This is a genomic window from Bacillus sp. 2B09, from assembly GCF_003946835.1.
GTDB classification, from domain to species: Bacteria; Bacillota; Bacilli; order Bacillales; family Bacillaceae; genus Bacillus; species Bacillus altitudinis.
Window position 1 is genome coordinate 172,683 of record NZ_RPSG01000006.1, and the last position, 57,671, is coordinate 230,353.

The 57,671-nt window shown below is 41.0% G+C and carries 56 protein-coding genes and 1 other RNA gene (2 of these 57 cut by a window edge); 40 read left to right on the forward strand and 17 right to left on the reverse strand.

What is annotated here, in order from left to right; all coding sequences use genetic code 11:
* Positions 1–367, forward strand: partial view of a S41 family peptidase gene (locus EBQ12_RS13645; protein ID WP_125590361.1) — the end only. The gene continues 1,019 nt to the left of window position 1, outside the view; only the last 367 of its 1,386 coding nucleotides appear in the window; its start codon lies off the left edge, out of view; the stop codon is at positions 365–367.
* Between the two features lie 38 nt (positions 368–405).
* Here the strand turns inward: EBQ12_RS13645 and EBQ12_RS13650 are convergent, their stop codons facing one another.
* From EBQ12_RS13650 to EBQ12_RS13660, 3 genes are all read right to left on the reverse strand, one after another.
* The gene (locus tag EBQ12_RS13650) at positions 406–1,899 is read right to left on the reverse strand and encodes a sodium:solute symporter family protein (protein ID WP_079919118.1); all 1,494 of its coding nucleotides are present in this window, start codon (positions 1,897–1,899) and stop codon (positions 406–408) included.
* Positions 1,884–2,102 carry a DUF3311 domain-containing protein gene (locus EBQ12_RS13655; RefSeq protein WP_017359680.1) on the reverse strand — a complete coding sequence of 73 codons (219 nt, stop codon included), beginning with the start codon at positions 2,100–2,102 and terminating at the stop codon, positions 1,884–1,886. The genes EBQ12_RS13650 and EBQ12_RS13655 overlap by 16 nt, the downstream gene beginning before the upstream one ends.
* A 237-nt stretch (positions 2,103–2,339) precedes the next feature.
* Entirely contained in the window at positions 2,340–2,957 is a 618-nt protein-coding gene (locus tag EBQ12_RS13660) for a nitroreductase family protein (RefSeq protein ID WP_017367452.1), read from the reverse strand.
* Between the two features lie 141 nt (positions 2,958–3,098).
* Here EBQ12_RS13660 and EBQ12_RS13665 point away from each other — a divergent pair, with 141 nt between their 5' ends.
* Both EBQ12_RS13665 and EBQ12_RS13670 read left to right on the forward strand, forming a co-directional pair.
* Positions 3,099–3,431 carry a winged helix-turn-helix transcriptional regulator gene (locus EBQ12_RS13665; RefSeq protein WP_017359678.1) on the forward strand — a complete coding sequence of 111 codons (333 nt, stop codon included), beginning with the start codon at positions 3,099–3,101 and terminating at the stop codon, positions 3,429–3,431.
* Positions 3,432–3,506: 75 nt separating this feature from the next.
* Positions 3,507–3,725 (forward strand): hypothetical protein, encoded by a 219-nt coding sequence (locus EBQ12_RS13670; protein WP_003215921.1) that lies wholly within the window; start codon positions 3,507–3,509, stop codon positions 3,723–3,725.
* A 40-nt stretch (positions 3,726–3,765) separates the two neighbouring features.
* On the opposite strand, the gene EBQ12_RS13675 is transcribed toward EBQ12_RS13670, so the two are convergent.
* Complete coding sequence (locus EBQ12_RS13675; protein ID WP_008346468.1) at positions 3,766–4,239, reverse strand: Hsp20/alpha crystallin family protein; 474 nt, start codon at positions 4,237–4,239, stop codon at positions 3,766–3,768.
* A gap of 86 nt (positions 4,240–4,325) precedes the next feature.
* On the opposite strand from EBQ12_RS13675, the gene rarD reads away from it, so the two are divergent.
* The 4 genes from rarD to bshB2 all read left to right on the forward strand — a co-directional run bounded on the left by rarD (position 4,326) and on the right by bshB2 (position 6,627).
* Complete coding sequence (gene rarD / locus EBQ12_RS13680; RefSeq protein WP_235690798.1) at positions 4,326–5,237, forward strand: EamA family transporter RarD; 912 nt, start codon at positions 4,326–4,328, stop codon at positions 5,235–5,237.
* A 78-nt stretch (positions 5,238–5,315) separates the two neighbouring features.
* Entirely contained in the window at positions 5,316–5,597 is a 282-nt protein-coding gene (locus tag EBQ12_RS13685; RefSeq protein ID WP_125590363.1) for a hypothetical protein, read from the forward strand.
* Positions 5,594–5,944 carry a YojF family protein gene (locus EBQ12_RS13690; RefSeq protein WP_008346474.1) on the forward strand — a complete coding sequence of 117 codons (351 nt, stop codon included), beginning with the start codon at positions 5,594–5,596 and terminating at the stop codon, positions 5,942–5,944. The genes EBQ12_RS13685 and EBQ12_RS13690 overlap by 4 nt, the downstream gene beginning before the upstream one ends.
* Positions 5,945–5,961: 17 nt before the next feature.
* The gene (bshB2, locus tag EBQ12_RS13695) at positions 5,962–6,627 is read left to right on the forward strand and encodes a bacillithiol biosynthesis deacetylase BshB2 (RefSeq protein WP_007500738.1); all 666 of its coding nucleotides are present in this window, start codon (positions 5,962–5,964) and stop codon (positions 6,625–6,627) included.
* Positions 6,628–6,648: 21 nt separating this feature from the next.
* Here bshB2 and EBQ12_RS13700 read toward each other — a convergent pair whose 3' ends face one another.
* Positions 6,649–8,016, reverse strand: coding sequence for an MATE family efflux transporter (locus EBQ12_RS13700; protein WP_125590365.1), 1,368 nt, complete (start codon positions 8,014–8,016; stop codon positions 6,649–6,651).
* Between the two features lie 266 nt (positions 8,017–8,282).
* Between EBQ12_RS13700 and cdaS the strand changes: the two genes are divergently transcribed.
* The 7 genes from cdaS to odhB all read left to right on the forward strand — a co-directional run bounded on the left by cdaS (position 8,283) and on the right by odhB (position 18,527).
* Positions 8,283–8,909, forward strand: coding sequence for a sporulation-specific diadenylate cyclase CdaS (gene cdaS / locus EBQ12_RS13705; RefSeq protein WP_125590367.1), 627 nt, complete (start codon positions 8,283–8,285; stop codon positions 8,907–8,909).
* Between the two features lie 404 nt (positions 8,910–9,313).
* A complete protein-coding gene (locus EBQ12_RS13710; RefSeq protein ID WP_072368428.1) occupies positions 9,314–10,645 on the forward strand; it encodes a C40 family peptidase in 1,332 nt (443 codons plus the stop codon).
* Between the two features lie 77 nt (positions 10,646–10,722).
* Positions 10,723–11,301, forward strand: coding sequence for a superoxide dismutase family protein (locus EBQ12_RS13715; protein WP_125590369.1), 579 nt, complete (start codon positions 10,723–10,725; stop codon positions 11,299–11,301).
* An 89-nt stretch (positions 11,302–11,390) separates the two neighbouring features.
* Complete coding sequence (locus EBQ12_RS13720) at positions 11,391–12,269, forward strand: ATP-binding protein (protein WP_017367449.1); 879 nt, start codon at positions 11,391–11,393, stop codon at positions 12,267–12,269.
* 11 nt (positions 12,270–12,280) lie between these two features.
* Positions 12,281–14,197 carry a vWA domain-containing protein gene (locus tag EBQ12_RS13725; protein WP_017367448.1) on the forward strand — a complete coding sequence of 639 codons (1,917 nt, stop codon included), beginning with the start codon at positions 12,281–12,283 and terminating at the stop codon, positions 14,195–14,197.
* Between the two features lie 224 nt (positions 14,198–14,421).
* Positions 14,422–17,256 (forward strand): 2-oxoglutarate dehydrogenase E1 component, encoded by a 2,835-nt coding sequence (gene sucA / locus EBQ12_RS13730; protein ID WP_019743271.1) that lies wholly within the window; start codon positions 14,422–14,424, stop codon positions 17,254–17,256.
* Between the two features lie 14 nt (positions 17,257–17,270).
* Complete coding sequence (gene odhB, locus EBQ12_RS13735) at positions 17,271–18,527, forward strand: 2-oxoglutarate dehydrogenase complex dihydrolipoyllysine-residue succinyltransferase (protein ID WP_007500721.1); 1,257 nt, start codon at positions 17,271–17,273, stop codon at positions 18,525–18,527.
* A 31-nt stretch (positions 18,528–18,558) separates the two neighbouring features.
* Here odhB and EBQ12_RS13740 read toward each other — a convergent pair whose 3' ends face one another.
* The 4 genes from EBQ12_RS13740 to EBQ12_RS13755 form a co-directional block, all read right to left on the reverse strand.
* Positions 18,559–19,509 (reverse strand): bile acid:sodium symporter family protein, encoded by a 951-nt coding sequence (locus EBQ12_RS13740; RefSeq protein WP_125590371.1) that lies wholly within the window; start codon positions 19,507–19,509, stop codon positions 18,559–18,561.
* 152 nt (positions 19,510–19,661) lie between these two features.
* Positions 19,662–20,486: a superoxide dismutase gene (locus EBQ12_RS13745; RefSeq protein WP_125590373.1), complete on the reverse strand. Its 825-nt coding sequence runs from the start codon at positions 20,484–20,486 to the stop codon at positions 19,662–19,664.
* Complete coding sequence (locus EBQ12_RS13750) at positions 20,479–22,356, reverse strand: terpene cyclase/mutase family protein (RefSeq protein ID WP_125590375.1); 1,878 nt, start codon at positions 22,354–22,356, stop codon at positions 20,479–20,481. The genes EBQ12_RS13745 and EBQ12_RS13750 overlap by 8 nt, the downstream gene beginning before the upstream one ends.
* A gap of 299 nt (positions 22,357–22,655) precedes the next feature.
* Positions 22,656–24,140, reverse strand: coding sequence for an aldehyde dehydrogenase family protein (locus tag EBQ12_RS13755; protein ID WP_017359492.1), 1,485 nt, complete (start codon positions 24,138–24,140; stop codon positions 22,656–22,658).
* 209 nt (positions 24,141–24,349) lie between these two features.
* Here EBQ12_RS13755 and EBQ12_RS13760 point away from each other — a divergent pair, with 209 nt between their 5' ends.
* The 8 genes from EBQ12_RS13760 (at position 24,350) to EBQ12_RS13795 (ending at position 30,268) form a co-directional block, all read left to right on the forward strand.
* Entirely contained in the window at positions 24,350–24,562 is a 213-nt protein-coding gene (locus EBQ12_RS13760) for a DUF6501 family protein (protein WP_017367443.1), read from the forward strand.
* Positions 24,563–24,611: 49 nt separating this feature from the next.
* Positions 24,612–24,749, forward strand: a complete 138-nt coding sequence (locus EBQ12_RS13765; protein WP_017359491.1) for a YozQ family protein — start codon at positions 24,612–24,614, stop codon at positions 24,747–24,749.
* Positions 24,750–25,227: 478 nt separating this feature from the next.
* On the forward strand, positions 25,228–25,569 hold the full coding sequence (locus EBQ12_RS13770) for a PH domain-containing protein (RefSeq protein ID WP_008346505.1): 342 nt from the start codon (positions 25,228–25,230) through the stop codon (positions 25,567–25,569).
* A 177-nt stretch (positions 25,570–25,746) separates the two neighbouring features.
* The gene (locus EBQ12_RS13775; RefSeq protein WP_024718581.1) at positions 25,747–26,394 is read left to right on the forward strand and encodes an SDR family oxidoreductase; all 648 of its coding nucleotides are present in this window, start codon (positions 25,747–25,749) and stop codon (positions 26,392–26,394) included.
* Positions 26,395–26,483: 89 nt separating this feature from the next.
* Positions 26,484–26,984 carry a TraR/DksA family transcriptional regulator gene (locus EBQ12_RS13780; protein ID WP_125590376.1) on the forward strand — a complete coding sequence of 167 codons (501 nt, stop codon included), beginning with the start codon at positions 26,484–26,486 and terminating at the stop codon, positions 26,982–26,984.
* Between the two features lie 133 nt (positions 26,985–27,117).
* A non-coding RNA gene (gene ssrS, locus EBQ12_RS13785) (6S RNA) lies at positions 27,118–27,303 on the forward strand.
* A 135-nt stretch (positions 27,304–27,438) separates the two neighbouring features.
* A complete protein-coding gene (gene recQ, locus EBQ12_RS13790) occupies positions 27,439–29,220 on the forward strand; it encodes a DNA helicase RecQ (protein ID WP_125590378.1) in 1,782 nt (593 codons plus the stop codon).
* Positions 29,221–29,476: 256 nt separating this feature from the next.
* Entirely contained in the window at positions 29,477–30,268 is a 792-nt protein-coding gene (locus EBQ12_RS13795) for a LysM peptidoglycan-binding and 3D domain-containing protein (RefSeq protein ID WP_007500712.1), read from the forward strand.
* 152 nt (positions 30,269–30,420) lie between these two features.
* Here EBQ12_RS13795 and EBQ12_RS13800 read toward each other — a convergent pair whose 3' ends face one another.
* The gene (locus EBQ12_RS13800) at positions 30,421–30,927 is read right to left on the reverse strand and encodes a GNAT family protein (RefSeq protein ID WP_008346514.1); all 507 of its coding nucleotides are present in this window, start codon (positions 30,925–30,927) and stop codon (positions 30,421–30,423) included.
* Positions 30,928–31,131: 204 nt separating this feature from the next.
* Here EBQ12_RS13800 and EBQ12_RS13805 point away from each other — a divergent pair, with 204 nt between their 5' ends.
* From EBQ12_RS13805 to prpB, 4 genes are all read left to right on the forward strand, one after another.
* Complete coding sequence (locus tag EBQ12_RS13805) at positions 31,132–31,671, forward strand: DUF420 domain-containing protein (protein WP_008346516.1); 540 nt, start codon at positions 31,132–31,134, stop codon at positions 31,669–31,671.
* A gap of 167 nt (positions 31,672–31,838) precedes the next feature.
* Positions 31,839–32,981 (forward strand): citrate synthase, encoded by a 1,143-nt coding sequence (gene mmgD / locus EBQ12_RS13810; RefSeq protein ID WP_019743303.1) that lies wholly within the window; start codon positions 31,839–31,841, stop codon positions 32,979–32,981.
* Positions 32,982–32,983: 2 nt separating this feature from the next.
* A complete protein-coding gene (locus tag EBQ12_RS13815) occupies positions 32,984–34,420 on the forward strand; it encodes a bifunctional 2-methylcitrate dehydratase/aconitate hydratase (protein ID WP_125590380.1) in 1,437 nt (478 codons plus the stop codon).
* 12 nt (positions 34,421–34,432) lie between these two features.
* Positions 34,433–35,350, forward strand: coding sequence for a methylisocitrate lyase (gene prpB / locus EBQ12_RS13820; RefSeq protein ID WP_039963936.1), 918 nt, complete (start codon positions 34,433–34,435; stop codon positions 35,348–35,350).
* A gap of 36 nt (positions 35,351–35,386) precedes the next feature.
* Here prpB and EBQ12_RS13825 read toward each other — a convergent pair whose 3' ends face one another.
* Both EBQ12_RS13825 and EBQ12_RS13830 read right to left on the reverse strand, forming a co-directional pair.
* Positions 35,387–36,049, reverse strand: coding sequence for a lysozyme family protein (locus EBQ12_RS13825; RefSeq protein WP_017359484.1), 663 nt, complete (start codon positions 36,047–36,049; stop codon positions 35,387–35,389).
* Between the two features lie 97 nt (positions 36,050–36,146).
* Positions 36,147–37,472: an APC family permease gene (locus EBQ12_RS13830; RefSeq protein WP_017359483.1), complete on the reverse strand. Its 1,326-nt coding sequence runs from the start codon at positions 37,470–37,472 to the stop codon at positions 36,147–36,149.
* Between the two features lie 187 nt (positions 37,473–37,659).
* Here EBQ12_RS13830 and czrA point away from each other — a divergent pair, with 187 nt between their 5' ends.
* The gene (gene czrA, locus EBQ12_RS13835; RefSeq protein ID WP_007500691.1) at positions 37,660–37,989 is read left to right on the forward strand and encodes a Zn(II)-responsive metalloregulatory transcriptional repressor CzrA; all 330 of its coding nucleotides are present in this window, start codon (positions 37,660–37,662) and stop codon (positions 37,987–37,989) included.
* Positions 37,990–38,024: 35 nt separating this feature from the next.
* Here czrA and EBQ12_RS13840 read toward each other — a convergent pair whose 3' ends face one another.
* Positions 38,025–38,549, reverse strand: a complete 525-nt coding sequence (locus tag EBQ12_RS13840; RefSeq protein WP_035391760.1) for a CcdC protein domain-containing protein — start codon at positions 38,547–38,549, stop codon at positions 38,025–38,027.
* A gap of 118 nt (positions 38,550–38,667) precedes the next feature.
* Here EBQ12_RS13840 and EBQ12_RS13845 point away from each other — a divergent pair, with 118 nt between their 5' ends.
* From EBQ12_RS13845 to EBQ12_RS13875, 7 genes are all read left to right on the forward strand, one after another.
* Positions 38,668–39,591 carry a helix-turn-helix transcriptional regulator gene (locus EBQ12_RS13845; protein ID WP_017359481.1) on the forward strand — a complete coding sequence of 308 codons (924 nt, stop codon included), beginning with the start codon at positions 38,668–38,670 and terminating at the stop codon, positions 39,589–39,591.
* A gap of 54 nt (positions 39,592–39,645) precedes the next feature.
* Entirely contained in the window at positions 39,646–40,122 is a 477-nt protein-coding gene (locus EBQ12_RS13850) for a GyrI-like domain-containing protein (protein WP_125590382.1), read from the forward strand.
* Positions 40,123–40,160: 38 nt separating this feature from the next.
* A complete protein-coding gene (locus EBQ12_RS13855; RefSeq protein WP_025207489.1) occupies positions 40,161–40,880 on the forward strand; it encodes an MBL fold metallo-hydrolase in 720 nt (239 codons plus the stop codon).
* A 3-nt stretch (positions 40,881–40,883) separates the two neighbouring features.
* Positions 40,884–41,456 carry a TetR/AcrR family transcriptional regulator gene (locus EBQ12_RS13860; RefSeq protein WP_125590384.1) on the forward strand — a complete coding sequence of 191 codons (573 nt, stop codon included), beginning with the start codon at positions 40,884–40,886 and terminating at the stop codon, positions 41,454–41,456.
* 151 nt (positions 41,457–41,607) lie between these two features.
* Positions 41,608–42,489: a hypothetical protein gene (locus EBQ12_RS13865; RefSeq protein WP_125590386.1), complete on the forward strand. Its 882-nt coding sequence runs from the start codon at positions 41,608–41,610 to the stop codon at positions 42,487–42,489.
* Complete coding sequence (locus EBQ12_RS13870; RefSeq protein ID WP_125590388.1) at positions 42,452–43,057, forward strand: DUF4166 domain-containing protein; 606 nt, start codon at positions 42,452–42,454, stop codon at positions 43,055–43,057. Before EBQ12_RS13865 ends, EBQ12_RS13870 begins: the two co-directional genes overlap by 38 nt.
* Positions 43,050–44,675 carry a YndJ family protein gene (locus EBQ12_RS13875; protein ID WP_125590390.1) on the forward strand — a complete coding sequence of 542 codons (1,626 nt, stop codon included), beginning with the start codon at positions 43,050–43,052 and terminating at the stop codon, positions 44,673–44,675. Before EBQ12_RS13870 ends, EBQ12_RS13875 begins: the two co-directional genes overlap by 8 nt.
* On the opposite strand, the gene EBQ12_RS13880 is transcribed toward EBQ12_RS13875, so the two are convergent.
* Positions 44,672–45,151, reverse strand: a complete 480-nt coding sequence (locus tag EBQ12_RS13880; protein WP_007500681.1) for a hypothetical protein — start codon at positions 45,149–45,151, stop codon at positions 44,672–44,674. The genes EBQ12_RS13875 and EBQ12_RS13880 overlap by 4 nt on opposite strands.
* A 264-nt stretch (positions 45,152–45,415) precedes the next feature.
* Between EBQ12_RS13880 and csaA the strand changes: the two genes are divergently transcribed.
* The 3 genes from csaA to EBQ12_RS13895 all read left to right on the forward strand — a co-directional run bounded on the left by csaA (position 45,416) and on the right by EBQ12_RS13895 (position 49,290).
* Positions 45,416–45,748, forward strand: coding sequence for a chaperone CsaA (gene csaA / locus EBQ12_RS13885; RefSeq protein ID WP_125590392.1), 333 nt, complete (start codon positions 45,416–45,418; stop codon positions 45,746–45,748).
* Positions 45,749–46,265: 517 nt separating this feature from the next.
* Positions 46,266–47,657, forward strand: coding sequence for an MFS transporter (locus tag EBQ12_RS13890; RefSeq protein ID WP_125590394.1), 1,392 nt, complete (start codon positions 46,266–46,268; stop codon positions 47,655–47,657).
* A gap of 25 nt (positions 47,658–47,682) precedes the next feature.
* Entirely contained in the window at positions 47,683–49,290 is a 1,608-nt protein-coding gene (locus tag EBQ12_RS13895) for a glycoside hydrolase family 43 protein (protein WP_125590396.1), read from the forward strand.
* 46 nt (positions 49,291–49,336) lie between these two features.
* Here EBQ12_RS13895 and xylR read toward each other — a convergent pair whose 3' ends face one another.
* Entirely contained in the window at positions 49,337–50,497 is a 1,161-nt protein-coding gene (gene xylR / locus EBQ12_RS13900) for a transcriptional repressor XylR (protein ID WP_057079430.1), read from the reverse strand.
* A 213-nt stretch (positions 50,498–50,710) separates the two neighbouring features.
* Between xylR and xylA the strand changes: the two genes are divergently transcribed.
* From xylA to EBQ12_RS13915, 3 genes are all read left to right on the forward strand, one after another.
* Entirely contained in the window at positions 50,711–52,048 is a 1,338-nt protein-coding gene (gene xylA, locus EBQ12_RS13905; RefSeq protein ID WP_125590398.1) for a xylose isomerase, read from the forward strand.
* Between the two features lie 33 nt (positions 52,049–52,081).
* Positions 52,082–53,575, forward strand: coding sequence for a xylulokinase (gene xylB, locus EBQ12_RS13910; RefSeq protein ID WP_125590400.1), 1,494 nt, complete (start codon positions 52,082–52,084; stop codon positions 53,573–53,575).
* Between the two features lie 94 nt (positions 53,576–53,669).
* On the forward strand, positions 53,670–54,356 hold the full coding sequence (locus EBQ12_RS13915; RefSeq protein ID WP_007500674.1) for a glycoside hydrolase family 11 protein: 687 nt from the start codon (positions 53,670–53,672) through the stop codon (positions 54,354–54,356).
* A gap of 46 nt (positions 54,357–54,402) precedes the next feature.
* Here EBQ12_RS13915 and EBQ12_RS13920 read toward each other — a convergent pair whose 3' ends face one another.
* The gene (locus EBQ12_RS13920) at positions 54,403–56,442 is read right to left on the reverse strand and encodes a molybdopterin oxidoreductase family protein (RefSeq protein WP_125590402.1); all 2,040 of its coding nucleotides are present in this window, start codon (positions 56,440–56,442) and stop codon (positions 54,403–54,405) included.
* A 118-nt stretch (positions 56,443–56,560) separates the two neighbouring features.
* Positions 56,561–57,671, reverse strand: partial view of a cytochrome P450 gene (locus EBQ12_RS13925; RefSeq protein ID WP_125590404.1) — the 3' portion only. 86 nt of this gene lie beyond the right edge of the window; 1,111 of the gene's 1,197 nt are visible here — the last part of the coding sequence; its start codon lies beyond the right edge, outside the window — the gene reads right to left on this strand; it ends in the stop codon at positions 56,561–56,563.

Here is a 57,671-nt window from a genome sequence, read left to right on the forward strand (position 1 = left end):
ACCAGACGGGTCTTGGATTCACAAAAAAGGAATTGAGCCACAGGTGAAAGCATCTCTGCCGAGTTATGCGAAGCTGCCATACTTAAGTCCGAAAAAGACGTATCAACTGAATGATGATGGAGATGAAGTCAAAGCGGCTCAAAAAATGTTCCAAGCGCTTGGCTACAAAGCAAAAGCCAATGGAGAATATGATCAAGCATTCCAGTCGGTCGTGAAAAGTTTCCAATCAGATCACGATCTGAAGGCTGATGGTATTCTGACAGGGGACACAACGACGGTACTGATGACAAACATCCAAGATAAGCTCAAGAAAAATGATACGCAAATGAAAAAAGCCATTGAAGTGTTGAAAAAAGAAATGAAATAGAAAAAGCAGTCCTCATCAGGGGACTGCTTTTTTTGTGCTTACGCTTTGTTAGCAACAGGTTTCGTTGTTTTACTATTCTTTTCAAACAAATCACTTGTCACAGAATTAGAAGTGAGATTCTTCTGGAAGAATGGATTCAATATCAAGATGACCAAAACGTTTGCTAGTAAACCGAGAAAGCCTTCATAAAGGCCGAATGTCATTTGTGTAATATTCGCTGTAAAGGTAACGATAATTCCTACGATGAGCCCTGCGATAGTTGCTTCTCTTGATTGTTTTTTCCAGAACAAGCTGATCGCAATGGCAGGGAAGATTTGAACCATTCCTGAAACACCAATGAGCTGAAGCGTTACAAGTGCTGTTGGGAAGAGCATTCCGAATAGTAGAGCCAGCCCAATGACGATAAATACCATTGAACGAGTGATCATGGTCAATCTTTTAGGTGACACATTTGGATGGATTAAATCACGGTACAAATTATTGGCAAATAAATTCGATGCCCCAATGGCCATGATCGAACATGGAATGAGAGAAGCAAGTGCAATCGTTGAATACGCAAGCCCCTGCATCACGCCGCCATATGACGTCTGAATTAAATGGAGAAGAGCAAATCTTGGATTTGTATCTTCCGGTAAGACTAAAAAGGCAATGAAGCCAAGGAAGATGACCAAAATCAATACAATGTTGTAAAGAGGTAAAAACATACTGTTTTTACGGATGGCATCTGCGCTTTTGGCTGTGAAAACGCCAGTTGCTGCATGTGCCCACATAAATAATGCGAGTGCAGAAACACCTGATGCGGTAATAAACCACAAAATGCCTTTAGGCCCGCCTTCAGGAATCGTCAGAAGCTGTGGGGCTTCCTTAGCTAACGTATTCATCATTGGTGTCCAGCCGTTAAAATGAATAATCGGGAGGGAAACGACCATAAAGAGCATGATCACCCAAACAAGAATATCTTTAATAATGGCTGTATATGTAGGACCTTTAATACCACTGAAAAATGTATAAAGTGCAACTAAAATAAATGAAATGATAACAACTGCATTCACATTAATATAACTCGTTCCAGCGACAGTTAACGTATCTTGAATCCCGCTTAACTGAAGACAAATGTATGGAATGAGCATGAGTACACCAACAATGGCAATCAAACTAGATAACAGTTTACTGTCAAATCGCTCACGTGCATAATCAGCAAGTGTTGTCAGCTTGTGATTTTTTGCAACCGTCCAAAGTTTTGGTAAGAAGAAATACGCAATAAAATAAGCAAGAACTGAATAGGGGATAGCGAAAAAAGCAACACTTCCCGCTGTATAAGCTGTACTTGTGAGCCCTAAAAAGGTATAAGCAGTATATAAGTCTGCTCCAACAAGGAACCAGACGAGAAGCCCGCCAAATTTTCTCCCGCCAACAGACCATTCTTCGACTGACTGTCTTGATGATTTATCACGACCAGCGGCAAAACCGATGACCACGACGATGAAAATGATACTTGCAGTAATCAATAAAGCTGTTAAGTTTCCTTGCATTCGTCAGTTCCTCCATTTGAATGTTGCATCCTGTAAATGATAAATGTGCAAACGGGTGTGAGTACAATCCATAGTAAGAGCCAGAAGTGGAAAAAAGGCAGCCCGATAACAAATGGATGAATACGATTCACAAAGGGGAGCAGTGCAAGCTGTCCAATGAATGGAATCGCGATGAGTAGCGCCAGTATCAGTTTTTTGTTCATGTTTTCCTCCTCTAATATTTTGTAATTTCATAATAATAGCAGTTGTCAGATTAGATCACAAGACCATTTTCAGAAAAAACAATCATTTTTATGAATATCATACTAATATAACGCTTTCATTTTTAAAAAGAGGTAAATAGTGAAGAATGAGAAAGGAAGACTTGAAAATAAGTATGGAAAAATAATATTCAGAGCAAATAAAAAAGCCCCAGCATGACGCTGAGACTGTGCCGTTTTTTATAGGAAATCAGATACTTCTTCGATGTCAAAACGATTGCTTTTGTGAGCTTCTTTTGCTGCTTTCCCGACAGAAATCAACATCACTGGTTCGTATCGACCACTCACATTGAATTCTTTCACGTACGCTTCTTTGCTGAAACCGCCCATTGCGCATGTATCATATCCCATTGCTTTCGCCGCAATCATTAATTGCATAGCAGCTAACGAAGCGTTAGAATACGCAGCTTCACGTGCATATTGCTCGCTTTGATAAGCACCATTAATTTGCGTCATCAATGTTTCTTTAATATCTTCTGTGATGAAGCCTTGTTCTGCTAGCTCACTGTAGATTTTTTCACCCTTTAGATTGGCTTCAAGGTCACCTAGCACAGCAATCACAGCTGATGCTTGAGAGATTTGTTTTTGATTGTAAGCGATTGGAAGAAGTTTTGCTTTTGATTCAGCACTATGGAAAACAGTGAAATGCCAATGCTGAAGGTTCCAAGCAGATGGTGCTTTTGTTGTGATATCAAGAAGCTCTGTTAACTCTTCTTTTGTCATTTCATGAGTTGTATCATACTCTTTTACTGAAGCTCTTTCTTTTAAAATGTCAATCGTTTTTTGATCGCTCGCCATATGGATATTTCCTCCCGTTTTTGCAAATAGTATGGTACAATAAATAAAAAAGTGAGAAACTTACTTATTGTAACTAGAGATATATTTTAAATTGTACACCGTTAGTTTGTCAAACGATTATGAAAAGAAAGGCTGAAATATATGGAATTTCAATTATGTCCAAACATTCAGCAAGCTTTTTTGCTTCTTGGCAAAAGGTGGAATGGTCTCATCATTCATGTATTGCTTGATGGTCCGAAGCGGTTTAAAGACCTGACGGACATTATTCCATCCATCAGTCAAAAAATGCTCGCAGAACGCTTAAAAGAGCTTGAGCAAGAAGGAATCATAAAGCGCACTGTACTTCCTGAAACGCCAGTCAAAGTCATCTATTGTCTAACCGAAAAAGGGAGTGCATTACATGGTGTGTTCGGAGAAGTATCGCGCTGGGCAGGGGAGTATGCTGGATCTCATGAAAAAAAGGAGCAAGCTTAGTTTTAGGTTTGCCCAAACGTTTTGTCTTCTAATGAATATGCTGATGTTAGGCACATGACAAAGGAGGAGAAAAGCATGTACCCTCATACTCCGTATTTTCGAGGCGGTGCCCCTGGCATTCCGCCATATGAATCTAGAGTCCCTTTGTTTTTTGGTTTTGGCGCTCCTTTAGTCGGCGGACTGCTTGGCGGATTTCTAGGAAGTGCGATTTTTAATTATCCTCGTCCATATTACCCGCCTCCACCACCGCCTGTTCCACCACCTTATGGCGGCGGATATCCACCATATTATTAAGAAAAAAGAGTAAGCCTGCTTCCATTTCAAAGCAGGCTTTTTATAATGGAATATCAATTTCAGAAATGCCTGGATCATCATGCTTTAAAAACATAATTTCTAAAATACCATCTTGATACGAAGCCTTCGTTCCTTTTCTTTTCACAGCAGCAGGCAGGACAACCTTCTTTTGTTTATTCTCTTCAGGAAAATGATCAATAAACAGCAGATTGGCTGTATGTTTGATTTTTACTTTTTCCGTGTTCGGACGATCGAGCTCTATTTTGACAAACACGTGATCTGTCGTCTCAAATACTTCAACATTCGGCTCTTTCTTTTTTTTATCGTCTGTCTCTCTTTCTTTCTGCTTCTGAGACAGCGGATCCTGAAAGGGGAATTGAGCAGAATAATTGGAGCCGAAAACACTTTCCATGACTTGATTGACATATTGCTCAACGTCTTTAGGATCTGAATTTTTTAACGCTTCTTTTGAAAATTGCTTTTGAAAAGGGAATAATCGGTTCCAGTCAAACATGCAAATCATCCTTTCTAAATGCCCTGAATTAGTATATGCCCATAATGTGATGTGCGTGCTATAATATACGATAGGTTTAGAAAGGAATGGTTAGATTGAACGAACAACAATCAAAAGGTGTCTTATATACGGCTGCATCTTTTACATTATGGGGGTTGTTCCCATTATATTGGAAACTGATGGAGCATATTTCGTCAGGCGAAATTTTAGCGCACAGAATCGTATGGTCCTTTGTTTTTATGTGCGGTATTCTTTTATATTTAAAGCAAGTCCGTCCAGCGATGCAGACTGTGAAAGGTCTGATGATAGATGGAAAAGCACTTTTTTCATTACTTTTATCGGCTATATTAATTTCGGTCAACTGGTATGTATACATTTGGGCTGTAAATCACGATCTGATGCTGGAAGCGAGTTTAGGGTATTATATTAATCCGCTTGTATCAGTTTTACTAGGCATCATTTTCTTAAAAGAACGACTGAATAAAATGCAAACCACCGCCATTCTCATTGCTTCAGCTGGTGTCATCATCTCAACTGTTCAGTACGGCTCATTTCCTGTCGTGGCTTTCGTATTGGCTTTTAGTTTTGGGTTTTATGGACTGATTAAAAAAAGAATGAGTTTTACGAGTGCCATTGGATTAACCATTGAAACACTGCTTCTTGCACCAGCTGCGCTTGTTTACTTATTCTTCTTCTTAAAAGAACCTGTTGTCACGATGAATCCGAGCAGCTTCGGCTCTCTTGGGCTATTATTTTTTGCAGGTGTCTTTACAGCTGTACCGCTTCTTTTATTTTCTGAAGGAGCCAAAAGAATTCCTTTATACCAAGTTGGTATTTTGCAGTATATTGCACCAACTATTACACTCTTTTTGGGGCTATTTGTGTATCACGAACACTTATCTGCAGCAAAAATCGTGACATTCCTCTGTATTTGGGTGGCGATTTTACTATTTACAACCTCTCAACTCCGAATGAAAAAAACAGCGAATTCTCATTAAAGAGACGAAGCAGTTTGCTTTTTTTTGCAGGCGGATCATGTCATAATAAGTTGTTACCAAAACTGTAGAGGTGATCACATGTCATCAGTCGATGAGCTTGCACACGCTTATCAATCTTTATGGAAAAATCGGCAGCTTGATGTAGTGGATATGACTTCATTACACGAGGCGATACGAGATGATTTGCTTGATGCACGCACCCATCCTCGCGCAAGAAAGTCATTACATCAAAAGTATGTAATCGCTGTGGAAAGAATTTTAGAAAGCACGATTGAACAGGGTCATCAACTACAGCTGATCAGCTTACATACGAAAAAGCTGCGAGAACTAATTCAAAATGAAGGAAGGAACCACTCATGAAACCAATTCAAACGGAAGATGTCACAGCACATCTTGAATCGTTTTTAAATCGGCCAGTCTTCGTTCATCTTGAAACGACAACTGGTTCTTATTCAGCTCATGTGAATGAGCAAAATATGACGGTCGTGGCGTATATCCGCAACGCAAAAGTTGTCTATTCACAGGCAAAAATAAAAGGACAAGGTCCATACCGTGTCGGAATGAAAACAGAAGATGGCTGGATTTACGCAGAAGGTTTAACCGATTACGTGTTTGATGAACAAGGTCGCCTGCTGTTAGCAGGACACCTGCCAGACGGAAAACTAGCGATCTCATTACAAATTAGTGAAACACCATTTCAGGTGTAGGAGAGAGGGGAACAGTGATGAACGAACATGTACTTGTGATGCTGCCTCACCCCGACGATGAATCCTTCGGGGTCGCAGGGCTCATCGCGCAAAGCAGAAAACGTGGAATTCCAGTGACGTATGCATGCGGGACACTTGGAGAAATGGGAAGAAATATGGGAAGTCCAACTTATGCTAACCGTGAGACACTTCCTGAATTAAGAAAACAGGAATTAATCAATGCATGTAAAGAAATGGATGTCACAGACTTGCGAATGCTTGGTCTTCGAGATAAAACGTTGGAATTTGAAGATGATGAGTATTTAGCGGATGTGATGGAACGCATAATTGATGAAGTGAAACCAACTCTTATTGTCACGTTTTATCCAGGTCATGGCGTACACCCTGATCATGATGCGACAGGTGAAGCGGTCATTCGTGCTCTATACCGCAAGAAAAAAGAAGACCGTCCTGTCACATACTGCATGGCCATTACGAAAAATCGAGAAGAAGTGCTAGGAAATGCCGATATTGTGATTGATATTACGGATGTAGCCGATATCAAATTAAATGCACTAAGAGCGCATAGAACACAAACAGAAGGCATGCTAAGAGAGCTTGAACAAAAGCTGAAAAACAAAGAACCAGTCGTTCAAAAATGGTTTGATGAAGAAATTTTCTGGACGTATCAATGGAATGACTAAATGAAAGGCAGCTGACTGAAGTCAGCTGCCTTTTCCTGTTGTATCAGAATGCATACGTCTTTCAATCAACCTGAGACGAACAAATAGGACGATGGCACCTGCGGCAAGCCCAGTAATCAGCCCAACCCAATAACCAAACGCTCCAAATGAGGTATACGTGCCAATCAAGTAGCCAGCTGGAAGGCCGATGACCCAGTAAGAGACAAACGCAGCAATCAGTGTGTAATTCACATCTTTATAGCCGCGCAGAGCCCCTTGAATGGGTGCAGCGATCGCATCAGACAGCTGGAAAAAGATCGCATACATCAAAAAGTGCTGTGTCATTTGTAAAACAGCTGATTCAGTTGTATATAAACCAGCGATCTCAGGTCTAAATAACAAGATGAGTGCTGCAGTACATAATGAGAACAAAACAGCTGTTGCAATGCCAATATAGCTGTAGCTTTTTGCGTCTTTATACCGCATGGCACCGGCTTCAAAACCTACAACAATCGTTAAAGCCATTGAGATACTAAGCGGCAGGATATATAAAATAGAAGCAAAGTTCATCGCTGCTTGGTGACTGGCGATTGTCACGGTATCAAAGTGACCCATTAAGAGCGTGACAGCTGCAAAAATACTTGTTTCAAAAAAGATCGCAAACCCAATAGGGATACCGATTTTCAGTATGTGACCCATTCGGGAGACGTTAAAACGAGGTAATGTCTGAAACAACCGAAAGGATGCAAACGGTTCGGCTTTGATGACAATACAAATACTCATGATGAAAATCGCCCAATACGTCAGCGCAGATGCAAGACCAGCCCCTGCACCGCCAAGCTTTGGAAACCCAAAGTTTCCAAAAATAAAGAGATAATTTAAAACAAAATTAATAGGAAGTGCGGTTAACGTAATGAACATCGTCACACGTGTTTTTCCTAATGCATCAATGAACGATCTCATGACTGAATAACCAAAAAGCGGGATGATCCCAATAGCAAGGAAGCTGAGAAAATGACGGGCAATAGTTTCTACGGATGGTTCAAGCCCAAGTCTCCCTAAAATAAAAGGAACACACAACGATCCAATAACAATCACCACGATACTTAAAAGAAAAGATAAATAAATGGCCTGGAAGACTGCACGAGGAACGTCTTCCCTGCGGCCGCCACCCATCAGCTGAGCCACAATAGGGGTAACAGCCATTAAAATGCCAGCGAGGCCAGTATAAACAGGTGTCCAAATGCTCGAACCGATCGCAACACCTGCTAGGTCTTCTGCACTCACTTTTCCAGACATCACCGTGTCTAAAAATGTGATGAGCGAAAGACCTGCTTGTGTAATTAAAATCGGAATCAATATGGTTAAAAATTGTGACAGCTTTGCTCGAATACTATTCGTTTCTCTCATCATAAGTTCCTCTCTGAACAGAAATAACGAGAGGAATTATATCACGCTATGTAAAAAAATCAATTCTCCGTCGGATTATTTTTCTTTGAGGGCTTCGTTTTTTTGAACATTTGGGCATAAATAAAAGAAAGACTGACAACACCTAAAATGCTGCAAGCATATTGAATCAATTTTTGAATGGTCATATTGAATTCACCTCCATACAAATAGAATGTGCACAATTTGTTATTTTATGACACAAGCGAAAGAAGGAGGGACATGGTGAGATGATCAATCGCACAAATGAAGAAGCGATGTTTAAGTTAGAAATGAAATCTCATTTAACGCAAATTATGATGGATGCAAGGGAAATCGTCGAATCGCTTGACCAGACGGAACAATGCCTTCTTTGTGAACTCGAATCATTGCATGATCAGTTTAATGAAATGCATGCAGAGGCTTCCTCGTTTTATTTACAAGCATATATGGAAGAATTCACACCAGGTTTTGCTCAATTTTCTTTAGCCATTGAGAACTTATCAAAACAAAAGCATGGCGCACTGATTGTGATTCAAAGGAGAGATGAGGTGGAGGATTATATACAAAAAGGGACAAACCTCCATGCGAAAATTAGCGCATCATTAATAGAAAGCATTTTCTATCCTGGAAACCCACTTCATGATGGCGCCCTTTTAGTAAAAGAAAATACGCTTGTTTCCGCTGCAAACGTCCTACCGCTCACCTCAAAAAAAGTCAGCCCTTCTCTAGGCACAAGACACCGGGCAGCCATTGGACTTTCTGGCATGACTGATGCCCTTGTTCTTGTGGTATCAGAAGAAACAGGGAAAATGTCGTTTGCGAAAGAAGGCGTCCTCTATCCGTTAACTGTAAAAGACCAAGAAATCAGAAAGTAAACATGAACACAGCATTCTTCTTTGGGAAGGGTGCTTTTTTTATTGAGGAGAAAAAACAGGCAATTAAGTAAAAAGTCATTTGATACAGAAAAATTTGTCATGTAGAATAGAACTATGAAACTAGCAACGTGCTTGTTTTGACAAATTTCTAAACGTCAACTTAAAAATTCCTTAAAAATTGTTTATAAATACAGCAAACAGCCGATAGAAACGATATGGCTTTGTTTTAGCATTTTGAGTTTGCTGCTCTAAAACCTATTTAGTATTGCCCAACGTCTTCATGTCGAGTAATATTATAGAAATAAAGATAAAATAGTGCAAGAGAAGCAGAACCATTAAATGCTAAACTCAAAACTAGTACATAAGTCTTATGGGACGAAATCATGAAAGGCGGAGATTCATCTATGAAGAAAAAAGTAGTAACCGGCCTCACAGTTTCAGCGATCGCGGGCTCAGCTGTTATTGCTGCACCGGCAGAAGCACAGACGATCAAGGTGAAAAGCGGTGACTCACTTTGGAAGATTGCCGAACAGTACAACACAAGTATTTCGGAACTTCAATCTCTTAATCAATTAAAAACGACGATGATTTTTGCAGGACAAAGCTTAAAGATTCCTAGTGCAAAAAGTTCAAAATCCAGCTCATCAACAAGTTCAAAAGCAACGAAATCAAGTGCTTCAACAACATCTAGCTATACAGTCAAGCTTGGGGATTCATTATGGCTGATTGCGAAGAATCACAAAATGTCAGTTGCAAGTTTGAAAAGTTTGAACAGCTTAAACAGTGACCTCATTCGTCCTGGACAAAAGCTGAAAGTGTCTGGAACGACGAAAACGAGCGGCAGCCAGTCCTCAAATTCAAACTCAACATCTAATTCCAGCTCAAGTAACAAATCAACGAATTCTAATAGTTCATCATCAGCATCTAGTACATATAAAGTAAAATTAGGCGATTCACTTTGGAAAATTGCCAATTCGTTAAACATGTCGATTGGTGAAATTAAAACATTGAACTCGCTAAAATCTGATATGATTTATCCAAATCAAGTATTGAAGGTAAAAGGAACGGTGACGTCAAAACCAAGTCAGCCGAAAGCACCTGCTCAATCTAGCACGCCTTCAAACAGCAATCAGTCTTCAAGTAGTAAAACCACATCTTATACGGTTAAATCAGGTGATTCATTATGGAAAATTGCGAATCAGTTTAAGGTGCAGGTTCAATCAATCCGCACAGCAAACAGCTTGAAAAGTGATGTGCTGAGAATTGGACAAGTATTAAAAATCAACGGAACAGCTTCCGGTTCAACTGGATCTAATGGTTCTACGTCAAACGGTTCAACAACACCGGTCAACAATAATAAAACTGACGTTCCAATGAATGCAAAAATCACGACAATGATTCAAGAAGGTAAAAAACTCACAGGCATACCCTACAGATGGGGCGGCAATACACCAGCTGGATTTGATTGTAGCGGTTTTGTTTACTATCTCATTAATAAGGTTTCATCAGTATCTAGATTGAGTACAGCAGGATACTGGAATATGATGACGCCTGTCAGCACACCACAAGTTGGAGATTTTGTTTATTTCACAACGTACAAAGCAGGTCCTTCTCATATGGGACTATACCTAGGTGGAGGAGATTTCCTTCATGCAAGTGACAGCGGAGTAGGAATTTCAAACTTAAGCAATCCATATTGGAAAAAAGCCTACCTAGGCGCAAAACGTTTCTTCTAAAAAAGCCGATTTTCGGCTTTTTTTGTTTGCCCGTTGCTGTGATTGTCCATACTGATAACAAAAGGGGGCAGTCATAAATGAAAAAGTCAGTGTGGATGATCATGATATGTTTGATCTTTACCGCATCAGCATGTCATGCACCGCCGAAAAAAGAAACGACAGAAGAAACAAGAGAAGTTGCCGCACCTAAACAAGCACCAGTCACAACGTCACTCATAAACGAAAGCGGGCAAAAAATAGGGAGCATTGAAATAAGAGAGTCCTCAGAAAATGGGCTGGATCTGCATGTGAAAGCGAAAGGACTGCCGCCAGGTCCTCACGGCTTTCATATTCATGAAACAGGAATATGTGAAACGCCAGATTTTGAAACGGCGGGGGCTCATTTTAATCCGACCCATAGAGAGCATGGCTTCGACAACCCAAAAGGGCATCATGCTGGAGATATGCCTAATTTAGAAGTAGGGGCAAATGGTCAAATTGACGTCGTTGTGAATGTTCCGAATGTGACGGTCAAAGGAGGCCCGAATCAATTGGTTGATCAAAACGGGCGAAGTTTCATCATCCATGCAGAAGCAGATGATTACTTAAGCAACCCTTCTGGCAACTCAGGGAAACGCATTGCTTGCGGAGCCATCACAAAAGAAATGGTAAAATAACAGAAGACGAACCTTTATGTATTGAGTGCATAAAGGTTTTTTTAGTATACTTGGTGAGGAAAATGATCGAAGAGAGGAATTAATCATATATGTTTAACCAACCATCACTCCCAGAAGAAATTCAAGCAATGATCGAAGCAAAAGGAAAAGTTCTCGAAGAAGAATTTCGTCCGCTTATCGGAACAGGCGGCTATGAATCACAAGATACGTCTATTATTCAAGATGCCATGATTGCACTTGCCCTAGGAAAAAATGTTCTGTTAAAAGGACCGACGGGCTCAGGTAAAACAAAACTAGCAGAAACTTTATCCGCTTTCTTTCAACAGCCGATGCACAGTGTAAACTGCTCAGTTGACCTTGATGCAGAAAGTCTTATTGGCTATAAAACCATCCATAATGATGGACAAGTTGCTTCTATAGAATTCATTGAAGGACCCGTTACAAAAGCAATGAAAAAAGGACACCTTTTATATATTGATGAAATCAACATGGCAAAACCAGAAACACTGCCTATTTTAAACGGTGTGCTTGATTACAGAAAAATGATGACAAACCCATTTACAGGTGAAGTCGTTAGAGCAGAAGAAGGTTTTGGCGTGATTGCAGCAATCAATGAGGGATATGTGGGGACAGTGCCGCTCAATGAAGCGCTGAAAAACCGTTTTGTCGTCATTGAAGTTCCTTACATTGGCGGTGGCATTTTAAAAGAAGTACTGCACACTCAGTCCGTATTAAAGGATGAGCGGTTAATCGATCAATTCGTACAGCTCTCATCAGATCTCATCGTCCAAGCACACAATGGACAGGTCAGTGAAGAAGCCGCATCCATTCGCGCACTGTTAGATACATGTGATCTTGCGCAATATATTCCGCCGCTTCGTGCAATTGAACGAGGAATTGTAGAGAAGCTAGAAGATGACCGGGAAAAAGCAGCGGTAAGAAATATCGCTCAAACATTATTCGAGTGAGGTTCTGACTTTTGAAATTCATCAAATTTAATGACAGCAGAATCGATTCATTTCTATTTATGGAATTAACGGATTTAGCCAAAACACTTGCCAAAAGTGATGATGTGGAGCTTGAATACGGTGTTCAATCGTACTATGAACCGTTTGAAAAGAAAATTTTCATCAGCCATTTTTGGGATGATCGTCATCAAGAGGATATGATGGCAGGCCTAAAAAGTGATGTGTTTCTGCGAGCAGTAGGGACAGTGTATAGCGATCTTACAGTGTTTGAAGACATCATTTCCTATGCCCACACATTATCCATTCCTGATGTGTGCAAACAATTGTTTATGCTGTTTGAAGATATCCGCATTGAAGAGCGGATTAAACGTGACCGCCCAGGAACAAAAAAGGTATTTAAACGGAGAAGAGAGCTTTACAGACGTCACTTTAAAACACAATTAACGATTAACCAAGAGCGCAGTATTTTAACAGATGCACTCTTTTGTGCGATATACGTGAAGCTGACAGCCGAATCTCCGCTTGAAGAAATTCCACCCCTTCATGAGCGGATAGATCCAATGATTCCGTTTATTGAGTCAAGTCTTGAACGTGTATATGACGCACGCTCGACATCTGATATCGCCATCATTGTGAAGGAATTGACAGAAGGCTTCGATGAGCTCCTTGAAAAGGATATGCTGAACACATACTTTTTCTTCCCAGAATTGGACTATGAAAAAGCGGCAAAAGAACCGCTTTTCCATGACCTCAAAAGAAAGCCAAAATTAAGTGAGGATATAAAAGTCGATCGGGAAAAAGAGGGGGATGAAGACATCCATAATGAATATATGGAAGTATGGCATAGAGAAACGGAAGCACCATCTAAAAGTTTCCTTCAATTTGATTTAGAACACGGTGGTAAAAGCGATCTCGGTAAAGATGCGGCAAGAGAAGGTGACGATGGAGATCAGGCGCTTGGAACGGTTCAAGGTTCAGCCAAACAAACCCATCGAAAAGACTATTCAAAGCTTGAAGCACTAGAAGAGGCAGAAGGAGAAGAAAGCGGGGCAGATTCGCATGAGAATGGAAAAGAAAACAAATATGCATTTCCAGTCATGATTTCACCAGAATCTCCTTCACCAGAGCAAGTAGATGTGTACAGGCAGCACGCAAAGGCAATCGAGCCTTATCAGAAACGCTTAAAACAAATGATTCAAAAAACACTTGAGCATAAAAAATCATGGCCAAAAACAGATCTTCATGCAGGACGTCTCAGTAAAAAGCTCATTCGTTATTTTACAGAGTCCAATCCTCGACTATTTTATAAAAAACAAGCGCCATCTTCTCAAATTGATGCTGTGTTCACTTTATTAGTTGACTGTTCTGCGAGTATGTTTGACAAAATGGATGAGACAAAAAAAGGGATTGTTCTGTTTCATGAAGCTTTAAAATCAGTGCAGGTACCTCATCAAATTGTAGGGTTCTGGGAAGATACAAATGACGCAACTGAAACAAGTCAGCCGAACTACTTTAACACCGTCGTATCGTTCAAAGATTCCTTATTTGACGCAGGACCATCCATCATGTCACTTGAGCCAGAAGAGGATAACCGGGACGGCTATGCGATTCGCCAAATGACAAAAATGATTTTAAAACGAAGAGAAGAGCAAAAGTTCCTCATTGTTTTCTCAGACGGAGAGCCGGCTGCATTCAGCTACGAACAAAATGGGATCGTGGATACACATGAAGCGGTTCTCGAAGCGAGAAAAAAGGGAATTGAAGTCATCAATGTGTTTTTATCCAATTCTCCGATTGAAGAGGCGCAGATGAAAACGATCCAAGATATGTATGGCAAGTTCAGCATTTTTGTACCGGATGTCGATACATTGCCAGATGTGCTATATCCATTACTCAAGAAATTGCTGCATAAAAGCATTGGGGCATAAGGTTTTGCCCCTTTCTTTAAAATATTTTTCGGAATGATTTAAATTTTTTGTTTTTCTTTGAATTTTTTATCTTTAATTGAACAAAGAATGTAGAAAGTAATCCGAAACAGTGGTAGAATATGATTGGAAGCGTTTTATTACATAAATTTGGTCATTGTGTTCTGGAAGTTATATCGAGATAGTGTTCAATCACTTGATGATCAAAGTTGGGGGTAGTGTTCAAAATGTTTCAAAATGATGTGAAACAACCGTTGAGTTGGGAAGAATTTCATGGTCCGAACCTCGGCTACGTGCTCGAGCTCTACGATCAATATGTCCAGGATCCTACTAGTGTTGATGAAGACATAAGAGGCATATTTGATGAACTTGGTGCACCACCGAGTGAAATGAAGGAGGAAATTGGGAAAAAAGAAAATAGCGTAGTTACTTCTGAACAAATCCAAAAGATAGCATCAGTCGTTAAACTGGCAGAAGACATCAGAACGTATGGCCATTTAAATGCTTCCGTCAATCCTCTTCGCAAAGAAAAGGAATTACAAGAGCTGTTTCCATTAAAGGAATACGGTTTAACTGAAGAAGACGTTAAGAATATTCCAATATCAATTATTAGTCCAGATGCACCTAAACACATTTCAAACGGCATAGAAGCCATTAACCATTTGAGAAATACGTATAAGCGTACCATTTCATTTGAGTTTGATCATGTACATGACTTCGAAGAGCGCAACTGGCTCTCTAAATCTATTGAGTCTGGTGAATTATTTAAGAAAAAACCAGCAGATAAACTAGTTTCTGTACTCAAAAGATTAACAGAAGTCGAGCAATTTGAGCAGTTCCTTCATAAAACATTTGTTGGACAAAAGCGTTTTTCTATAGAAGGATTAGACGCACTTGTTCCAGTACTTGATGAAATTATATCCGAGTCTGTTACACAAGGGACTTCAAATATTAACATTGGAATGGCACATAGAGGCCGTTTAAATGTATTAGCACATGTGTTAGGAAAGCCATATGAGATCATTTTCTCAGAATTCCAGCATGCGCCTAATAAAGAGCTTGTACCATCAGAAGGCTCTATCGGCATCAGCTACGGATGGACAGGGGATGTAAAATATCATCTCGGTGCTGACCGCCAAATCAAAGATGAAGATACAAAGAGTGCAAGAGTCACACTTGCCAATAACCCAAGTCACTTGGAATTTATTGATCCGATTATTGAAGGAAGCACTCGTGCTGCTCAAGAATCGCGTACTCAAAAAGGCTATCCAGTTCAAGACGTTGAAAAAGCGTTAGCCATCTTAATTCATGGGGATGCTGCATTTCCTGGAGAGGGAATTGTCGCAGAAACATTAAATTTAAGTCAATTAGTTGGCTATCAAGTGGGGGGAACGATCCATATCATTGCCAACAATATGATTGGATTTACCACAGAAAGCAATGAATCTCGTTCAACAAAATACGCTAGTGACCTTGCAAAAGGTTTCGAGATTCCAATTGTTCACGTCAATGCAGACGATCCAGAAGCTTGTTTAGCAGCTGTTCAGCTGGCGGTAGAATACCGTAAACGGTTTAAAAAGGATTTCTTAATTGACTTGATTGGCTACCGCAGATATGGCCATAACGAAATGGATGAGCCATCTACTACTCAGCCAATGCTGTACGATGCGGTCAGAAAGCACAAAACGGTCAAGAATATCTTCGCAGATAAGCTTGTCACTGAGGGCCTTCTGTCAAAAGAACAAAGAGAAGAAATTGAGCAGGCTGTCACGGCAAAAATTGAAGAAGCTTATAAAAAAGTGCCTTCAAAGAAAGAACATACGATTCAAGAAATCGAACTGCCAGAGCCTGTATCTAACGGCTTCCCTGCAGTTGATACATCTGTAGAGTTTGATGTATTAAGAAAGCTGAATGAAGAATTAATTAGCTGGCCGAAAGACTTCCAAGTATTCGGTAAGCTAAAGCGGATCCTTGAAAAACGTGCAAAAGTGTTTACAGATGATCGCAAAGTGGAATGGTCACTTGGTGAAGCACTGGCATTTGCATCTATATTAAAAGACGGTACGCCGATTCGAATGACCGGACAGGATTCTGAGCGAGGCACATTTGCTCAAAGAAACCTTGTTCTTCACGACAGTCAAACGGGAGATGAATTCATTGCTCTTCATGAACTGAGTGATGCAAATGCATCATTTACAGTCCATAATAGTCCACTGTCAGAAGGCTCTGTCATCGGGTTTGAATATGGTTATAATGTCTATTCTCCTGAAACATTAGTGATTTGGGAAGCTCAATTTGGAGACTTCGCAAATGCGGCTCAAGTGTATTTTGATCAATTTATTTCAGCAGGCCGCGCCAAGTGGGGACAAAAGTCAGGGCTTGTGATGCTCTTGCCACATGGATATGAAGGACAAGGTCCAGAACATTCTAGTGGAAGAACAGAACGCTTCTTGCAATCAGCTGCTGAGAATAACTGGACAGTTGCGAATCTGACAAGTGCAGCTCAATACTTCCATATTCTTAGAAGACAGGCGAAAATGCTGCTTCGTGAAGAGATTCGTCCTCTTGTCATCATGACACCGAAGAGTCTGCTTCGTAACCCGAACACATTATCCGAAGTCCAAGAACTAACAGATGGACAGTTCCGTCCAGTTCTTGAACAGCCGGGCCTTGTGCATGATCATGAAAAAGTAACACGCCTTGTGCTATCGAGCGGGAAGGTATCGATCGATATTAGTGATCGTTTTACTCAAATGGAAGACCCAAAAGATTGGCTTCATATTGCGAGAGTGGAACAATTATATCCATTCCCAGCCAAAGATATTAAAGCTATTTTATCAAAACTGACGAACTTAGAAGAAATCGTATGGGTGCAAGAAGAACCGCAAAATATGGGCGCTTGGGGATATATTGAGCCATATTTACGTGAAATTGCATCTGAAAAAGTGAAAGTACGTTACATCGGCCGCAGAAGACGTTCAAGTACGGCTGAGGGTGATCCAACTGTTCATAAAAAAGAACAAGAACGAATTGTATCTGATAGCTTGACTCGCAAAAACTAAGGGGGAAATGAAAAATGGCGGAAATTAAAGTACCTGAACTAGCGGAATCAATCTCGGAAGGAACAATTGCTCAATGGCTAAAACAGCCGGGCGATTATGTTGAGCAGGGGGAATACCTGTTAGAACTTGAAACAGATAAAGTCAATGTCGAATTGACAGCTGAAGAATCTGGTGTTCTAAAAGAAGTACTGAAAGATTCTGGTGACACTGTCCAAGTTGGAGAAGTCATCGGAACGATTGCAGCAGGTGAAGCTGGCGGAAGCGAGTCCGCAGCTCCAGCACCTGAGCAAGATTCTGCACCAGCTTCGAAAGAAGAACCAGCAGCTGAACAAAAAGAAGAGGCAGCAAAAGAAGAGCCGAAATCTGGTAATGGCAGAACGATCGCTTCTCCAGCAGCTAGAAAACTAGCAAGAGAGAAGGGGTTAGACTTATCTGAGATTCCAACCGCAGATCCGCTGGGCAGGGTACGAAAGCAGGATGTAGCTTCTTACCAAAAGAATGAAGCTCCTGCAAGTGCACCGAAAGCCGCGCCAAAAGCAAATGCTGCGGTGCAAAATGATCAAGCAGGGAAACCAGTTGAGCGTGAAAAAATGTCACGCCGCAGACAAACCATTGCAAAACGTTTAGTTGAAGTTCAACAAACGGCAGCGATGCTGACAACATTTAATGAAGTCGATATGACAGCTGTCATGGATCTAAGAAAGCGTCGCAAAGATGCCTTCCTTGAACAAAACGATGTGAAACTGGGCTTCATGTCCTTCTTCACAAAAGCAGTGGTAGCAGCACTTAAAAAATATCCACTTCTCAACGCAGAAATTCAAGGTGATGAGCTTGTCATTAAAAAATTCTATGACATCGGTATTGCTGTAGCCGCCAATGAAGGGCTTGTGGTACCAGTTGTCCGTGATGCAGACAGACTATCATTTGCAGGAATTGAAAAAGAAATCGGTCATCTTGCGAAAAAAGCAAGAGATAACAAATTATCGCTCAATGAATTACAAGGTGGATCATTCACGATCACAAACGGAGGAACATTTGGTTCTCTGCTTTCAACACCAATTTTAAACAGTCCTCAAGTTGGAATTTTAGGTATGCATAAAATTCAGCTTCGTCCTGTTGCAATTGATGAAGAACGCTTTGAAAACCGTCCAATGATGTATTTAGCTCTTTCATACGACCACCGTATTGTCGATGGTAAAGAAGCTGTTGGGTTCCTTGTCACGATTAAAAATCTACTTGAAGATCCTGAACAGCTATTGCTTGAAGGATAATCGAAAGAAAAAGCTAGTACCGATCAGGGTACTAGCTTTTTTGGTCTTTATTTTCTGAGTAGCCTCTTTTTGACCAAAATGTTGCCAGCCAAGAGCCAGATAAATTATGCCATACGCTAAAAATGGCACTGGGAACGGCGGCAAGTGGAGAAAAATGTGCGGTCGCAAGGGTTGCGCCAAGTCCAGAATTTTGCATCCCTACTTCTATTGAAATTGCTCGTTGAGAAGGAATGTCCATTTTACACCATTTTGCAATGAGGTAACCCAATAATAGACCAAGAGCATTATGTAAAACAACAACGGCAAAAATAAGCAGTCCAGATTGCAGAATCTGTTCTTTATTTGCGCTGACAACAGCTGCAATGATGGCGACAATGCCAGTAACAGATACAAGCGGGAGTGCTTGTACAGCATACGTCACTTGTTTTTTAAAAAACAATTTGACGATAACCCCTAAAATAATCGGAATTAAGACAACTTGGACAATCGACAAAAACAAAGCACCCGGTGATACAGATAACCAAGATTTTGCAAAAATATAAATAAAAACAGGGGTCAAAATGGGAGCAAGTAGTGTCGAGATCGTTGTCACGGCAACGGATAAGGCCGTATTTCCTTTCGCCAAAAAGGTCATTACATTGGATGCAGTCCCGCCTGGACAGCAGCCGACGAGGATGACACCGACAGCGATTTCAGAAGGCAAATGTAACCCATAGGCCAATAAAAATGCAATGAGTGGCATCAGTGTATACTGCGCTAAAACCCCGATCAATACATAAAGAGGCTTTCTAAAAAGCTCTTTAAAATCTTCAGAAGACAGCGTCAGCCCCATGCCAAACATAATAATGCCAAGTAAAAAAGGGATATAAGGTCCAATCAAAGAAAATGTCGCAGGAAAAGTAAAGCCTAGACAAGCAAAGACAATGACCCATATAGCAAATGTTCTTCCCGCAAAGTGACTAATGTGTAAAAGGGTGTTCATACTATCTTTCAACTCTCTTTCTTTTCATATCTTTTCTATTTTAAATGAATTTTCTGAAAAAACAACCTATGATTTTGCATTTGGTGTTCATAATATTATTATGTAAACTAATAAAAAAACCACATAGTATATGAACTATGTGGAGTATGCGATCAAAAAGGTGTCCATTTTACTTGTTGAGCCTGTTTTAGTCTTGCTTCTGGCTCACGCCAGTCAACGACATTCCACCACTGGTCTACATATTGCGCCTTTTCATTTCGATATTGGAGGTAATAGGCATGCTCCCACACATCAAGAGCAAGAAGGGGGATGACGTCCCATTGCGAGAGGAACTGATGGCGCTCTGCTTGTAAAATGTCTAAACGCTGAGATCGAGGGGACCATACAAGGATCGCCCATCCGACACCTTCTACTTGTTTGGCAGCAGCTGAAAAATGTGACTTGAACGCCTCATAGCTGCCAAATGATTGATCAATGAGACGAAGCATTTGACCAGTAGGTTTTCTTTTTCCTGAAGGACTCATTGAAAACCAAAAGATACAATGTAAATAATGTCCTGCCCCATGAAAGGCAAGCTCACGTTCCCAATGCTTGATCATCGTAAAGTCATTGGTTCTTCTTGCTTTTTTTAGTGCAAGTTCAGCTTGATTTAGCCCATCAACATAAGTTTGATGATGCTTTTGATGGTGCAAGTACATAATTTCTTTTGAAATATAAGGTTCGAGCGCGTCATACCGATAAGGCAGTGGTGGTAACTGATGATTTCCAGCTGCTACATCGCGCACTTCTTCATGTGGATGCTGCATGTCTTCTGCAATCCTTTCGGCTAGTTCGTACCATTCTTGTTCACTGGAATCATCATCCTCCATTTTGAGTCGTAAATGTTCCACTTTTCGATGGATATTATCATCTTGCCACACATGTTGAATCGTGCTAAGCCACTCTTTGAGCTGTGAGCGATATTCTTCTTTATTCATGTATACGCCTCATTTCCTCTAAAAATGTAGAACAAGCCATCATCGGGAACACAAATGGGTAGCTATGATAGGTGATGTAAAATTGTTTTGGCAGTCCAATGCCGACCGGATAGTACATGGCTTCTTCAGTATGGTGATGGTTCACTAAAAAGGAGACAGCTTTCAAAATGGCTGCGTTATTTGCTTTCTCATATTGGAGGAGCGCCTCTGTCGCCCATGCGGTTTGAACCACTGTGCCAAAGGGAAGCGGGACATAGGTTTTCAGTTCTGCACTTTTACACGATTCTCCGAAACTGCCATCTTCAAGCTGAATCTGCTTTAGGAAACGGCACGCTTTTTGCACAGCAGGGTGTGAGGAGGGAATGCCAGCCGCTTTCAGTCCTGTTAACGCTGCCCAAGTTCCATAAATATAACAAACACCCCATCTGCCAAACCATGATCCGTTTTTCTCCTGGTGGTCAATGAGCCATTTTACACATCGATCTTTTTGCCTGAGAATCGTGGGTGAAGCAGTATCTTTTTCTTCTAAACCAATCAAATGGAGTACACGACCAGTAATATCAGGAGTTGACGGATCAATCGCCGCATCCTCCGCAGATTCAAGCGGAAGGTGACGAAGCAGAAAGTGATCTTGATTTTTTTCAAAAGCAGAAAAGCCGCCATCACGGTTTTGCATGGAGAGAAGCCAGTCATATCCTCGTTTCCACTGAAGTGGAGCGTATTCCTTTGGGATCGCTTTTAACACAATTTGCGTGTCATCACAATCAGGATTATTCGTATTGATATGTGAGAAACCAAAGCCCCCGGGAGCAGCATGACGGTTATGAACTGCCCAATCCGCTTTCTTCATTTGCTGCCGGTCTATCAAATAGGTGAAGGAATTCATGATCATGGAATCTTCTCGTTTTCTTCCTGCTCTTTGAGAAGCGTAACTGACAAGCGCTGTATCCCACACAGTCGAGGTGGAATTCTCAGCATATATCTTGCCTTGACAGGAGGTGACGAGCTTTTTCATACTTCTGACTGCTTTTTGAATGAGATGATGTCCAGGGGAGTACCCAAGGCTCATGAGGGCATAGACCATAAAGATGGTTGCACTTAAGTAACTGTACAGCGTCCCATCTTTTTCAAGACGGTCAAACATGTATCGCTTTGCCGCTTCATATCCGAAAAAGTCGAGCCGGCTGTCGAGGGCTGTATATGACCGCATATACATGAGGAAGTCATCAGTCGAACGTTCTTCTCTTGCCATAAACCAGTCAAATGGATTTTTAGACATGTTTTCATCAAGATGGGCTAATGATGGAAACGCAGCATGAGAGGTATACCGTTTGTTCAGTGCGATCATCATGGGTACAAAATGAATCCTTGCATAGGCACTAAGGTGGTAGAAGTGTAGCGGAAAAGACGTAGGGATGAGTAAAAAGGAAAGAGGTGCATAGAAGTAGGGCCAAGGGTGCATGCCATTTACGGCAAGCATCCACTTTGTCATAAAATGAACGTTCTTTAGGCCACCTTTTGAGCGAATATATTGTGCTGCTTTTTCCATATGGGGCTCGTCTTTTTGAAATCTGCCAGATGCGAGCATGCCGCAATAACCTTGTACTGTAGCTGTGAGATGTCCCGACTGGTCATGATACAAAGAAAAGGAACCATCTTCATTTTGTTTGGCATGTATTGCTTCGGCCAATTGATGGATCAATTGCTGATCGGGGTCACCAACGGCTTTTAACAGCATAATGAAAAAAGCATTTGTCATCATAGGTCCTTCAAAGCAGAAAATAAATGCGCCATCTTCTCTTTGTCTGCGTTCTACCTGCATGTGCAGTTCATCGATATATTCGTTGACTCTCGTTTTAAAATCTTGCATTCGGCCATGCTCCTTTCCTTTATCACTATATTCAGGAGTCGGCCTGTCACATGACAGCTCAAAAAAAGCCGATGACATCGTCACCGGCTCAGCGTGTAGACAAACCCTCGCATTCTTTGTCAGTCCTGCGTTCCGGTGCTCACGAATGTCAAATTCGCTCCGCTCCAGTACTCGTCCTTCCTAGGGCTGCAAAGGTTTTCTATCACGCTGAAAAAAAGACAAAAGGCTAAAATCAAGTTCATTTTAGCCCTTTGTCAATAATCTGAGCCGATGACATCGTCACCGGCTTTCTTAAATGATTAGTCTTGCAGATTAATCCACACGCTTTTGACTTCTGTATAGTTGTTAAGGGCATATGATCCCATTTCTCTGCCAAGGCCTGACTGTTTATATCCGCCAAACGGGGAGGCGGCATCAAAGACATTATAGCAGTTGACCCAAATGGTTCCTGCTTCTAGGCGTGCAGCGATATCGTGGGCATGCTTTAAGTTTTCTGTCCAAAGTCCTGCCGCTAACCCATAGTCAGATTGATTGGCCCGTTCGACCACTTCATCAATGGAATCGTAAGGAATCGCAGATAGAACTGGACCGAAGATCTCTTCTTTTGCGATTGTCATTTCATCTTCTACATCTCTAAAGACAGTAGGGGAGACGAAATAGCCTGCTTCATAAGGGCAGTCACCACCGACTACGGCTGTTGCACCTTCTGACTTCCCTTTTTCGATATAACCTAACACACGTTCATGCTGCTCTTTACTCACTAGAGGCCCAATCTGGGTATCATGATGAAGACCAGCTCCTTGTTTTAATGATGTCGCATATTTAGCCATTTGATCGACAACTTCATCATATTGGCTCCGGTGCACAAAGACCCTTGATCCTGCACAGCACACTTGGCCTTGGTTAAACATCACGCCGTTTAATGCACCTGGAATGGCTTTCTTTAAATCGGCGTCTGGTAAAATAATATTCGGCGATTTTCCGCCAAGCTCTAAAGTAACACGCTTGATGGATTTGGCTGCTTTTTCCATGATCAATTTCCCAACACTTGTTGATCCAGTGAAAGCCAGCTTATTGACATCAGGGTGATCGGTTAATGCTTCACCGGCTGTTTCACCGAATCCAGGAACAATGTTAATCACGCCTTCTGGGAATCCGGCTTTATCCACTAATTCAGCTAAATATAAAGCAGATAGCGGTGTTTGTTCGGCTGGTTTTAAAACGATGGTGCAGCCTGTTGCTAGTGCAGCACCCATTTTCCACATGGCCATGAGGAGCGGGAAGTTCCAAGGAATGATTTGTCCCACAACGCCAACAGGCTCATGGCGAGTATAATTAAAATATCCCTGGCTGACAGGAAGGGTTTGTCCAGTCATTTTTGTGGTCCACCCTGCATAATAGCGCATGTGCTCAATGGCAAGAGGGATATCCGCATTGGTTGTTTCATTAATTGGTTTTCCATTATCAAGTGTTTCAAGCTGAGCCAGTTCTTCTTGGTGTTCTTCCATTAAATCTGCCAGCTTAAACATCAAGCGGGCACGTTCGGCTGCAGACATAGAACGCCAAGGTCCATGGAACGCCTTTTTAGCAGCTTTTACTGCCTCATCAATGTCGGCTGCACCTGCTTCATATACATCAATAAGGGTTTCTCCTGTGGCAGGGTTAGGTGTAGAGAATGTTTTGTTATCATGACTTGTGACAAACTGACCGTTAATGTAGAGTTTTTTCGTCCCTTGGAGAAAAGATTCGAGTTTTGAACTGATTTGAAGTGTTGTAGAGCTCATAAATAAACAAACCTCCTTAAAGATATGGGTTGTTCTGCGAGTTCTAGGTGGAAAAAGTGGACATGAAGCATTTTGTATACGCACACATATGTAAACGTATACATTTATCATATTACACGACATCTTTGAAAGCAATCGATAACACTCATTGCATTTCACGAAAAATTGGCTACAATAAATGTATAGATGAAAAAAGGAGTTTTTAAATCATGATCCATCAAAACTGGCAAACGGCTGAAACGGTAAAACAAGTAAAATGTGTACATACAAATGCGAAAAAATATATGGTTGACCGAGCATTAACGGTTGGACACACATATGATGTGAAAAATGAAACAGAGGAATTTCTCTTTGTCGTTGATAATACAGGTAAAGTAGGCGGGTATTACAAAGAGTATTTCGAAGACAATTCTGCTGAATGATTTTGAGGGTCATCACTCATACTAAGAAAAACAGTAAAGGGTGATGATGATGAAAAAGCAGCAGCAAGAAGAGCAGAAACATCAAAATGCTTGGCATGACAATGAAGATGCTGATATGGCGATTACGCTTGAGCAGATTTCTGATGTGTATGCCGAAGGAACGATTGATACCCCAAAAGATGAATAGTCATTTAAAACAGTGATTTTACATAATCACTGTTCAGATTGTTGACAAAGGGCTAAAATGAACTTTATTTTAGCCCTTTGTCTTCTTTTCAGCGTGATAGAAAACCTTTGAAGTCTAGGAAGGACAGCTACTTTTGCGGAGCGAATTTGCCATTCGTGAGCACCAGAACGCAGGAATGACAAAGAATGCGAGGGTTTGTCTACACGCTGAACAGTGGTTTTACATAATCACTGTTTTTTTATGGTCTCATAACGAATGATTTCTTGAAAAAAACTGAAACTTTTTTCCTGCTTTAACAGTCTAAATAAGTAGAGGAAAGAGCATCGGATCAAAAAGAAAAAGTTAAATGAAATTTAATCTATTCGTAATGGAATAACGACGATTTATAGCGTATTCTATAAGTGAGAATAAAACGTACCCACAGAGCCGTGTGGCCGTTTTGTCATAAAGGAATTTGATGCAGGAAGAGGGGGTTTACGTGGGTATTTTTTCTGTCAGTAAACAAAATGATCATAAAAAATTCGAATCCTTATTAATTGAAGGAGAAAGAATTGAGGCTGTTTACAGACTGCGTCACGACCAAATTTGTTTTACCAATAAACGACTGATCTTTGGCGATAACCGCGTATTTTCTAAAAAGAAAGTCAGGGTCTCCTTGCCGTATCGATCAATTGAAAGTTTTGCCATTCAAGAAGCTGGCGTGTTTGATCAGGACACTGGTATGCTGCTTGTTACAAGCTCAAAAGTATTTGAACTCGATTTTTCTAAAGATACAGATTTGAGTGACGTGCAGGCCATTTTAACAAAACATCTTTGCTGATCAACGATGCGATTACATAGATCACATGCACTTTTCTCATTCTTTGTTCTTATTTTTATCTATCGCATATCCCTTGAGCTTTTCCCATCACAGTGGGGAAGGCTTTTTTCTATTCGTGTGTTTGAATCACATCAAAAAAGGATAAAGATGAAACAGATACAGAAAGGAGAATAAACAATGAAAGTATTAGTTGCTGGAGCAAACGGACATACAGGGAGACTTGTCATTCGATATTTAAAAGAAAAAGGACATGAGCCGCTTGCTCTCATTCGAGATGAAAAACAAGCAGATGCACTAAAAGAACTTGGTGCAGCGCCTGTCATCGGTGATCTTGAAAAGGATGTGACAGATGCTGTGAAGCAAGCAGAAGCTGTCATCTTTGCAGCTGGTTCAGGCTCAAAAACAGGTGCAGATAAAACCATCGCTGTTGATCAAGAGGGGGCAAAACGCCTCGTTGATACAGCCAAAAAAGAAAATATTCAGCATTTTGTGATGCTGAGTTCTTATAATGCCGACGATCCTCATCAAGGAAAAGGACAAGGCAGTATGGAGCTTTATTATGAAGCGAAAAGAAAAGCCGATGAACATTTAAAACAGTCTGGTCTTTCTTACACCATTGTGCGGCCAGGAGCACTGCTGCATGAGGAGAAGACAGGGAAAATAGAAGCGGCTGCTCATATTCCAGACGATCGTGACATTGAGATTTCAAGAGAAGATGTAGCCACTGTCTTAGTGGAAAGCTTAACGGAATCCAATGTGAAAAATAAAGCCTTTGACTTAATCAAAGGTGATATACCAGTAGAAGAAGCACTTCGTAATCTTTAAATGAAGAAAGCTGCTGCCAAAGGCGGCGGCTTTTTTGATGTTTTCATTTCACATGGAGCGGGAAGGTAAAGAGAAAGGAGTGATTGACCGTGAGCTTAACGAAAGAGCAAAAAGCTGATTTATATGAAAGACTTATTCAATTAAAAGAAGATGTGAAAGGATCAAAAAAGAAAGAAGAATCCATGCTGGTCGAATCGAATGAGATTTCAAATGGTGTTGGAAACCATATCGCAGATCACGGAAGCATCTATTTAGATCGCATGACCGAACAGACGCTGGATCAAGTCGATGATCAGATCGAAGGTGAAATTGATGCGGCGCTTAAGCGGATGGAAGACGGAACATATGGAATTTGTGAAAAAACAGGAAAAGACATTCCATATGAACGTTTGAAAGCAGTACCCTATACTCGTTATTCAATTGATGCAAAGAAAAATGAAGAAACCAATCAAGATCCAAATGATTTTGACCGTTCGTTCTCTGAGCAAATGCGTGATTTAACAAATAGAGAAACAATGGATCAATTACATTCAGATACGTATGAAAGGCTAGAAGAAGAGCAAGATGTTGATGTAGATGAGGAAAAATAACATGATGAGAGGAATTTATGTTTTCTCAACATAATGTTTTCCCACGTCTACATGGACAAAAATCTTGTATACATGAGTATTTTTTTAGAAAAAACATATCTTGAAATTTAATAAACTTTCGTGTAGTATAGTTTAAAGGCTGCGATGCGCGTAATGTTAATTAAGTTTTAACCTTTAAGCTGTAATAGGGAGTTTTATATTGAAGCCGGAATGTCACGCCTCCTTCGAGAGGAAGACAGGAACGTTTCTGCAAACACCCACTTTGAGGAGTGGTGGTTTAAAACTTTCTTACTTAGATTACGGCATCCGCAGCTTTTCCTAGGATGATTCAAGCCATTTTCCATTTTTGGAAAATGGCTTTTTATTTTGTCCAAAATACGATTTTGAACAGACCGAATGTGGATGTACAAATGTATGTTAAAATAGACAAAACAAACGACGGAGAGGGAATTGGATGTTACAACAAGCAGAAGCACTTCTTAAACAATATTATGGCTTTGATGCTTTTAGACAAGGACAAAAACAAGCCATTGAATCGATTGTGAATAAACGGAAGGATACGGTCTGCATTATGCCGACAGGCGGAGGTAAATCGGTTTGCTACCAGATTCCTGCCCTTATGATGGAAGGAACGACAATCGTTGTATCTCCGCTTATTTCTTTAATGAAAGATCAGGTTGATGCGTTAAATGAGATGGGAATACGATCGTCCTTTTTAAATAGTACACTTTCAGCAGGTGAAATGAATACAAGGCTGAAAAAATGTGAACAGGGGGAGTATGATTTGCTTTATATCACCCCTGAACGCTTACAAAATGAACGTTTTTTTCAGCTGCTTGATCGATTGACGATTCCTTTAATGGCTATTGATGAAGCGCACTGTATATCTGAGTGGGGACATGATTTTAGACCGAGCTATCGCTTTATACAAGAATGTGTAAATAAGCTTTCAAAAAGGCCTGTTATTGTAGCATTAACAGCCACTGCTACAAAGAAGGTTCAACAGGATATATGTGAGCAACTTGGCATGGACGAAGAAGAAACAATCTTTACTGGTTTTGCTAGAGAAAATTTGTCTTTTCAAGTGGTGAAAGGGCAAAACAGCGACCAATTCATCACACAATATATGAAGAAAAACAGTCTTGAGTCAGGCATTATTTATACAGCCACACGAAAAGAAGCAGATCAAATTTATCATCGTCTAAAAAAGCAAAAGATCAAAGCGGGTGTTTATCACGGAGGATTAGATGATGAAGTGAGAGAAGAACAGCAAAATCTTTTTTTAAATGATGATATTCAAGTAATGGTAGCTACATCTGCATTTGGTATGGGGATTAATAAGTCTAATGTACGTTTTGTCATTCATCATCAAATTCCAAGAGATATTGAAAGTTACTACCAAGAAGCAGGACGTGCCGGGAGAGACGGGCTTGAAAGTGAATGCATTTTACTGTTTTCACCGCAAGGCGTACGCGTGCAGCGCTTTCTCATTGAACAATCAACAGAAGATGAATTGCGGTATCAGCATGAATTGCTCAAGTTGAGACAAATGGTAGACTACTGTCATACGGAACAGTGCCTTCAGCAATTTGTGATGGATTACTTTGACCAATCATCAAGTGCCCCTTGTCAAAAATGCAGCAACTGTCTAGACGAGAGAGAGCGTGAAGACGTCACGAGAGAAGCACAAATGGTTTTGTCGTGTACCGTTAGAATGAACGAACGATTCGGAAAAATGATGATTGCTCAAGTATTAGCCGGCTCTAAAAACAAAAAAGTGCTTGATTTTGGTTTCGACCAGCTTCCTACCTATGCTTTAATGAAACAGCATTCAGCCCAACATATCAGTGATTTCATTGAATTTTTAATTACAGAAGAGTATTTACGCATGTCTGAAGGAGCTTTTCCAACACTAAAAGTGACACAAAAAGGAAAGAAAGTGCTAGTGGGGCAGGAGACCGTCTATAAAAAGCAGGCGATAAAGGCAGAGGCTATTCAAGAAAATGATGCTTTATTTGAGCAGTTAAGAATGGTCAGAATGAAGTTGGCAAGAGAGCAGGGCGTTCCGCCATTTGTTGTCTTTTCTGATCAAACATTGAAGGAAATGTCAGCAGTAGAGCCTAAAACAGAAGAAGAACTTTTAAATATTAAAGGTGTCGGTGCACAAAAAAGAGAGAAATATGGAGATGTTTTTTTAGAAGAAATTCGTTTATTTATAGAAAAAGAGAAAAAATAAAGAGTTTGAAGAAGGAAAATAAATTTTTTTCGTTTCACTTGGACGCGTTTTCATCATGATGATTTCCATCCCTACAAAACCTTGATATGATGCGGAATTGAGCCATTTAGTGGGCTGATTTACCAATGGAGAGAGATGTTTCATGTAAAGGAACTGTAATCTAAAACATATCGTTTTGTTATTGAAATGACATTTACATATGTTACGATAGCACTCGTTAGCCGCCATAAAAAGCTAACAAGGGAGGATTTACTTTATGAAGAAGACTATTATGTCCTTGGTTGCTGTTGCAGCAATCTCAACAACAGCATTAGGAGCACAGCAAGCTTCTGCAAAGGAAATCACTGTACAGAAAGGTGATACACTTTGGGGAATCTCTCAAAAAAATGATGTGTCTCTAAAGGACCTAAAGGGTTGGAACAATTTATCTACAGACATGATCTATGTAGGAGATAAATTGACAATCTCTTCAAAAGAGAAAACTCAGGAGCAGTACAAAGTCCAGAAGGGGGACAGCCTCTGGAAAATCGCTCAAAAATTCAATGTGTCAATTAGCGATATTAAGTCTTGGAATAACTTAAACTCAGATATAATTATGATTGGTTCAACATTAAGTGTTGCTGGTCAAAGCTCAGCTCCGGTAAGCTCAGAACCTGTTCAAAAACAGGCACCTGTCCAAAAAGAGCAAACAACGAAAAAAGCTGCTCCTAAAAAGGAAACAGCTAAAGCAGAATCATCTTCTGCTAGTCAAAGTGTTCAAAAAGAAATGACTGTAACGGCTACGGCTTATACAGCAAATGATGGTGGCATCTCAGGTATCACTGCAACAGGGGTAAACTTAAACAAAAACCCAAATGCAAAAGTAATCGCAGTAGATCCTAATGTCATTCCATTAGGAAGTAAGGTTTATGTTGAAGGCTACGGTGAAGCCATCGCAGCAGATACTGGCGGCGCAATTAAAGGTAACAAAATTGATGTACACGTACCAAGCAAATCCCAAGCTAAAAATTGGGGCGTAAAATCAGTCAAAGTGAAAGTACTTAACTAGTAGTCTATTGTTTTTGGAAGAAAGCATCAGGTGGCGGCCTGATGCTTTTATTATACCTTTTTTTGGCCGGAAATACACATATTTTTCTGAAAAATTCGCATTTTCGACAAAAACCAGCGTATAAGCCCATCTCAACGCTGGTTTTTGTGTCGTTAGCTGTCCACCCAATAAATTTCTCCGCTTTGCTCTTTCCAATTAATTTGGACATCAAAATGGTGTTTTTCATAAAAATGAATCAGGCGGTCCACATGGTTCCAATCTCTTTTGACGAGATCCCCAGTAATGACTGGAATGTTTTGCTCTCTTGCGATTTCTTTTAAATGCTTCATACAAATTGATCCATAGCCATTATCAGGCGGGCCTTTAATATCGGCAATGTGAATCTTTCCTTCTTCAGGATATTCCGCGATCAAGGAAAAATCAGATTGTCCGCGAAAAGCTTTTTCGCAATCGCTTAACATGATTTTGCACGTATCTGCATTCTCAATTGCAGAGACGATCATCCATTCATCTTCCTTCGCTTGATCAATGCCAATAATCTTTGCTTTTTTTGAAATATCTTTTATATTTTCTTGCATTCGATACATTTGGAACTGCAACTGCTGTAATTCTTGCTCTAATGTCTTCACATCTTTTGTTGTTTCCTGTAAGATTGACAAGTCTATTGCTCCTTTCATAGAAGAGTTGATAAAAACCACACAAATTCCCATTCTAAAGGAAGTGAGTGGATCTTTCAAGCCGCTAGAAGGCAGGCAATCGGCAAGTTTGTCTAAAATTCGACGAAGACAGCGAATTCATTGACTTTAGAGAGAAAGTTAAATAACATACTCTTAGTCGGAACTAATAAAGAGAGGTTTTCAAACATGAACGAACAGAATCAAAAACCGAAAAATTTCACCGGCATTGTTGTCTTTTTAACAATTGCCATAAACGGCTTAATTGCTTTATTATTTTTCATGCCAAAAACAGATAAATTTAGTCATCTGGATATTACATTTCTGCCGTTACTGAATGCCGTGATGAACAGTTTTACGTTTATCTTTTTACTTTCAGCGCTCATTATGATTAAACAAAAGAACATTAAAGCCCATAGACGATTTATCTTTGCGGCTTTTTCAACAACACTTGTCTTTTTAATTTCGTATGTGACGTATCATTCAATGGCAGCTGATACACACTTCGGGGGAGAAGGAATCATTCGTCCGATTTACTTCTTTATTCTCATCACACATATCGTCTTATCTGCCGTCATTGTACCGCTTGCACTGATCACTCTCTTTAGAGGCGCACAAATGCAAGTCGAACGTCATCGTAAAATTGCCAGATGGACCATGCCTCTTTGGCTCTATGTCAGTCTAACAGGTGTCATCGTATATATCATGATTTCTCCATACTACAGCTAACGTATGTCCATTTGGACATACGTTCTTTTATTTACAAGATGAATTGCTTTGGATAAAATGGGAATTGGGTATCCGACTTGCACGGTATCTTCCCACCTATAGAATCACATCATGTCTGGCCGTTTGCTCGTTTGGAGAACACAATTGAACGAAACGGGGGTTATATGATGACTGAACAATTGCAGTACAAACCGGGGCTTGAAGACATTGTGGCAAGCGAAACGTCAATTTCGTTCCTAGATGTCCAGCAAGAAGAAATTGTGATTCGCGGTTATGACCTCATCGAGCTGGCACAAAGCAAGACGTACTTAGAAACAGCCTATCTGCTCATTTATGGAAGATTACCAGATGCAATGGAATATCACCAATTTCAGCAAGATATTTCCTCACAAACAAGCTTACATCCAACCATTCAAACCATTTTGACAAAACTGCCAAAAACCACTCACCCAATGGATGCCATGAGAACGTGTTTATCTGCTCTTGCAGGGTACGATGAACAACTGAATGATCGATCAGAAGCATGCCAACAAGCGCGTGCCGTTCGATTACTTGGCCAGCTGCCAGCGATTGTTGCGGGAAGCTATCATATTCTCACACAAGACACCACACCTACTCCAGACCAGACCAAATCCTACACTGAAAACTTTCTAGCGATGTTAACAGGCCGCACTCCGGCACAAGACGAAATCAAAGCATTTGACCAAACACTCACGCTTTATAGTGAGCATGAGCTGCCGAATTCAACATTTGCAGCAAGAGTCATTGCATCTACTCATTCTGACATGTATGGTGCTTTTACTGGAGCGATTTCTTCATTAAAAGGTGACTTACACGGAGGCGCAAACGAAGCAGTCATGCACATGCTGCTCGAAGGCAAAACAACAGAAGGTTTCCTTGCGCTCATCGAACGTAAATTAGCCGCAAAAGAAAAAATGATGGGCTTTGGACACCGGGTATATATGAGAAAAATGGACCCAAGAGCGGCACTTTTAAAACGATCGTTGAAAACGCTTACCGAATCAAAAGGAGACACGACGCTTTATGACATGTGCGTCGCAGGCGAGGCATACATGAAAGAAAAGAAAAACCTCTATCCAAACCTTGATTATTACGCAGCACCTATTTATTACGTGCTCGGTATTCCTATTTCACTTTATACACCGATTTTTTTTGCTGCGAGAGCAAGCGGATTAGCAGCGCATGTCATCGAGCAGCATTCACACAATCGGATTTTTAGACCGAGAGTAAGGTATTTAGGACCAAGAGGATTAAAAGTCTCAAATGATGATGGAAAAACGGGGGAATGAAGATGAATAAAACAGCAGTAGCCAATCAAACAGATCAACTATTAGCAGATATCGCAGCCTATGCCGTGGATGGAGAAATTACGAGCAAAGAGGCCATTGAAACAGCTCGGTATGTACTCATGGATACACTCGGCTGCGGAATGCTGGCGCTCAACTTTCCAGAATGCACGAAGCATCTTGGACCCATCGTACCTGGAACTGTTGTCCCTAACGGAGCAAGAGTGCCCGGCACTTCATTTGTGTTAGATCCTGTTCAAGCGGCTTTTGATATTGGCTGTATGATTCGCTGGTTAGATTATAATGACACGTGGCTTGCACAGGAGTGGGGCCATCCATCAGATAACCTGGGCGGGATATTGGCTGTAAGCGATTATATCAGCAGAACACGCCTTGCAAACGGAGAAGAACCGCTTTCGATGAATGACGTACTGCATGCGATTGTAAAGGCACATGAAATACAAGGTGTGCTTGCTTTAGAAAATTGTTTGAATCGAAATGGCTTGGATCATGTTCTTTTTGTCAAGGTGGCATCAAGTGCAGTCGTTTGTGCAATGCTTGGCGGAACGAAAGAAGATGTACAGCATGTATTATCACAAGCATTTGTGGACAATTCACCGCTTAGAACGTACCGCCACGCCCCAAACACAGGATCGAGGAAATCATGGGCAGCAGGGGATGCAACAAGCCGTGCAGTGAGACTAGCGATGATGACATTGAAAGGAGAAATGGGCTATCAAACGCCCCTCAGTGCAGAAAAGTGGGGGTTTGAAGATGTGTTAATGAAAGGAAAACCACTCACACTTGCCCAGCCGCTCGGGTCATATGTGATCGAAAATGTACTCTTTAAAATTGCTTATCCAGCAGAATTTCATGCGCAAACTGCCGCTGAGGCCGCTGTCATTCTACATGACGCGGTAAAAGACCGTTTAGATGAGATTGACAGGATAGAGATTACGACACATGAATCAGCCATTCGAATTATTGATAAAAAAGGACCGCTTTACAACCCGGCAGACCGCGACCATTGCTTGCAGTATATTACAGCCATTGGGTTAATCTATGGTGAGCTGACCGCTGATCATTATGAAGAAGAGACGGCGCAGAATCCGCTCATTGACCGTTTGCGTGATCAAATGATCGTGAAAGAAGATAAACGGTATACAGAAGACTATTTAGATCCGAAAAAGAGATCAATTGCAAACTGTGTTCAAATTTTCTTTAAAGACGGTACGATGACAGATCGAATCGAAATTGAATATCCGCTTGGTCATCGCAGAAGAAGGCAGGAAGGGATCCCGCTGCTTGAAAAGAAATGGGCATATCATTTGAAAACGAGATTTTCACAAAAACAAGTCGATCAAATTGTTTCACTTTGTCAAAATCCAAATCAATTAAAAACAACGACAGTACCAGCATTTATGGATTTATTTGTCATATAAGGGGGAGCTAGTGTGTGGATCGTGAATGATGAAGTAAATCAAGCTGACTTAGCCGCAGCTTTTAAAGAGCAAATGCACAAATCCGCTTTATTTCAAATTCCAGGCGTTCACGATGGAATGTCTGCGCTCTATGCGAGGAAAATGGGATTTCAAGGGCTTTATTTATCGGGTGCCGCTTTTTGCGCAAGCAAAGGGCTTCCTGACCTCGGTATGATTCATTCCACTGAAATGGCGGAAAAGGCAAAAGAAATCATTCGAGCTTCTCAGCTGCCTCTTTTGGTTGATATGGATACTGGCTATGGCGGGGTATTAAATGCAGCCAGGGCAGCAAAAGAAATGGTTGAGAGCAAGGTAGCGGCTGTTCAAATTGAAGATCAGCAAATGCCGAAGAAATGCGGACATTTAAACGGAAAATCACTCGTTTCTGTAGAAGACATGATGGCGAAAATCAAAGCGATCAAACAAGCGGCACCTACACTTCTCGTCATCGCAAGAACGGATGCGAAGTCAGTAAACGGGATGGAGGATGTGATTCACCGGGCTAATCTCTATCTAGAAGCAGGAGCAGATGCCATTTTTCCTGAGGCGCTGATCACAGCAGAAGATTTCACGTATGCTTCAAATAATATAAAAGGGCCGCTTCTTGCAAACATGACGGAGTTTGGAAAAACACCTTATTATCATGCAGACGAATTTTCTATGTTTGGCTTTCAAATGGTGATTTATCCAGTGTCATCCCTGAGAGTTGCTGCAAAAGCGTATGAGCGTTTATTTACAGAGATTAAAGAAAAGGGGACGCAGCAGGGAATGCTGGAGGACATGCAAACGAGAAAAGAGCTATATGAAACGATTCATTATGATGAATATGAAGAAATGGATCAGCATTTAGCCAAAACGATCCTGCCGGAAATCGGGAAAGAGCATTCATAAAATGAAAAGCACTTCCGTTTAGGAAGTGCTTTTTTTTTACGATGATGGTGTGGATGATGAAGCCAATTTCATCTTTTCTTCAACTGTTTTCGTTTTTTCTTTTACTTTTTCAGCATAAGTGAAATCACCGTAGCAATACGGATAGCGGAAGTTATCTTTGTCGCCCCCGCATGTATAGACTTCAGGGTTTCGCTTCACTTGCTTTTTGGAGTATTGCTTTGCCAATTTTTCGGAATGTTTTCCCCCGTTTTTTGCAACAAAATCAATATAGCCGATTCCCATGTTATAGCTTTGAATAATGGTTTCCAAATCAACGCCTTTTTTCTTCCCATGCTTGTACATGGTTGAAAAATGATGGACTCCTTGTTTAATGCTTTTCTGAGGGTCATTGATTTCATTTCGTTTCAAACCAAGAGATTCAGAGGACTGCATTGGATCTCCGCCTCTGCCTTTTGATTCTTGATACATCATACCGAGAATTAACGCGGTATATTGATCTAAATCTTGATCTCTTAACTCTGTTTCTACAAGCGGTTTGTAATCATCCAATCTCGACAAAACAATTGATTCCGTATCAATCGGCAGCTTTTTTAACTCCTTTTGATTAAAGGAAATGACAATGGCCGCTAATACGCAAACAAACAGAAAAATCGTGAAACAGCCTGAAATGGCAAAACATCCTGTTTTTTTCTTTTTCAAGGTCAGTTCACCCCTGTTTTGCCCCGCTTTTAAAAGGGAAGTACAGCCTTTATATTATGCCATATCCTGCACAGGATACCAAGTGAAAACCTTATATTCAATCATAGCCAAACGTAAATTCTGTTCTTGTTTTCAGTCTATAGCAGAAATAAACAAAACCGATCATGAGCCACACCATGCCGATGATTAATGCATTTGTACTGATGCTTGTTAAGAGCCAAATACAAAAAGCCGTTCCGCAAAGAGGGATGATGGCATACCTCAGTGTGTTTAATACACCTCTTTGTTTTTGTTTGATGAAATAGTAAGCGAAAACAGACAAGTTAACAAACGTAAATCCAATTAATGCCCCGAAGCTGATAAACGAGTAAATGACCTCAAGCTCACCAACAACTGCGGTTAACGAGAAAACACCAATTAATAAAATATTAAATACAGGCGTTTTCAATGTTGGGTGAATATAACCGAAGAAACGCTTTGGTAATGATTGATCTCTTCCCATCGCATACAAGAGTCTTGCGGCACTCGCATGTGATGATAGGGAGGAAGAGATGACAGCGACCATGGTGCCGGCTAAAAAGAATGAGTGGAGAAACGCGCCGCCCACAAATTCCGCAATTTCAAGTGATGCCGCATCTGGATGCTTGAACTGTTGAAAATTTGGAAACACCTGCTGTAAAAAATAAGAGGTGAGGGTAAACAGCACACCTCCAATGGCGACCGTTAAAAATATGGCGAGAGGAATCGTTCTTTTTGGCTTAATTGTTTCCTCAGACATAGTCGAAATCGCATCAAATCCTAGAAAAGAAAAACATAAAATCGTCGCGCCGGAAAAAATAAGGGCGGGATCTAAGCTTGCTGAATAAAACGGGCGGGTTGACAGTATCTCTCCCGTGCCTGCATGCTGCGTGAGCCCATAAATAATAAACCCAACAAATGTAACAGCGACAATCACCTGAAAGGTCACAAATAGCGCTGTAATGTTGGCTGTAAGACGTATACCGATTACATTGACAGTCGTTATGGCGATAGCAAGTATGATGATCCAAATGTAATGAGGTACATCAGGAAAGGCTGCGGTTAAATATGCACTTCCGATTGCAAAATTCACCATAGGCAAAAATAAATAGTCCAGCAATAGTGTCCAGCCTACAAGGAAGCCGACGTGAGGATGAATACTTTTTTGCGCGTATGTATATGCAGATCCTGCTTTTGGAAAAGCCTTCACCATATTCCCATAGCTAAGCGCTGTCAATAGTAATGCCAGTAAAGTAAAGATATAAGCTGCAGCAACGTGTCCTTTCGTCAGCTGAGCAACAATGCCGTATGAATCAAATACGACAAGTGGGTCCATATAAGCAAGCCCGATCACAACAAGCGGAAAAACAGTCAGGCTGCGTTTTAGTCTTGGCTCTTCAGTCAATTTGCCTATCAGCTCCTCTAAAAAAATGTATAAATAATGCTCATTTTAAAAAGAATGCTACCACGTGTCAATGCTATTTGAATAAATCTTTTTTCAAAAGGTGTGGAAGCTTTGCATGCTACACGTTTTGGTATATGATGATACATAGAATAAGTCGTGAGTTGACTGACAAGAAAGGTGAAGCGAAATGAAGGAAGAACTGAATACAAATCAAGAACAGGAACGGATGGAGCTGGACGAAGAAAGTCTATTTCTTGTCTCCCAAACATTTAAAGCCTTATCTGATCCGACGCGTATTCGTATTCTGCATTTGCTGTCTCAAGGTGAACATTCAGTAAATGATATAGCAGAAACACTAAACCTTATGCAATCAACCGTATCTCATCAGCTGCGCTTTTTAAAAAATCTTCGTCTCGTGAAATCTAGACGAGCAGGGACCTCGATTTTTTACAGTCCTGAAGATCAGCATGTGATGGAAGTGCTTGAACAAATGATACACCATGCACAGCATGATTGAGAAAAAACCTTCCTACTTTTATATAGGAAGGTTTTTTATGCATGATGTACTTGGGTTGATCGTTTATTTGCTTTCATCATTTGATAAGAAAACACAATATAGTAAGCCGCTAGAAGGAAAAAGCTGAGTATTGTCAACGCATCATCGCTGACAATATGCTGATACAATTCAACGATATCCATTTTGGTGATCGCATGTGTTGTCAGATTGACCGATTTAAATGCAAGCCTAGATAAAAACAAACATAAAATAAAGCTTTCAATCCATTTACTTGTTTTCATATACAGCCGGCCATTTTCTAATTTCATCTGAATCGTCTGATAGGCGTGAACGGCGAGACTGCTCCCGAAGATCATGCCAATGACGGCATAGATAAAAATACTGTGATTTTGCCATCCTTCTGATAAGAGAATAAGGGCAGTGAGACTAAATACATACATTCTCATGAAAAGATTTACCGGGCGCACAAGCTGATAGCGTCTCATTCGATTCATTCGAATGATGATCCAGACGAGCATGACGATCCCGATCATGAACAACTGCCATACGTGATGTGTCATGATGCAACCTCCTCCTGCACAGGCAGGGATGTAAACGAATGCTGGCTGTTACTTATCATTACCATTCTTTCTTTTTTTATCAAATCAAAACCTATATTTATGAAAAAGAGGAAAAGTCATGAAAATCGATCGCATTTTGTCCATTGTGATGATACTAATTAGCAAACGGCAAGTACAGGCGAAAGACCTCGCTGAACTACATGAAGTGAGCGTAAGAACCATATACCGTGACATTGATACGATTAATCAAGCGGGGATTCCAGTTGTCACAAAACAAGGTGCAGGGGGTGGAATTTCACTCGTTGACGACTATCGTCTAGAGAAAAAATTATTCACCGATGATGATATTGAACTGATTTTAACAGCTCTTGAAAGCATTACGAGTGCATACACCTTTAAAGAAAGTGAACATGTTCTAAAGAAAATGAAATCCCTGATTCCGCCTCAAAATGAGAAACAGCAACATGTCTTTATTGATTTAAGCTCTTGGGGGAAAGACAGCTATTTAGAAAAGAAGCTCCAGCTCATTCATACCGCTGCCTCAGCGCATCAATATATCCAGTTCACCTATCGCAATGCAAAAGGCGAAACACTTCCTAGAAAAGTAGAGCCTTATACACTTGTCTTAAAAGGAAGACACTGGTATTTGTATGCGTATTGCTGCGTGAAAAAAGCGTTTCGTCTGTTTAAACTCAAAAGAATGTCAGACCTTATCACGCATTCAGTATCTTTTCTTCCTAAACGAATAAAAAATGAAGACAAGCCTTGGAATGATTCTTGGCACGAAGAACCTTCCGTCAGTACACTAACGCTCAGGTTGACTGAAGATTCTGTTGGTAAAGTGAAGGAATGGATAGATGAAAATGAATTCACCGTATGTGCAGATGGTACGTATCTTGCCACAATCACGTTGCCTCAGGATGATTGGTTATATAGCTTTCTTTTTTATTTAGGGCCAGATGTCGACATTGTCTCTCCGCTATCCGTTCGGGAAGCATTTGATCTCAAGTTGAAACAATTTCAAAAACCAAAAGGAACTTGACACAATGTTGTCAGGTTTCTTTTTATATGATGGAAAAAAAGGAGATGAGAATGTATGTACGATATCGTGATTTTACAGAAACAATGGGTCAAGGGATTATCTGTTCGAACAACAAATGAAATGGAGCAAACAAACGAGCGGAAGATTGCTCCGCTTTGGCAGCAATTTTTCACGCAGCAGCTTCGCGGAGGACATGCGCCAGTCATAGGGCTGTATTCAGATTATGAAAAGGATGAAAATGGCGCTTATTTGTTCACAGCGGGGCAATTGGTTGACCAGCAGCTAGCACAAGATGCAAAAGAGATTCCAGGCTCCACCTACGCAAGATTTCAAACGAGAAAGGGCCCGATTGAAGAGGTTGTGTTTGAAACATGGCAGCAGATTTGGAGCTGGGATCAGCGTTACTTGCGAACATATACTGGCGATTTTGAATGGTACGACGAACGATCGATTGATCCAAAAGAAGCACAAATTGATATTTATATAGCAGTCGACGAAAAAATAGTTGCTAAAACTAATGATATTAGTTAATATAAAACTAACGACATTAGTTTTAGGGGGAAAACAAGATGAGATTGACAACATTTGACCGTTTGCACCAGCTTACACTCATGCCACGTATTTTTCCGGTAAATTGTTATGTATTTGAGGAAGAGAATGAACTCATCTTAATTGATGCAGCTTTGAAAATGGCAGCAAGCTCGATCATTGAATTTGCACATCAATTAAACAAACCCATTAACAAAATTATTCTGACTCATAGTCATATGGATCATATTGGCGCACTAGATGAAGTGAAAAAGGCTTTTCCAGAGGCAGTTGTTTATTTATCGAAACGAGATGCTCGCCTGTTTGCTGGCGATTTCTCTTTACTTCCTGGTGAACCGAAGAAAAAAGTCAAAGGCAGTTTTTCAAAAGACATTCTCACAAAACCAGACGTGCTTGTTGAAGAAGGGGACGAGATTGGGTCACTTAAAGTCATTGCCACACCAGGACATACACCAGGAAGCATCTCTTTATACGATGAAAAGTCAGGGGTTGTCATTGCGGGTGATGCAGTTGTGACAAAAGGCGGTTTATTTGTAACGGGTGAGTTTCGCTTCACCTTCCCATTCCCGGCTTTTGCCACTTGGGATGCAGAAACAGCACTAAAAAGCGCTGAAAAATTACTGGCACTTCGCTTGTCTTGTCTCGCAGCAGGACATGGTGATCTTATCATAGAGCCTGAGGCAAAGCTCAGAGCTGCTATCGAAAAAAGGAAGCATCAGCTACAAAAGGGAGGACAGTAAGCCATGTCTCCAAGAATGGGTATCACACAAGAAAAAATTGTTGAATCTGCCGTCGAATTTGTCGATGAAGAGGGCTTTTCCGCTTTGACCATTGCTACATTGTCCAAACGGCTTAACATCAGACCACCATCTCTTTACAACCATATATCCGGTCTTCATGAAATACAGGCAGCTCTTGCTGTTAAGGGGCTGACAATGCTTTGTGAGGCCGGCAAACAAGTTACAGCGGGGCTGGAAAAAGAAGACGCTGTTTTAGCATTTGCAAGACAATATGTTCAATTTGTTCGTCAGCATCCCGGTCTTTATGAGGCTGCTTTTTCACATATGAATGAAAAAGAAGTCAGTGTGGCTGCAGAGAATCTTGCTGATTTTGTCCAATCCATCATGTCTCGTTTTGGTGTAAAAGAAGAGGACATGACGCATGTCGTCAGAGGGCTTAGAAGCTTACTGCACGGCTTTGGAGATATTTCAAACAAAAAAGGATTTCAACGGAAAGAACAGCTTGAAGATAGTGTGAGCTATGCGGTCCGTCTTTATATTGCAGGCATCAAAGAGCAAGAAGATCTGTCTCATTGACAGGTCTTTTTTATGTATCGAACCGATATGATGAAGGAGATGTAAACAAATCAAAACATTTTTTGGGCAAAAAACCAATAAAGATTTGACAGTTTTGTGAAACATGGTATGCTTATTATGTGAAATAATTCACATAGAGGAGTAGAGGCAGATGAAAAGAAAGCCTGTTTATGTGGAAACAACCATTCAAGCACCTATTGAAAAAGTATGGGAGTATACGCAAAATCCAAAGCTTCATGAACAATGGGATTTGCGATTTTCAACCATTTCATTAAATGGACCTAGAGATGAACAACCCCAATCCTTTTTGTATGAGAAACACCTTGGATTCGGCATTAGTGTAACTGGGACAGGAGCATATCGAACGAGCGTGAAGGATGAGCGTCATGAAAGAGCATCCTCACTTCAATTTAAATCATCACATCCTTTGTCTTTCATAAAAGAAGGCGGAGGGTATTGGAAATACATGAAAACGAATGATCAAATTGTGTTTCAAACCCAATTTGATTATGAAACAAAGGAAGGAAAAGGGTGGAATTGGGCAGACCGTTTCTTTTTTCGGCCAATGATGGGGTTTATGACTGCCTTTAGCTTTGGCGCATTAAAGACGTGGCTTGAAAAGGGCACGCATCCCCGGTTGCTGCTAGAGAGAACACTTGCCCATTATGGCATTTGTTTGTTGTTTGCTATCGTCTGGTTATGTCAAGCGATCATTCCTTTTTCACCTTCTGCTTTTGATCATAGCACCGGATTTCGATTGTTTTATGCGCTATTAGGTGTATCATGGCTCATGCCTAAACTGCCAAAGAAATATATATTCATCCTTCAAAGCATCTTTCTGCTACTGATGCTTGGTATAGGAATTTTATCGCCAGAAACGACTCTGCACGAGCCGCTGGTGCTGAGTGCATTTTTCATTTTATCCGTTGCAGGAATGATCAATTTAAAAGATTGTGTAGATGTGTTTTCGATCAAACGAAAAAGGGGAGGTAGACATGGTCGTTCATCATCATCAAGTAAAGGACTACGATAAGCTGCATCCAGCATTAAAAGAACGTTATAACCGCGCGTTTACGGCCGAAGGCATCATGGAGGAAATAGGAGGCGGGACAAAGCTCATCCGATTGTTATTCAAAGTCGGTCCATTGTTTCGCTGTTTTTTTCCTGAAAGAGGGCGAAATATTCCCTTCCAAATTGTGAACAAGCCTTTTATGACAAGTAAGGGAGAAGAAGGGATGCACTGGTTTCGAACGTTCTATTTTCCTGACAAGGAAAGACATTTTGATGCAGATATGATCATTGATCAGAAGAGCCATCAAGTACTAGACTACTTTGGAAAACCTAGGCTTCTTGTGTCAGAGCTTCATTTTACAGTCACGGAAAAAGGATTCTTGCACATTCAATCAGGTAAGCAAAAGTTTTTGCTGTTTGGGCGGGAGTGGCCGCTCCCTTCTTGGCTTTATGGTGAATCTGATGTAACAGAAGGGTACGATGAGCGTGCAGGTGAGTATACGATTGATGTTCAAGTGAAAAATCGCCTTTTTGGCACTCTTTTTACGTATAAGGGCCGGTTTACGGAAAGGGTGTCACCTAATGAATAAATGGCATTTGATGTGTAGCATCATGTTGCTGTCCTGCTTTCTCGTTACACGTTTGACGACAGCTCTCATACCAGAATTTTTTGTTTTGATTGCGATTTTATTTTTTCTTCCCGCTTTCTTACACTTCTTTTATCAGGAAGAGAAGAAACGGCAGCAGAAGGGGCTGATCGGCTTCATAATGAAAGCCTTTCCAGTAGCAGCTCTATGTGCAACAGGCGCATTCATCTTTCACTCTCTTTGGCTTGCATTGGGATGGCTTTTCTTTACAATGATTCTGGCTTTATTTGGTTTCACCCGTTTGCTGAAAAGAGGGGCCCATCCGCTTCATGAGCTGATGATCGATGGCGCATGTATGTATATCGCTCTAGGTGGGCTTTGGTTCTGGCTGTACATAGCAGATATACAAGTGATGACATTTTCACCGATGATTGTTCTTTTGACCGCTATTCATTTTCATTATTCGGCTTTTTTTATCCCAATCTTTTATGGCTTATTAGGAAGGCAGCGGAAAAAAGAGACGACGCTATACAAAGTGGGCGGCTGGATTATTTTACTGTCGCCAGTGATGATTGCTGTGGGAATCAGCTATTCTCGCCTGTTTGATACGTTCAGCGTCGTTCTTTATGTGATCGCACTTTATTTGTATGGAATTTTATGTATGACAACTTCTTTTCGTTCAACTGTCGCAAAAGGGTTCGTTGTGTTTTCTAGCATCATGTTAATGGGAACCATCGTCCTATCATTCCTTTATTCTGCCGGAATGCTTTTACATGTTACCTACATCAGCATGGATCAAATGATTTGGTTTCATGGCAGTATCAATGCAAGTTTGGTTATTTTACCAGGCCTCATTGGATGGTTGATTGAAAGACCAGCTGATCGATTGAAACAGAAGGATTTTCCGGTATCGAGAGTTCACGGTCGTTTTCAGATCATGTCTTTTCAACATGACGACATGCAGCATGATGAGAAGATTGGTTTAGTCGATTCTCTTGACCAATTAAATGGAAAGGCATTTTCAGCAGAGTGTGTGTCACCTGTTATTCGCAGATTTTATGAAGACCCGATGTCCTTTACGTTAAAAGCAGCCGTCTGTTTTCATTGGTGGGTAAGGCCGTTTGTCTTTTTGCTTCAACCTGTTTTTAGACAAATAGGACAGCTCTATTTAGGGTCATCACGAATGCCATATGAAATGCCGGGGAGTCTTTCAAGATTTCAACATCCTCTTGAAGAAAGGAAGAATGTACGTGTGTGGATCAGGCGCAATGAGAAAGGCGAGCAAGTCTTTTATGCGCTCTATGCTCAGCACCATGATGAAGAGACAGTCTATATGAATATTGCTTTGCCGCTTCCTTTTTCACAGCTTACGGCTATTTTAAAACCTTTGAATGAAAAGGAAGATTTTCTATTAAAAAGTAAAAGTCCAAAAGGCAGTACGGGTGATGAAGGATTGTATTTGCATACGTCTTTCATCACCATGAAACTGCCAATGGAAGAAAGCTTTCATATGAAACCGGAGACGGAAAAAAGTCTCACAGCAATTCATCAAATGAAGCTATTCGGTATTCCTTTTTTAACGATTCAGTATCAAATCGACAGTGAAAGCCACTCATCTTAATCAATGATGTCGCATGGTTCACCGTGACGAATGATGTTCACAATCGCTTGCCCATCACTCGGATGATGATCTGCATACTGTACTGGCAGTAAAGCAAAAAATACATAGTAGACTGAGAAGTAAGCAAATTGATAGAAAAATTGATGCTCTGGCAGGAAATCGTTGGCGATCATTGTGTTCAATATGAGAACACTGAGCAGGTTGCATAATGATCCGCCTAAGTAGACAAGAATGTGTGAGAAACGGTTATTTCTCCTCATTTCTTCATAATGGCAAAAAGCATCTAGAAAATAGATTCTTCTTATTTCAACGACGCCTATTTTCAATACTTTTTTGCCTCGGCCAAGCGCAAACGAAACCTTTGCTCCAAACAGCCAGGCGACTACAATATGGCCCAGCTGATGCAAGATGGCAACGATAGGAAGAATGACGAAAAACGACCAGCAAAACGTCCACATATCTGATAATGTAAACAAGTGTTAACCCTCCCTGAAATATTCGAGAGGAAGCAGTAGGATTATTTGCCATTTTACCGAATTCATTTTCATGATGCAAATATTTAATAGACTACTATAAAATGATTATGTAAACTAAAAAATTTCAATCAATAGTCTTTTTAACCCTTTCTTTTAGAAGAGTAGGGTGTGCTACAATTAAGAAATTAGTGGAAGACAAGTGGTCATCTAGCAGAAGAAAAATGTGACCTTTTTTATGAAAGATTGAAAGGGAGAGAGATTCTAATGGCAGATATTGAACAGTTTTTAGGGTTAGACATTCGTGTTGGGACGATAGTAGAAGCAGCATTTTTTGCAGAAGCAAGAGTGCCTGCTTTCAAGCTGAAGATTGACTTTGGGGATGAGATTGGCATAAAACAATCTAGTGCACAGCTGACAAAACGATATCAGGCTGAGAATCTCACTGGGAAACAAATTATTGCAGTGGTCAATTTCCCGCCAAGAAGAATTGCCGGGTTTAAATCAGAGGTGCTTGTCTTAGGAGGCATGCCGTCAAAAGAAGACGTTGTCCTGCTTGCCACCGATGAGCTGGTTGAAAATGGCACCAAAATAGGGTAAGAAAAAAGACATCTTCATCAGAAGATGTCTTTTGCGTATTGAGGCGGAATAACCACACGCCACATTCGTGTGTGTCTCAAAGAGACATGTTACCCGACTTACACAATTCAGCTCATCGCTTGATTAATATAGCATGGGATTGGTATGAATGCAACCATTATTTGAGTTCTCTTTGTTTTTGGAAGATAAAAAGAAGGTTCATCTCCTCATATCATAGAAAAAATGACAAGAAATCAATTATTTGGATTATTTTTTCAAAAAATATTGAAAAGTCAGATCATATTTTATAAAATGAATTCATCTTAGTTTGTTTAATCGATAAACTAAGATGTCGATCATCTATTGATCTATTGTTTAAAGCACATGATTTGCTGCTATGTGGGCTAAGCTGAAAGAAAGAGCTGTTCAGCTTCATTTTTACAACGAATTGAAAGCGCTTTATTTTCGACCTATTGATTGCTGCTGCCCTGCACCATCTGTCCGTTAGAAGAGGCTAAGTGAAGAAGGGAGAAAACTCATGGTGAGTGAGAATTTAAAGGAGATTCGTATGTCTGAAAAAGTGGGGTATGCTTCAGGAGATTTCGCATGTAATTTAATTTATGCAACTGTCTCTACGTATCTATTATTTTTTTATACGGATGTGTATGGATTATCAGCAGCAGCAGCAGGGACGATGTTTTTGGTGGTTCGGGCCATCGATGCGCTTGCAGATCCGTTTATTGGGGCGATGGTTGACCGAACGAACAGCCGTTTTGGCCGGTTTAGACCTTATTTGTTATTTGGTGCGTTACCATTTGCCGTTCTTGCCATTCTTTGTTTTACGACACCGGATTTTTCCGAAATGGGAAAACTCATTTATGCGTACATCACGTATGTTGGTTTATCGCTTACATACACGTTCATCAATGTTCCTTATGGTGCTTTAACTTCCGCAATGACAAGAAATAACCAAGAGGTCGTCAGTATTACGTCTGTTCGTATGCTTTTTGCAAATCTCGGTGGTTTAGTTGTTGCTTTTTTTGTTCCGTTTCTTGCGACGTTTTTGAGTGATACAACAGGAAATACAGCACTTGGCTGGCAGATCACGATGGCATTTCTCGGCGTACTTGGGGGCGGATTACTGATTTTCTGTTTTAAAAGTACGAATGAGCGCGTCACGCTTCAAAAGCCAGAGGAAAAGATCAAGTTCAGTGATCTCTTTGTCCAGTTACGAGTGAATCGTCCGCTTGTTGTGTTAAGCATTTTCTTTATCATTATCTTTGGTGTGAACTCGATCAGCAACTCAGTCGGGATCTATTATGTGACGTATAACCTCGGCAGAGAAGATTTAGTGAAGTGGTACGGCCTGATTGGCAGTCTGCCAGCTTTAATGGTGCTGCCGTTTATACCTAAGTTGCACAAACTGTTAGGAAAGAAAAGGCTGCTGAATTATTCACTTTTGCTGAATATCGTTGGTCTTCTTGCTTTACTTGTGATACCGCCGAGTCAAATTGTGCTCATTCTTCTTTTCAGGCTAGTCGCTGCAGCTGGGAGTATTACGGCTGGCGCTTACATGTGGGCGCTTATTCCTGAAACTGTAGAATACGGTGAATATAAAACAGGAAAAAGAATGGGTGGATTGATCTACGCAGTGATTGGCTTCTTCTTTAAATTTGGTATGGCATTAGGTGGCATCGTTCCAGGACTTGTCCTTGATCGATTTGGTTATATAGCAAACCAAGTGCAAACACCAGAAGCATTGCTGGGCATTTTAATCACCACAACCGTTATCCCTGCCTGCTTACTTGTGTTAGCGATGATTGATATTCACTTTTATAACCTTGATGAAGAAAAACATAAACAAGTTGTGAGAGAGCTTGAGAACAGGGATAAAGTATATGTCGATCACATCGACGATTTTAAAATGTAGTGTCAGCAAAAGAGGAGGAAATTCAATGAACATTACCAATCCAGTGCTAAAAGGGTTTAACCCTGACCCAAGTATTTGCCGTGCGGGAGAGGATTATTACATGGCGGTTTCTACATTTGAATGGTTCCCGGGGGTGCAAATTTATCACTCGAAGGATCTCGTCCACTGGCGGCTCGCCGCGCGTCCCTTGCAAAAAACTTCTCAACTCGATATGAAAGGAAATCCTGATTCCGGCGGGGTATGGGCGCCGTGTTTAAGTTATGCGGATGGTCAGTTTTGGCTCATCTATTCAGATATTAAAGTAGTAGATGGTCCGTTTAAGGATGGTCATAATTATTTGGTCACAGCTGATGCAGTAGATGGTGAGTGGAGCGATCCGGTTCGGCTCAATAGTTCTGGGTTTGATCCTTCCTTGTTCCATGATCCAAGCGGAAAGAAATACGTGTTGAATATGCTGTGGGACCATCGAGAAAAACATCATTCTTTTGCAGGTATAGCCTTACAGGAATATAGTGTATCTGAAAAAAAACTGGTCGGTGAGCGGAAGGTCATTTTTAAAGGCACGCCAATCAAACTGACAGAAGCCCCGCATCTTTATTACATCAATGATGTCTATTATTTATTAACAGCTGAAGGGGGAACACGTTACGAACATGCAGCCACAATCGCCCGTTCCTCGCGTATTGATGGGCCGTATGAGGTTCATCCTGACAACCCAATTTTAACGGCTTTTCATGCGCCTAGCCATCCACTACAAAAATGCGGGCATGCTTCCATTGTACAAACGCATACAAATGAATGGTATTTGGCTCATCTGACTGGCCGCCCAATTCATTCAAGTAAGGAATCCATTTTTCAGCAAAGAGGCTGGTGTCCTTTAGGAAGAGAGACAGCCATACAAAAGCTTGAATGGAAAGATGGCTGGCCGTATGTGGTAGGCGGAAAAGAGGGGCTTCTAGAGGTTGAAGCGCCTGCGATGAGCGTAAAAGAGTTCTCTCCAACCTATCACATAGTCGATGAATTTAAAGATTCATCGTTAAATAGACATTTTCAAACATTAAGAATCCCATTTACGGATCAGATTGGTTCAGTGACAGAAAACCCACATCATTTAAGGCTGTATGGGCAGGAATCTTTAACGTCTAAATTTACACAAGCGTTTGTTGCGAGGCGCTGGCAAAGCTTTTATTTTGAAGCAGAGACAGCGGTTTCCTTCTTTCCGGAAAACTTTCAGCAAGCGGCAGGTCTTGTGAATTATTATAATACGGAAAATTGGACTGCACTTCAGGTGACTTATGACGAGGCGCTTGGCCGTATCCTTGAATTATCTGTGTGTGAAAATCTGGCCTTTTCTCAGCCGCTAATTAAAAAAATCATCATTCCAGACGAGATTCCGTATGTGTATTTAAAAGTGACCGTTCAGAGAGAGACGTACACGTATTCTTATTCTTTTGATCAACAAGAGTGGGAAAAAATAGATGTACCGCTTGAATCGACCCATTTGTCAGATGATTTTATTCGAGGAGGGGGGTTCTTTACAGGGGCTTTTGTTGGAATGCAGTGCCAAGACACAAGCGGTGAACGTCTGCCTGCCGATTTTAAGTATTTTCGATACGAAGAAACAACTGAATAAAAAAAGACAACACTCTAAAGGCTGTCTCTCTTTAACATGTATTCCATCATGGTGAAGGCGTGACATCACGCAAAAAAGCTTCAGTGACAAGAGATGTCATCCCTAAGGCTGGTGCGTTTTGTCCTAATGATGAAGGAAGCAGCTCCACCCGTGAGCTGAATTGTGCATCCATTCTAGAGGATACTTCATCTTGAATGACACTTAGAACGGCCTGCTCAGATTCAATGACCTTGTTTCGTAAAATAACGGCTTGTGGGTTGAAGGTATGCAGAACGTTTGTGAGACCTACCCCAATGTAAAAGCCAAAGTTACGCAAGGCATTGAGTGTTTTCATATCATTTAACTTCGCCAGCCGCTCAATATCTTGATAGGTGAATGGCTGACCATCTGTTTGGAGCGATTGGAACAGTGCTTTCTCAGATGCATACAGTTCCCAGCAACCACGATTTCCGCAGCTACATGTCGGTCCATTAAAGTCGATCGTCATATGTCCCATTTCACCAGAAAAACCGTTTGTACCTCTATATAAATGATGATTGATAATGATGCCTATTCCAATACCAGTGCCGATACTTGCATAGATCAGATGGTCATAATGTTTAGCAGCACCAAAGATTTTTTCACCGTACGCACCGGCATTTGCTTCATTCTCGATAAAAACCGGTACTTGGAATGTGTCTTGGAGACTTGTTTTTAGATCGACATTTTTCCATTTTGAATGAGGCGTAAACACAATTTGTTCATCTGCATCGACCAGACCAGGTATACAAATCCCTATACCAATCAGCCCGTATGGAGAAGAAGGAATGTGTGAACGTAACTGCTGAATCAATTCAATTAAAATACGGACGGTCACATCAGGTGTGCTGGATGGGAGCTTGAGCTGCTCATTATGAATCATCGACCCTTCAAGGTCTGTTAAAATGCCGTTGACATAATCAACACCGACATCAATGCCGATAGAGTAACCTGCACGTTTATTAAACATGAGAAGCACGGGTCTTCTTCCGCCGCTAGATTCGCCTTGACCGATTTCATAAACAAGATGTTCTTTCATTAATGTACTCACTTGAGAAGAAACGGTCGATTTATTTAACCCAGTGCGTTCAGATAATTTTGCTCTGGAAATTGGTGCATGGTGCAGAATTTCGTTTAGCAATAGCTTTTGATTTATTTTTTTCACAAAGTTCTGATCCGCAATATCCATTGTATCCACTCCATTTGTTTCGTCTTTAGATTAAGTGAAGAAAAGCCATTTTTTGTCGAGTTCATTCTCTATAAAACATGCTTTTCACTTTATTATAACGAAAATATTTCTAAAAAACTAAAAAATATGGAAAATTCAAAGAGATTAGTTGGTCAACTCGTTCATTTGTTTGTTGAATCAACTTACTAAGTGAATATATAGGGGGAATCACTTATGGTCAAATCAAATATGACTTCGTTAAGTCGTTTACAAGGGATTGGCAACATTCAATATGAAGGAAAACATTCAAAGAACCCATTCGCATTTAAATATTATGATCCGAGCGAAATGATTGGCGGAAAATCAATGAAAGATCACCTGCGATTCTCCGTCGCTTATTGGCATACATTGACTGCTGATGGAACAGACATGTTTGGAACTGGCACGATGAAAAGGGCCTGGGATTCTTATAGTGGAATGGATTTGGCGAAGGCTAGATTGGAAGTGGCTTTTCAGCTCTTTGATCTATTGGATGTTCCGTATTTTTCATTCCATGACCGTGATATTGCACCAGAGGGCGACACGCTTCAAGAGACCAATCAGCAGTTAGACATCATCATAGAAAGAATGAAAGATTACATGCAGCAAAGCGGGGTTCGGCTTCTATGGAACACGGCTAATATGTTTAAGCATCCAAGATTTGTTCACGGTGCAGCGACATCCTGTCATGCAGATGTATTTGCCTATGCAGCTGCACAAGTGAAAAAGGGCATCGAAACAGCAAAGGAACTCGGCGCAGAAAATTATGTTTTCTGGGGAGGACGAGAAGGTTACGACACACTGCTGAATACAGATATGAAAAGAGAGCTTGACCATTTGGCGACCTTTTTGCATATGGCGGTCGATTATGCAAAAGAAATTGGATTTACAGGTCAATTTTTAATTGAGCCAAAGCCGAAGGAACCGACAACTCATCAATATGATACGGATGCAGCGACATCAATCGCCTTTTTAAAACAATATGGATTGGATACACACTTTAAATTAAATATCGAGGCCAATCATGCGACATTAGCGGGTCATACGTTTGAGCATGAGCTGCGTGTAGCAAGAATTCATGGACTGCTCGGTTCCGTTGATGCCAACCAAGGAAACTCCCTTCTAGGCTGGGACACTGATGAATTCCCAACGGATTTATATGCCACAACACTCGCCATGTATGAAATTTTGCAAAATGGCGGACTTGGAACAGGCGGTCTCAATTTTGATGCAAAAGTCAGAAGAGCCTCCTTTGAACTGGAAGATCTTCTGTATGCCCATATTGCGGGGATGGATGCATTCGCAAAAGGGCTGCGGGTGGCTCATAGACTCATAGAAGACCGTGTGTTTGAAGATGTGATCAAGCACCGGTACCGCAGTTTTTCTGAAGGAATTGGACGGGAGATTTCAGAAGGAACGGCAAACTTTCATACATTAGAAGAATATGCACTGAAACATCCGCTCATCAGAAACGAATCTGGCAGAGAGGAACAGCTGAAAGCCAGATTAAATCAATATTTGTTAGAAGATTAATGGAGCGGGCGGATGTTTTGAAGGAGTGAACATATGAAGTATGTGATGGGAATTGATCTTGGAACGAGCGGAGTTAAAGCGATATTAGTAGATGAGAGCGGGAAGGTATGCTGCGAGACGACTAAATCTTACCGCCTCATTCAAAGCAAACCAGGTTATTGTGAGCAAAATCCTGAAGACTGGGTAGAGCAGACGATTGCCGCGATGACAGAACTTATGGAGAGAAAGCCTGTTCAGTCAAGGCAAGTAGAAGGCATCAGTTTTTCTGGACAAATGCACGGACTTGTTTTATTAGATGAATTCCTTCAAGTGCTCAGGCCTGCCATCTTGTGGAATGACACAAGAACAACACCGCAATGCGTGCGCATGACAGAAAAGCTAGGAGGCAGGCTGCAAGCGATCACAAAAAATCAGGCATTAGAAGGATTTACACTGCCAAAGTTGTTATGGGTAAAGGAACATGAACCAGAAATTGATCAACGAATCCATTTGTTTTTACTTCCAAAAGATTATGTCAGATATCGATTAACCGGCGCTATTCATATGGACTATTCTGATGCGGCTGGTACGTTACTGTTGGATATGGGAGAACAAACATGGAGTGAGGAGATTTGTCAAACCTTTGATATTCCGATTCGTATTTGCCCGCCACTCGTTTCATCGGAGGCGGAGGTTGGAACACTCTTGCCGCAGATCGCAAAGGAAACCGGGATGACAGAAGAGGTGAAGGTTTTTGCGGGTGGAGCGGATAATGCTTGCGGTGCCATTGGTGCCGGCATTTTATCATCAGGTCACACATTATGCAGCATTGGCACATCAGGTGTCATTCTTTCCTATGAAGAAAATCATAACAGAGAGCTGAATGGAAACTTGCATTTGTTCCATCATGCAAAAAAAGACGCTTTTTATACAATGGGAGTCACTTTGTCAGCAGGTTATAGCCTCGATTGGATTAAATCTTTACTTGCTCCAAATGATTCGTTTAAAGACCTTTTAGCCGGAGCAAAAGATATAGCGCCTGGCGCAAATGGATTGCTATTTACGCCATATTTAGTTGGGGAAAGAACGCCTCATGCAGATTCAGTCATTCGTGGAAGCTTCATTGGATTAGACAGCCGGCATAAAAAAGCGCATATGGTTAGAGCTGTGCTTGAAGGAATCACTTTTTCATTAAATGAATCGATCGCTTTATTCAAGCAGGCGGGAAAAAGCATTGATTCCATCGTGTCTATTGGTGGAGGTGCGAGAAGTCATACATGGCTTCAAATGCAGGCAGACATTTTTCAAGCTGAGGTGATACAGCTTGAAAATGAGCAAGGGCCCGCATTAGGTGCAGCGATGCTTGCAGCAGTTGGATGCGGCTGGTACGAGTCACTTGAGGCGTGCGCGGATCAGTTTATCCATCAAGCGGCCGTATTTACACCAAATCAACAGCATGTCGCTATATATGATCATCTCTTTCGTTTGTATCAAAGCATTTATACACATACAAGAGACATTCATGCGGGTCTAGCACAGTATCGATAATCTAGTAGTGAGTAGGGGCATGAAAGGAGGTGATGAATTCATTTCATCTTAGAGATGACAGAATCAAAAGGATGAAAAAGGAGAGGAATGGACGATGAATTTGAGAAAATTAAGACTGTTGTTTGTGATGTGTATTGGACTGACGCTTATACTGACGGCTGTACCAGCCCATGCGAGAACCATTACGAATAATGAAATGGGTAACCATAGCGGGTACGATTATGAATTATGGAAGGATTATGGAAACACCTCGATGACACTCAATAACGGCGGGGCATTTAGTGCAGGCTGGAACAATATCGGAAATGCTTTATTTAGAAAAGGGAAAAAGTTTGATTCCACTAGAACTCACCATCAGCTTGGCAACATCTCCATCAATTACAACGCAAGTTTTAACCCAGGCGGGAATTCCTATCTATGTGTCTATGGCTGGACACAATCTCCATTAGCAGAATACTACATTGTTGATTCATGGGGCACATATCGTCCAACAGGAGCGTATAAAGGATCATTTTATGCTGATGGAGGCACATATGACATTTATGAAACAACCCGTGTCAATCAGCCTTCCATTATCGGGATCGCAACCTTCAAGCAATATTGGAGTGTACGTCAAACGAAACGTACAAGCGGAACGGTCTCCGTCAGTGCGCATTTTAGAAAATGGGAAAGTTTAGGGATGCCAATGGGGAAGATGTATGAAACGGCATTTACTGTAGAAGGCTACCAAAGCAGCGGAAGTGCAAATGTGATGACCAATCAGCTGTTTATTGGCAACTAAAAAAGTCAAAGAAAAGAGCCGGGAGCAAAACTCCTGGCTTTTTCTATCATAATTTTTCAACTTCGACTCTGCCGGAAAAGAACGTCGCACCACCGCCCATATCTGCCAAACGATCAGGCGTGAGGCCATTCACCAAATGTTTTTTGCCTTTTTGGTCTGCCCATAATCCCTGACTGACAACAACACCAGATAACACATTTTGTCCGACTGACACGATCAGCTCGCATTCTCCTCGATCATTCAGCACACGAACCATGTCCCCATCTTCAATCTGTCTTTCTTTTGCATCTTGTTCATTCATATGAAGCTTCGGAAATTTCTCTAGCTTTTGATGCTTCTCATGAAGAGAGAAGGTGGAATTAAGAAAATTATGGTTTGGTCCCGGTATAAACGTTAGTGGATAATCACTTTCCTTGAATAAAGGTACATAGGTTGGAAGGGCTGGATATCCATCTTTTTTCATTTGTTCAGAGTAAAGCTCAATTTTCCCGCTTGGGGTAGGGAGCTTTAAATCTTCGAAAGGCCCTCGTTTTGCTTTGATCCACTTTTTCTCTTTTAACGCTTGATATGAAATGTTTTCATAATGCGGATTTTCAGGATGATGAAGAGCTTGTTCCATTAGTTCCGCATCTGTGTCTTTAAAGGCTTCATCTTCAAAGCCCATCGCATGAGCCAAAAGACGAAACACTTCTGTGTTTGATTTGCTTTCTCCATAACGTTCTATAACAGGTTCTTGAATTTGAATGTAATGATGCCAGTAAGAAGTATAAAAATCCTCGTTTTCAAAGGCAGAGGTCGCTGGCAGAACAATATCCGCATAAGAGGCTGTCTCTGTCATGAACAAGTCATGGACAACCGTAAATAAGTCTTGCCGCATTAAACCGTCTCTTACTTTATTTGCTTCAGGTGTCACAACAGCCGGGTTGCAAGAGTAGACAAAAAGAGAATCAATAGAAGGTTCTGCGTTCGTTAGCACGCTGCCCAGCTGATTCATATTAAATGTTCTAGGTTCGCGTTCCTTTAATAATTCCGGTCGCTGAAGAGCGGTTTCATTATAACTAAGAAAAGAAGAGTTCGATTTCATCGCACCGCCGCCTTTGTGCAGCCATTGACCGGTGAGGGCAGGGAGACAGGAGATGGTTCGAATACTCATGCCGCCATTATCGTGATGCTGTAGCCCATTGCCAATACGAATGAGAGACGGCGTTGTCTCTGCGTACATTCTCGCAAGTGTGATGATGTCTTCTTTTGGGACACCCGTGATCTGTTCGACCGTTTCTGGATCGTACTGCTTCACATGCTCGCGAAGTTCATTGTGACCGACCGTGTAAGTCTCTAAAAATGACGCATCTGTGCGGTCTTCTTTAAAAAGGACATGCATGATCCCAAGAGCTAGCGCACTGTCAGTGCCAGGGCGAAGCGGAATGAACCAATCTGCCATCCGGCCCGTTTGGTTTTTGTGCACATCAATGACGACAATTTTGGCTCCTTGCTTTCGAGCTTTTTGTGCCAACGTGATTTGATGCATATTGGTTGAAACTGCATTGATGCCCCAAAAGATAAATAGTTTCGTATGAATGGTTTCTTCTGGGTCTGTCCCGATGCTTGCGCCCATTGTATATTTATAGCCTGTTGTTCCGGCTGACTGACAAATGGTTCGGTCTAGCTGACTTGAGCCAAGTCGATAGAAAAAGCGGCGGTCCATTCCTTCTGCATTAAGATTCCCCATATTCCCATAGAAGCTGTAAGGCAAAATGCTTTCTGGTCCTTTTTCTTCGATCAGCTTTGTCCATTTTTGACGAATGGTTTCAATCGCTTCTTCCCACGTAATTGGAGCAAACTGCCGGTCACCTTTTTGACCTACACGTTTTAATGGTGTTGTCAGACGTTTTTCATCATATAAACGAGCTGTGACATTCCGCACTTTATTGCAAATGTTTCCTTGAGTGACTGGATGATCTGGATCTCCTTGAACTTTAACGATCTTTCCGTTCTCTTTATGTATTAAAAGACCGCACTGATCAGGGCAATCTAACGAACAAACTGATTTGAATATTCCGTCTTTCATTGCTGTGTAATCGGTCATACGTTTAGCTTCCTTTCCGAATTCCGTGATCACTGTACATATGGATTTTATTTTAGCATGTTAAGACCAGGAAGGTAAGGATAAGCATATGAAAAAAAGCCCCTAATGAAAGGGACTTTTAAAAACGGGTGACCTGCACAGGAAATTCTTTGACCCCAAACACAAACGTGCTTTGAATCGGTTTCAGCTGATCTGCCGCACAGGTGATTTCCCGAAACGTACGGAGTAAAATCTCAAGTGCTAGATGAGCCTCAAGCCGGGCGAGAGGGGCACCAAGACAAAAATGGATGCCGAAGCCAAAGCTCAAATGTGGATTTGATTTTCTGTCAAGACGAAACGTATCTGGATCGTCAAACTTCCGTTCATCACGATTTGCAGATGCCACCCAGCTGATAAGATAGTCTCCTTTTTCAATGTGAGAACCGGCAATCTGAACATCCTCTGCTGCAACTCGCCCAATCGCTTGAACAGGCGGATAATAGCGTAGCGTTTCTTCTGTCAATTGAGGAATGAGAGACAGGTCTTGCCGCACTGATTCGGCGATATGCGGCTGCTCTGTTAAAAGTCGTACGGCATTTGTGATTAAATTCGTTGTTGTTTCATTACCAGCAACGAGTAAGAGTATACAAAAGCCAAGCAGTTCATTTTCTGATAAACGCTCACCGTCAATTTCCGCTTGGATGAGAAGAGAGATTAAATCATCGGCTGGCATTTCTTTTCGTTTTTGGATCAAATGAGCAAAGTACTCTGACAGCTCTTTTTCTGCTTGTTTTTGCATGTCGACAACGGCTTGAACAGCTTCTTTTGAATCATCTTTGGCTCCTGCAACTAGAGCATCTGAATGTTTTTTGATCAGCTCTCTGTCTTTCACTTCTGCACCGAGAAGCTCGGCGATGATCATGACAGGTAGGGGAGCGGCCAGATCTTGCACAATATCGAAGGTCCGTTGATCCTTTACTTGATGTAATAGATCATGGGTCAAGTCTTTGATCTTTTCTTCTATTTGTTTGATCGCTTTTGGCGTGAAGGCTTTATTGACGAGTGCTCTCATTTTGGTATGTTTTGGAGGGTCCATTGTTAAAATACTCGTTTTAGATGTGCTTCTTCCTCGCTGTGATGAAAACACTTTTGGCTGCTTCAGAACAGACTGAATATCAGCATATCGAAAGAGATCCCAGCACTTTCTCGTTTCATCGTATCGAATATCACCCTGCGATCGTAATTCATTG

Coding starts and splice junctions, on each gene's coding strand:
- EBQ12_RS13650 (WP_079919118.1), bottom strand. CDS start 1,899: ATGCAAGGAAACTTAACAGCTTTATTGATTACTGCAAGTATCATTTTC.
- EBQ12_RS13655 (WP_017359680.1), bottom strand. CDS start 2,102: ATGAACAAAAAACTGATACTGGCGCTACTCATCGCGATTCCATTCATT.
- EBQ12_RS13660 (WP_017367452.1), bottom strand. CDS start 2,957: ATGGCGAGCGATCAAAAAACGATTGACATTTTAAAAGAAAGAGCTTCA.
- EBQ12_RS13665 (WP_017359678.1), top strand. CDS start 3,099: ATGGAATTTCAATTATGTCCAAACATTCAGCAAGCTTTTTTGCTTCTT.
- EBQ12_RS13670 (WP_003215921.1), top strand. CDS start 3,507: ATGTACCCTCATACTCCGTATTTTCGAGGCGGTGCCCCTGGCATTCCG.
- EBQ12_RS13675 (WP_008346468.1), bottom strand. CDS start 4,239: ATGTTTGACTGGAACCGATTATTCCCTTTTCAAAAGCAATTTTCAAAA.
- rarD (WP_235690798.1), top strand. CDS start 4,326: ATGGTTAGATTGAACGAACAACAATCAAAAGGTGTCTTATATACGGCT.
- EBQ12_RS13685 (WP_125590363.1), top strand. CDS start 5,316: ATGTCATCAGTCGATGAGCTTGCACACGCTTATCAATCTTTATGGAAA.
- EBQ12_RS13690 (WP_008346474.1), top strand. CDS start 5,594: ATGAAACCAATTCAAACGGAAGATGTCACAGCACATCTTGAATCGTTT.
- bshB2 (WP_007500738.1), top strand. CDS start 5,962: ATGAACGAACATGTACTTGTGATGCTGCCTCACCCCGACGATGAATCC.
- EBQ12_RS13700 (WP_125590365.1), bottom strand. CDS start 8,016: ATGAGAGAAACGAATAGTATTCGAGCAAAGCTGTCACAATTTTTAACC.
- cdaS (WP_125590367.1), top strand. CDS start 8,283: ATGATCAATCGCACAAATGAAGAAGCGATGTTTAAGTTAGAAATGAAA.
- EBQ12_RS13710 (WP_072368428.1), top strand. CDS start 9,314: ATGAAGAAAAAAGTAGTAACCGGCCTCACAGTTTCAGCGATCGCGGGC.
- EBQ12_RS13715 (WP_125590369.1), top strand. CDS start 10,723: ATGAAAAAGTCAGTGTGGATGATCATGATATGTTTGATCTTTACCGCA.
- EBQ12_RS13720 (WP_017367449.1), top strand. CDS start 11,391: ATGTTTAACCAACCATCACTCCCAGAAGAAATTCAAGCAATGATCGAA.
- sucA (WP_019743271.1), top strand. CDS start 14,422: ATGTTTCAAAATGATGTGAAACAACCGTTGAGTTGGGAAGAATTTCAT.
- odhB (WP_007500721.1), top strand. CDS start 17,271: ATGGCGGAAATTAAAGTACCTGAACTAGCGGAATCAATCTCGGAAGGA.
- EBQ12_RS13740 (WP_125590371.1), bottom strand. CDS start 19,509: ATGAACACCCTTTTACACATTAGTCACTTTGCGGGAAGAACATTTGCT.
- EBQ12_RS13745 (WP_125590373.1), bottom strand. CDS start 20,486: ATGAATAAAGAAGAATATCGCTCACAGCTCAAAGAGTGGCTTAGCACG.
- EBQ12_RS13750 (WP_125590375.1), bottom strand. CDS start 22,356: ATGCAAGATTTTAAAACGAGAGTCAACGAATATATCGATGAACTGCAC.
- EBQ12_RS13755 (WP_017359492.1), bottom strand. CDS start 24,140: ATGAGCTCTACAACACTTCAAATCAGTTCAAAACTCGAATCTTTTCTC.
- EBQ12_RS13760 (WP_017367443.1), top strand. CDS start 24,350: ATGATCCATCAAAACTGGCAAACGGCTGAAACGGTAAAACAAGTAAAA.
- EBQ12_RS13765 (WP_017359491.1), top strand. CDS start 24,612: ATGAAAAAGCAGCAGCAAGAAGAGCAGAAACATCAAAATGCTTGGCAT.
- EBQ12_RS13775 (WP_024718581.1), top strand. CDS start 25,747: ATGAAAGTATTAGTTGCTGGAGCAAACGGACATACAGGGAGACTTGTC.
- recQ (WP_125590378.1), top strand. CDS start 27,439: ATGTTACAACAAGCAGAAGCACTTCTTAAACAATATTATGGCTTTGAT.
- EBQ12_RS13795 (WP_007500712.1), top strand. CDS start 29,477: ATGAAGAAGACTATTATGTCCTTGGTTGCTGTTGCAGCAATCTCAACA.
- EBQ12_RS13805 (WP_008346516.1), top strand. CDS start 31,132: ATGAACGAACAGAATCAAAAACCGAAAAATTTCACCGGCATTGTTGTC.
- mmgD (WP_019743303.1), top strand. CDS start 31,839: ATGACTGAACAATTGCAGTACAAACCGGGGCTTGAAGACATTGTGGCA.
- EBQ12_RS13815 (WP_125590380.1), top strand. CDS start 32,984: ATGAATAAAACAGCAGTAGCCAATCAAACAGATCAACTATTAGCAGAT.
- czrA (WP_007500691.1), top strand. CDS start 37,660: ATGAAGGAAGAACTGAATACAAATCAAGAACAGGAACGGATGGAGCTG.
- EBQ12_RS13840 (WP_035391760.1), bottom strand. CDS start 38,549: ATGACACATCACGTATGGCAGTTGTTCATGATCGGGATCGTCATGCTC.
- EBQ12_RS13845 (WP_017359481.1), top strand. CDS start 38,668: ATGAAAATCGATCGCATTTTGTCCATTGTGATGATACTAATTAGCAAA.
- EBQ12_RS13850 (WP_125590382.1), top strand. CDS start 39,646: ATGTACGATATCGTGATTTTACAGAAACAATGGGTCAAGGGATTATCT.
- EBQ12_RS13855 (WP_025207489.1), top strand. CDS start 40,161: ATGAGATTGACAACATTTGACCGTTTGCACCAGCTTACACTCATGCCA.
- EBQ12_RS13860 (WP_125590384.1), top strand. CDS start 40,884: ATGTCTCCAAGAATGGGTATCACACAAGAAAAAATTGTTGAATCTGCC.
- EBQ12_RS13865 (WP_125590386.1), top strand. CDS start 41,608: ATGAAAAGAAAGCCTGTTTATGTGGAAACAACCATTCAAGCACCTATT.
- EBQ12_RS13870 (WP_125590388.1), top strand. CDS start 42,452: ATGGTCGTTCATCATCATCAAGTAAAGGACTACGATAAGCTGCATCCA.
- EBQ12_RS13875 (WP_125590390.1), top strand. CDS start 43,050: ATGAATAAATGGCATTTGATGTGTAGCATCATGTTGCTGTCCTGCTTT.
- csaA (WP_125590392.1), top strand. CDS start 45,416: ATGGCAGATATTGAACAGTTTTTAGGGTTAGACATTCGTGTTGGGACG.
- EBQ12_RS13890 (WP_125590394.1), top strand. CDS start 46,266: ATGGTGAGTGAGAATTTAAAGGAGATTCGTATGTCTGAAAAAGTGGGG.
- EBQ12_RS13895 (WP_125590396.1), top strand. CDS start 47,683: ATGAACATTACCAATCCAGTGCTAAAAGGGTTTAACCCTGACCCAAGT.
- xylR (WP_057079430.1), bottom strand. CDS start 50,497: ATGGATATTGCGGATCAGAACTTTGTGAAAAAAATAAATCAAAAGCTA.
- xylA (WP_125590398.1), top strand. CDS start 50,711: ATGGTCAAATCAAATATGACTTCGTTAAGTCGTTTACAAGGGATTGGC.
- xylB (WP_125590400.1), top strand. CDS start 52,082: ATGAAGTATGTGATGGGAATTGATCTTGGAACGAGCGGAGTTAAAGCG.
- EBQ12_RS13915 (WP_007500674.1), top strand. CDS start 53,670: ATGAATTTGAGAAAATTAAGACTGTTGTTTGTGATGTGTATTGGACTG.
- EBQ12_RS13920 (WP_125590402.1), bottom strand. CDS start 56,442: ATGACCGATTACACAGCAATGAAAGACGGAATATTCAAATCAGTTTGT.